The organism is Candidatus Francisella endociliophora (assembly GCF_000764555.1).
In the GTDB taxonomy this organism is placed as follows: Bacteria; Pseudomonadota; Gammaproteobacteria; order Francisellales; family Francisellaceae; genus Francisella; species Francisella endociliophora.
In genome coordinates this window covers 230,686-288,356 of the sequence record NZ_CP009574.1, presented here as the reverse complement: position 1 = coordinate 288,356, position 57,671 = coordinate 230,686, and the positions used below count along the sequence as shown (strand labels likewise).

The following is a 57,671-nucleotide window of genomic DNA, read 5'->3' as shown; positions in this document are numbered from 1 at the left end:
GGTTACCTATACTTTCAATAAAAAACGTTAAGTTTCTTAGACCTAATAAAATAGATTCTTTTATTATCATTATTTTATCTGTATTCTCAAGTGATCCATAATAGCTTTTTGCTATTTGGGTCAATATCTCAATTAGTTTGAAGGATAAATTTGTTTTCTCAAACATATCTAATTCATTCATACTTTTGCTATGGTCTTGAGACATTTTGATTTCATTGTTTATAATTTCTTCATCAATGTCATCATTTATAGAATTAATAGCATTTCTATACTCACTTGGTTTGTGATCTTCTAAAAGTTCCAATTTAACTTTTTTGATTGTATCAGAATAAATATTTTTAAGCTCTTCTTGATATAGGTTTGCTGGCCTATTTTCTTCAAATAATTTTTTTGCTTGACTTAATAGTTTATCTATTATACTTTCAGCTCTTGCCTTAGAATGATGGATAAAAAATAATATAATATTCCCATTATCAGAAATATGTATGTTATTTATCAATGAGTCTAATTGTTTTTTGACTTCGTCCTTTTTATTTTTTCTTTCTACATTATCAGCTAAGTATTTTGCAACATAAAAATTGTATATATATGTTTTACTGAAGCTATACTCTCCACAGTTTAATTTAATTATTTTTGAAAATAAAAGATTATTATATAACTTATCAAAACTTTCTTTATGATAATTTTTAGAATATTCAGTATGAAAATTTTCGATAGTTGTACTATCAAGAAATTTTTCTTTTTTAGAAAAGAAGAAGTAAGCTAAATGCGATAAATAAGTATTATAAAAGTCAAGTTCATTAGGTTTTATCTTATATGTATTGTTTAGTGATTGAATGATAAGATACTGGAAAAAGTCTGCATATGCACTGCTTCCAGCTATTGTATTTTGCTTTTGTTTGGTGTCAAGTCTAGATAACAGAGTAATAATATATAGTGGGTATGTAGGAATTGAGCTTATCTTAATACTAGTATTTAAAGAATTAATTATATAATCCTTCTTTTCAAAAAAATCATTATCTCCTATCGTTTCTTCTGCTCCAAAATTTATCCACTTACTAATAACCTTGTCTCTAAGAATATGTCCAAGCTGTTTAATTTTAAAAAAATGAAACATTTTAAGTGCTGATTTTATTTCTGGATCATTTAAAATTTCTAGCTCTTTAGACTCATTAGAAAAAATAATAATTTTTTCTAATTCATAACTTGATAAGGAATGTAAAAATTTTATTAAATATTCCTTTTTCTTTATAGAAATCTCGTCAAAATTATCTATTATTAAAATGTTAGTATTTAAAGTTTCAGATATAACTTTATCTTTACCATATTGCTCTTTAAAAGCTTTTTTAAAAAGGTTCTGATTGGAGGTTTTTTTATTGGTTGTGATTCTCTTAGCGTCTAAATATATAGTTGTTTTAGTATCAGATAACTTTTTCTGAAACATTCTTGCTAAGGATGTTTTACCTGATAGATCATCTCCAAAAATCATACAAAAATCATATTTTTTGATAAGATCAAATGAGTTGATTTTAGATTTTTTATCGTTCTCAATATACTGTAAGTCTGGATATATAAAGATATCTTTCAATGTTACTTCTTTATTATGGTGAATGATTAAGAAACCCGTATCATCTATGCTTTTTAAATATTCATCGCAGAGTGAATACGTTAAGAATTTATTATTTTTCTTAGAGTTTTGTTCAGTTTTAAATTTTGGCTCAACCTCTAAACTTTCAATTAGTTCGATTTGTTTTTTGAAATTGTATTTTAAATTTCCCCAATCTAGCTTAAAAAGCTTGTTTATGAGGGATCGATCATCAATAAAACTATTATCTTGAGCACTCAAAATTAATATGTCATAAATACTTCCACTTTCTTTAATTTCTACAACCCAAAAAAAACCATATTCAGTTATTAATAAAAAGTATGAATCAGAATCAAAAACATTATTATTTATTTTTTGCAATGGAATATAAGCACTAATTACCTTTAATTTAACAAGGTTTCTTATTAAATCATTAATATCATATATAATAATATTGTTATTTTTATTTTGGTTGAATTCTTCTCTAAGACCCTTAGCCTCTTTTCCTAATTCAGATGTTGAAATAAGCCACCCTTCTTTATATTCTTTATGAGATACTACTCCTTTAAGTTTCCATAATATGTCGCATTGAATTTTTTTACTTTCATCGTATGCTTTACATTCAACGTATATTTTTTTATTTATATCTGTATTATGGCTGCAATATAAATCAAGTTCAACACCAGTACTTCTGAGGTTTTCTATTACATTATAATCTTGTGCTTCTAGAACCTTTTTCATAAGTTGTTCTAGTAAGTTTCCCTTTTCAGTCTTAGTTGCATTTTGATTATTTATAATTTTTATTTTCATATTTTAATCTTTTATATGTTAGATTCTATGGTCAACCCGTAGAATGATTTTTTTATCCATCAACTTTGTATTGGTAGATTCTCCTCTTGAGAGGAGTACCTTGCTTTGCAAGGGGAGGTGTGGTCTTCTAAAGGCTTACTAGAAACATTGATTTTTACTATTTCAAACACACCCCGCGACAAATCGCACCCCTCTCAAGAGGGGAATTACATCCTACCAAAACCATCCCTTACTCTCTTGTTTAGGAGGCTCTGCTACCCAATCAAGTTTTAAGCTTTCATCACTAGGGTTATAGTTATAAACCATAATACCTCTATCATTTGCTCTACCTATTACTAATGTATGACTTTTTATAGAAGTATCAAAAACTGTGTTGTAACCATAGTTTACAGGGTATGGATCTGTATTATTTCTATAGTCACCTGTAACAAATTTAAGAGGGTCTTTGGTTAGTGGGGCATATTTATCTGAATAAAACATAGGTCTTTTATACTTACCTTTGCCGCTCCAGTCAAATTCACTAGGTGTATAGAAAAAAGCCCATAAATATGGTTGATTTTTACCTTTAAAAGTAGCGATTATTTTATCGTTATCAATAAATTTAAAATTCGCAAGGTCTCCCATGATATCAGATTGATTAGGATCTCCTTCCAAATAAGTTACATTAGGGATATGAGCGGTATAATATATTCCAGAATCATCGCTTTTTGATTTATTTTTTTGTAAATTATAAGCACCTCCAGTGCGACTATTATCTGCCGTGTATATATACTTCCCATCAGGCGAGATAGTATTCATGGTAGATCCATAGTTTCTACGTATTTTTATTGGCTCATATTTATCATCTTTAAATACTTTATCTAAATCAAATATTAAAAGATCTCCTAAATCAGTTGTGGCTATGACTTTATTATCATAAATCTTTGGTACAAATCTAGTACCCATAAATTTTTTATTATATGAGTAAATATCTTCAAGCTTACCATCAGCTACTTTAGCTATATTTATACCTAATTGAGTTACATAAACATATATATTCATATCTTTATTTAGAGCTTGAAAATATATATTTTGTTGATGTTCAAAGCCTTTAGGTTTAATTTGCGGTACCGCAAAGCTTTTAATAACTTTTTTAGTATCAGCATTTACTACATAAACTTTATTATTAATATCTTGATAAATAAAGTTATCTGTTCCATCAATAAAGTTAGGGCTAAAATGATTTACTTTCTCATTATTGACTTTAGATATATTTTTGTTGTTTAGGTTATATAAATAAACATTATCATCTCTATCATCAGCAACAGTATATTTCCCATCTGTAGATATAGAAACGCTTAGAGACGATATTGCAAAAGCAGATGACATAAAAGTTAAAGATGAAACGGTACAAATAATTTTTTTTAAATTCATAATCTTAACCTATTTTATAATTACCGAAGTATTTCAAGCTTCCTTCTCCACCACTTAGTAGATAGCCTTTATAAACATAGTCCATCATCTCTTTTGATGGTATTTTCATAGCGGAATGATCTACGCATATTAATGATCTCGCTGAGGATTGCTCAAAACTATCAAGCTTTAATAGTTGCGAGTAAGTGACTAAGTGTTTATCACCACTTTTGTCTTCATATAAACAAGGGTATTTATATTTAACTTTTTCATCTAATAGAGATGTTTCAACTGATTGGTCAGTCTGGAATACAGTCTTACCAATAAGAGCATTTAAAGTATCAGATTTTCTATCTACCCCATCATACCCCAACGCATCAGCAGGTTTAGCTTCTTTGGTAAGTAATACAGTTAGCATAGTAGTTGCCACTAGTTTTTTATGCTTATGTAGCTCATCAATCACAGTCTTATTACCAGCAAAGAAGCTCTTAATACTTGAAGATACTTCTTTAATAACAGGACCAGAAACAATACTACTAGCACTAAAGCCAACACCCAAACTATTCCAAAACGACTCAGTTAGCTCTTTTTGTGCATTTTCAAAGTCAAGTGTCACAGTATCAGCCACTGATTTTGTCAGATTACTACCAACATTATAGATACCGTTTACAGTCTCTAAAGTATTATCAAGAATATTCTTTGGCATATCTTTATAAGTATAGCCACCAGCAAAAGAGTAGACATAATCAATCAATCTTTCAAATACAGAATAAATAGGGTTACCTGTATTACTATCTTTCTCCATTGCTTCTATTAAGTTGTCTCTTTGCTTTTCCCAATCAGCAGATATATCATGCTCGCCATTAAAGTAGAACTTCTTACCTGCGTATTGCTCAGCCCATTGCTTATAGAAATCCTCAAAGCGCTTCTCAATATTTCCCTCTAAGAAATAGTTAAATGGATAAACAAATCTATTTGCTAATGAGTATATAGAATTAAGTACCTTATAATCTTGTCCCAGAGCATTATCAGCTAAGCTCTCTAGTGCATATACCATAGTACTTATAATACCAAATGTAGCTCCAGCACTCTTATCATTAGTCTTTAAGCTACTGATCTGACGTACGATATCACCACTATTACCCAAAGCTCGAATATCAGTACCTAACTTATCATTGATAGTACCAAGTATACCAACATACATACTGTTAATAACATACGGAGCTAATCTATTTGCAATATCTGCATTAGTTAGTTTAGAGATATCTTCATTCTTATCAAATAGATTCGGCACATACGGAACAGGACCGAGAATATTATCACAGTTACTATATGCTATTGTGAACTTCTCAGCTTTATCTTTAGCTGCTGCATAGTTGTAGCTGATATTGTAGTTTTGGTTATAGCTAACTAATTCAGCGTTTAGGCTATCTTTTCCATTTTTTTCTACATGTTTTATTTCAATGTATTTATTACCAAACTTCTGTACGCGTTTAGTATTACTATCATCATTATCAAAGCAGTTATTAGCAATAGCAGGTTCCCAACAAATAGCTCTATTGATAGGTTGTCCAACATTTTTTAAAGTATTCATAATTACAGCATTACCTAAAGAGTGCGCCATAATATTAACTTCGATACCTTCACCTTGAAGTTTATCTACTAGCTGAGCCAACTGCTCACCAGCAAATTCACTCATAGGCACAGCCGCAATATAATCAGCATCACTAGCAGGGTTACCTTGCCAAGCTACCTGAACAATACGGTTATATTTATTAAGATCTTTCTCATCCCAATCAGCAGCCTTGTTTAAACTAGCCTCCATAATTAGATTCCAGCCACTAGCTCCATCAGTAGGGTTTCTTTCTTCATTGTATTGAATACTATCTTCATCAGTAGGCAAGATACTAGCTTTTTGATCTTTCATTTTAAGGATCTTATCCTTGTACCAATATCTTGGATCATACCAATCATAGTCATGAATAACTTTATTTGAAGTGACATCATATTGACTATCAGCATACTCTAAAGCTTGAGGGTAACCAACAAAGCTACCTGCTTTATCTCCCTTTTGCTCAACAGGGACATTATAACCATGGATAAAGAAAGTCAGGTTAGGTTTAATATCAGTACCTGGCTCTTGTCTTTTAAGCAAGTTGTTTTGGCTTTTTGCAAGAGCGATAAGATAATTATCCCAAGTAAATTTATTCCAGCCATCATTTAAAGCAGTATAGAATATTTGTGGCTTAAATTCTTTAGGATCATCAAAGAAAGGAAGTAGAGCTTTGTATCTTTGAATCAGCTTAGAATATTCTTGCTGATAGCTTTGTATCTTTAATTTATCAACCTGTTTGATGTTATCTAATTCACCAGTATCTAGCTGGTCAAGAGTTTTACTACCTATAAAGCCTATATAATCAGCATCAGTTTTGAAGTTCTTTCTAACTAACCTTTGAATATGATGTTTATAATACGCAAAATAATAATCCTCTCTAAGATTAATCATCATCGGAGGTTCAAAGACATTGATAACTAAATGATTGATAGTAGTTTCAACAGTATTGATAGTTTCTTTGTTATCTTGCTTATCTTTGATCTTCTGCCAGTTTTCTGGTTTAAGTGATATTGTGTTTTGGTAGTGTTTGAAGTCATCTACAACATCTTCAACTTTTTCACCATTTAAGCCAACAATCAAACTTTGGAATTTGTTATTTGAAATATTTAAAGTATTTAACTCTAGACAAATAGCTTCAATCTCTACATCCTTTGGTAGCTTCATCTCGAAGTATTTATCATCACGCTTAAACTCCGCAGGGATATACTTACCTTCATCACTACCTTTCTCAAAGTACTTAGCATCTTTGATATAGTCTATTTCTAACAAGTCAGTTAAAGCAGAATCTTCTTTAACATATTTAACAATCTTAGCTTTATCATTAAGGATTTTGTCATCTTCGTTATCAACTTTTTCATCTGTACAGTATTTATCAACTATATAAATTCTAATAACTTCATTAGATTCCTCATCCTCATCAACATTACCATCACCATTGACTATATTATACATCCCATGTGACATAATCTGCTCAGCATCAAAGATAGATTTTTGCGTTGTGATTTTGATACCATCAGGGATATTATTAACAAGCTTATTAGCTGTAATAACAATCTCACCACCAATTAAATTCATCTCTTGGGTGATATTTTGCTCTAGCTCAATTTCTTCAAAGTTTACATCACCATCTACATTAATGTTTTTCTGCGTGTGGTGTAGGGTGTTTGTAGTCTCATTAGATGTTAGCTTTATCTCTTTAGCTTGAGATTCTTGGGTTATTTCTCCCTCAACAGAAATATCTTTAGTAACTTCATTGTACTCAAGTTTATGTTCATCATCAGTACTATAATCATGATCTGTATTTAGATAGATATCTTGAGTAATCTTGTTAGTATAATCATAGATAAGGTTAGTAGCAGTAGCATCAGTAGCTATTTTATTATTAACTTGAGTAGTCAGACTACTACTATCAGCAACTACTTGCTTATGATATTCATCAGCATTTATACCCTCTAACCAATGATAAGGATAATCATCAGAATTTAACCTTTGAGTAACTAATGAATATACAGGTGAGATACTTTGATACTTGGCATCGACATTGTTTCTATTACCAAAGACAGTAGCTTTGTAGTTAGGGTGTAGCTCATAGAAGTTACCTTCAGACTGTAGCGACATACCAGGTTTTTTACCTTTATGGATATCACGATAACTTTCATCACCTAAGCGTAATGCAGCAGATCTATTGCTACCACGATACTTTTGCGATTCTAATACAACAGAGCTAGTAGATTTAGGATTAGCGATATTATGCTTAAATGCTCCAGCATGGATAAAGTTAAGCGAGTTATGTTTATTATCAGCTAATCTATAATCTTGTTCATAACCTTTTCTGTTATGTGCTGGTCTAGTTTCGGTATTACGTGTACCTAGTATAGTTGGGTCTTGTAGCTCCATAACTAGAGTAGGGGAGTTTTGTACTAATGGGAAGCTATGCTTTTGATCTGGAGTATGGACAAAGTGCAGTTTAGCAACATCATTGATAACTTCATCTTCATCAATCTGTTTGTAATACTCTGGGATAGACAGTTGGTATTTACCATTATCATTTAAAGTTGTAGCATCTTCGCTATCATCAGAATATCCTTTGACAGCAAAACCCTCTTTGACAAACTTAGATTGCTTATATTGATCTAGTACATTATTAGCTAAGTTTTGGACATCATCAGCCACAGCAATAGCCGAGTACTGACAAGTAGCAAGCTTGTTAAAACCCTCACTATCAGTTGTAATACTTACGCTAGATTCAACGATATACCAACCTTTAGTATCAATAGGTAGTTTTTTACTATCAACATGAATCTTATCACCAACAGTTAGGATTCCAGCACCATCTAGAGCAAGGATATTTTTATAAGTTTCAAAATGATTAAAAAGACTTTGAGCATAAAACTTAGTTAGATCAGAAGTGGTACCAATAAAGGGCGATTGAATCAAACCATTTTTAGCTGGGACTAATTGTTTATAGCCACCATCACCTTGATATCTATTAAAGCCTAGTGCTAGTACATTGTGATTATCATCAGCGACAATGTTTTCAGTTATATATGCTACAGGCTTAGTTTCGATAGTAGCTCTTTGTTTATCAAGGACATCTACATTGATTACATCTTTATCACCGAATGTATTACAGAATTTAAGCTTGTTGTCATCTCTTAGATCTCTATAGAAGACGATACCATATTGATTACATAGGCTAATGATCTTATCAAGAGTAGAATTGCCATGCTGTAAGATATTATCAAGAACAACACCATTATCACTTTGAAAGTCTGCAGTTATATCATGGTCTTTAAGGACTTTCTCTAAGACATCATTGATATTACCATCAGGGTATTTAAGTAGAGATTTATCATCAGCTAAGAAGCTTTCTTGGCTAGCAAAAGTAATATAAGTAGGGTTAGTAGCATTTACAGAAGTATTAGGGCTAACTCGAACAGCTGTAACAATAGCTGTAAAAGAGATATCCTCAAGCTTAAACTCCAGCTCATCGCCAGCACTGGCTTGACCATCTATATAAGCACTACCAGAAATGCCCTTATCCAAAGCCTGTGAAAATTTGATATCAAACAGGCGGATTGTTTGTTCATTTATTAAAAAATTCAGCATAATATAAAAACTGTAACCAAAAAAATTAGTTCATTAGTTTAAATTTATACCTGAAGAGAACATTATTCAAATATTTTCTTTGATTAATGCTATTTAATTAAGAATTTTTGGGTTTGCTTCTTCTAAAATTTATATTTTTACTTATAAATATCTATACAAAATAAGATGATTTTAGGTAAAACTATTAGATATAAGTCTTATATTTAAGACTTAAAAAAAGATATTAAAAATCAAATTAGATAGATTTGATATTAGCAGCAGCTAGCTTGCCTCTGTTTTCTTCAGTTTCAAAAGTTACTTTCTCGCCTTCACGTAGAGTGCTTAGACCAGAGTTTTCTACTGCACTGATGTGAACAAAAACATCTTTGCCGCCATCTTGTGGTTCTATAAATCCAAATCCTTTAGTCGTATTAAAAAATTTAACTGTACCTTGTTTCATTGTTGTATTTCCTTTTAGGTTGTTATTTTACAAAACTGAAGTTATGCACTAAACATAGATTTGAAGCTATTAATAGCTCCTACATCTCGTTGCCTCGTTCTTCAACACAACTCATATCACTCAAAATATGCTTAGTGCATAACTTCAGTTATAAGTTAAATCACATTGGTCTTAGTTCAAACTTAACGATTTACTTATAGAGAATAGAATATTGGAAATAAACTTCTGATATATTTAGTCGTGTAGTAATCAAATAAAGTTACAATATAAATAACTGTTGGTAATACTATAGTAATAATGTCTTATTTGAAAGCTTTTTAATGAAAGTTAGGTATTTTTGTTAAATCGAAGTCTTTTTCATACTTATCGATATTTTTTATATATAAGCATAAGTCTTGGAAATCTAAACAGCTCTCTAACATTGATGAGCTCTTATCATAAGTATGGTCGTTATCCATCAGATGGTTAATGAGGCTAATAAACTGCTCCATAATTTCTGTATTTAATATACTCATCTCTGCTGCTTGAGCTATGCTTATTTTTTTTGATTTCTTAATCTTTTTGACTAAAGTCTCTATGTCAGAAAAAATAATTTCTAACATTTTATTATTTTCAAACTCAATATACTTGGTTTTGGGATTAACCATTTTGATAACTATTCAAACTAACTAAAAGATCATTATACTCCTAAATAAGATTATATTCTTAGTTATATGTTTTTAATCTTTAGTTTTTTTTTAAAGAATGTAATATCTTTAATGATTAGTTTGTATTACTATTAGTTGGGTATAAATAAAATAAAGCCTCTAAATCTTCTTTTAGACACTTCATTTCTTATTTTGCTAATAATTTTTAACCTTAAAAGTGCTTAATTGCCCTTAAAATTCTAAAATTAAGAGAGGATATAAATATGCCAAGAATAGTCGTTGACCCTAGAAAACCTTTTGATATTAGTCTAAGAAATTTCAAAAGAGCTTGTGAAAAAGCTGGTATTAAACAAGAGCTTAGAGATAGAAAGACTTTTGTAAAGCCAACAGAGAAAAGAAAACTTGCTAAAAGAGCAGCTGTTAAAAGAGCTAAGCAAGCTGCTAGAAGAGCGTATTCTTACTAGTAAATTATCTGTGCTTTTCTTCGAATAACTATTGATTTTAAAAGAGATAGAACTATAATATCAATCTACATACTCGCATAGCTCAGTTGGTTAGAGTACTACCTTGACATGGTAGGGGTCACTGGTTCGAATCCAGTTGCGAGTACCACTTTTGTTTCCGTGTGTTTTTTTATCATAACTTTTGTACAGTTTTCTTTGAAAAGTGTTTTGTGTGTATAGTGTTATCATTTATCATAGAAAGTATCTAAAACAATAAATGAAAGGGTAATTATGAATCTCGCAAAAGCAAAAAAAATAATTAGTACGGGTTATTGGAGTGATTTTTATATTTATCCTATCGCAGTCTTAGTTTTTCTAGTTTATGGTCTTTATGCTATAAACTTTAAAATAGGTCTAGCTTTTATATTATTTATAATAGGACTTGTTCTTGGTTCATTTTTAGAATACTTTATTCATAGGGTAATTTTTCATCATTGCCCAGGTTTTAAGACTCTACATCAGCTTCATCATGACAGACCTATTGATCTAATTGGTAGCCCAACTTATGTATCAATACCTGTTTATGTGACTACTGTTTTCATACCATTAGTTTTAATGTCAAATATTGCTTATGCAAGTATAATTTTTAGCGCCTTTTTATTGGACTTACTTTTTTATTTTATAATTCATCACACTACACATCATGTTAGATCTAAGAAAGGATCAATATTACATTGGTATAAGAAATATCATGCTGTACATCATACAAATCCAGATGTTAATTTTTCTGTAGCATTTCCTATTTGGGATATAGTCTTTCGCACTAGACAAAGAAATTAAGATCTTCAATACGGATTGTTATTTATCATAATTAATATATCATTTAACTCATATTCTATAATTTAGATTTTTCTATGCAAAATTTTACATTTTTCGCCAGTTGTGCCAAAGGTATTGAACTATTATTAAAAGATGAACTTGGAAGACTTGGTGTTGAAGCTCAAGAAAAGCTTGCAGGAGTCGAGTTCGAGGGAACACTAGAACAGGCTTATAAAGTCTGTATTTACTCCCATCTAGCTAGCCAAGTTATGCTAAAAATTGCAACTGAAAAAGTAACAGATCAACAAAGTCTATATGATGCTATATTTGCGATAGACTGGCAAAGCTATTTTAATGTTGATAAATCTTTTAAGATTATAATTTCTGGTAAGCATTATGATTTTAACAATACTATGTTTGTCTCTCAAAAAACAAAAGATGCTATTGTAGATCAGTTTCGTAGAGAAACAAATGAGCGTCCAAATATTGATACTGAAAATCCAGATAATATTATCAAGCTACATTTGCATAAGCAGTTTGTAAATGTATTTTTATGTTTAAATATTGATAGTTTACATAAGCGTAGTTATAGACAGTTTCAAGGTCAAGCTCCATTAAAAGAATCATTAGCATCAGCGATTCTTTTAAAAGCAGGGTGGTTGGATGAGTTACAAAAAGAGCAGCCAATACTTATAGATCCTATGTGTGGTTCTGGAACTATTCTTATCGAAGCTGCGATTATGGCAAAAAATATTGCTCCAGTATTACTTAACAAGGACTTCAAAATATTTGCCTCAAAGTTTCATAATGAAGAATTATGGGAAAACTTATTAGCAGAAGCTAAACAAGCGCAAAAATCCACAAATGCCATTATTCAAGGATATGATATTGATAATAATGTCCTAGATAAAGCTGAGAAAAATATCTATCAAGCAGATGTTGATGATGTTGTAAATATTAAGCGTCGTGATATTCGAGATCTTGAAAATGAATTTGATAGTGAAGGTTTGATTGTTACAAACCCTCCGTATGGTGAGAGATTATATGGTGATCAACTTGATGAGCTTTTAGATATTTTTAATGGCTTCGGTGATAGATTATCGCAAGATTTTTATGGCTGGAAAGTTGCAATCCTTACAAGTTTTTCTGAATCTATCAAAGAAATGCAACTTCGCACAACAAAACGTAACAAGTTCTATAATGGTGCGATTGAGACTATTCTCTATCAGTTTGATATAAATGAGCATGCTAAATTTAAGCATGAGAGTCAGCTTGAGAAAAATATTCGTATAGCTGAAGCATGTGCACAAAAATCTGATGAGCATATAGATTTTGGTAATAAGTTACAAAAAAATCTAAAGAATCTTAAGCCATGGCTTAAGCAAGCTGGTGTAGAGTGTTATAGACTATATGATGCAGATATTCCAACTTTTGCAGTAGCTGTAGATATGTATGGTGAGCATGTGTTTTTACAGGAGTATCGCGCAGATGCAACTATAGATCAAAATATTGCTAAGCAAAGATTTTATCAAGCGATCTATCAGATACATAGAACTCTAGGTGTAAAGTATGAAAATATTCATACACGAGTTCGCCAAAGACAAAAAGGTAAAGACCAGTACCAAAAAGAAAATGATAAAAATAATTTTCATGTTATTAGTGAATTTGATGCTAAGTTTTATGTAAATTTTGATGATTATTTAGATACTGGTATTTTCTTAGATCATCGTAAGATTAGACAACTTGTAGCAAAAGCTTCTAAAAATAAAACTCTTCTTAATCTATTTGGCTATACATGTACAGCTAGTGTTCATGCGGCTTTAAAAGGTGCTAAAACCACAAGTGTTGATATGTCTAACACATATCTTGAATGGGGGAAGAATAATTTTGAGTTGAATGGTTTAGATCCTAAAAAACATGAGTTTATCCAAGCTGACTGTATTGGTTGGTTAAAATCTAATACTCAAAAATTTGATGTGGTATTTTTAGATCCGCCAACGTTCTCAAATTCAAAACGTATGGATGATATTTTGGATGTTCAAAGAGATCATGAGCTACTTATAAACTTAGCAATGGATTCTCTAAAAAAAGATGGCGTGTTATATTTTTCAAATAACTATCGTCGTTTCAAAATGTCAGAAGATATAATTAGCAAATTCAACTGTGAAAATGTTGATAAGAAATGTTTATCTCGAGATTTTCTATCTAACAAAAATATTCATAATTGTTGGGAAATTAAATATAAGTAATATCAGTTTGTAAATTGCATTTCTACTATAAGGGTAATTTGGACTATTTAATACTTAGATAAGCCTTATTAGATGTGATAAAATCTATCCAATAATTATAAAATTGATAAATTATTAATGAGCCGATTTCAACAAAACTTAATGTATGCGGTTATTTTACTAATAGTTTTTGGTCTAAGTGTGTACTTTTTCACATTTAAAAAAGACTATGAAACTAAAGGCGTGTTTTTGCCTAAATATAGTGCTGAATTGCCAGCTGTAGATCCTAGCAAAGTTAGAGTTTTTAACTTACAGTATCAAAGTGATACAAAGGGTAATATTGGTCAAGTCAGAACATCTACCCATGTTGCTGAAGAAAAAGATTTTCAAAAGTTATGTGATAGAAACTTACAAGAAGCTGTTAAACTAGCTGCAGAACATGGGGCTCATGAGATCAAATATGTTTGTCTTTATCCAGAAGGTCAGATTAATGAGTTAAGCAGTGTTCAGTTAAGGGCGTATGCTTTTAGGGACTAATAAATGACTAGAACATTTCAAAATATATTATATATATTTGTGATAGTAATTACTTTTGCTGCTTGCCAGAAAGCTTTTAGTGCTGATAAAAATATAGAACCAAAAGGTATGTTTTTACCAAGTGAAAATTTTAAAGAAACAAGCTCTATATCTAAAGATGAAGTTCGTTTAGATAAGTTAGAGCAGGGTGATAATATAAGTAATAACCTAGGTAAAATCAGTGTCATTGGACATCAAACAGCTGATAAAACACAAAGTCAGCTATGTAAAGATAATTTAAAAGTTGCAACAGAAATTGCTGCTCAAAATGGTATATCTAAACTAAAATATAAATGTATGCCTTTAGAGCATAATAATGTTGGCTTAAGTTCATTCGCATTTAGAGATGAGTAATAAATGAAAAAAATAAATATAGTGTTTGCTGGAACTCCTGATATTTCAGCACAAGTTCTAAAAGATTTATATAAGTCTGGGCATAATATCCAAGCTGTACTGACTCAACCTGACAGAGCAAAAGGGCGCGGTAAAAAAGTTCAATTTTCACCTGTAAAAGAAGTTGCTCTAGAAAATAATACTCCTATTTATCAGCCACTATCTTTTAAGAAAAATCCGGAAGTGCTTGAGCAAATAAAAGAGTTAAATCCTGATGTGGTTGTGGTTATTGCTTATGGAATTATCGTGCCACAAGCTTTTCTAGATATCCCAAAATATGGTTGTTTGAATATTCATGTATCACTATTGCCAAAATGGCGTGGTGCTGCTCCTATTCAAAGAGCTATAGAAGCAGGAGATTCAACGACAGGTATTTGTATTATGCAAATGGATGCTGGGCTTGATACTGGTGATATCTTAAATACTTTAGAAGTTGATATTCAAAGTACAGATACATCACAAACACTTCATGATAAGTTTGCGAAATTATCAATTAGGCCTCTACTAGAAGTGCTTAATAATATTGAAACAATACAGGCAAAGCCTCAACAGGGTGAGCCAACTTATGCTCATAAAATCACTAAACAAGAAGGTCTTATTGATTTTAACAAAACTGCTTGGGAAATTAGTTGCCATATCAGAGCATTTACTCCATGGCCATCTGCATTTTTTGTTTTAGATGGACAGACAGTTAAAGTTGGAGAGTTTGAAATACTTGACCAAACTAGTGAAAAAGAAGCTGGAACTGTAGTTGCTATATCTAAAGATGGTTTTGATGTAGCTAGTAGTGATAAAGTTTTTAGGTTTAAACAATTACAGTTTCCAAACAAAAAAATGCTGAATTTAGCAGATATTCTCAATGGTAGAGATTTAAATGAATATATTGGATATAAAATAGGATAACAAATGAAAGTAGGATTTATAGTAGATAATTTAAACTCATTTAATATCTCGAAAGATAGTACCTTTATGATGCTTCAAGCCGCTCAAGATAAAGGCTGGGAGATTTATACTTTTTATCTAAATGATTTATCAATAATAAATGGTAAACCTCAAGGTGATGCCTTGAAAATTAAGATTCATAAAGATAAGCAGACATGGTATGAGATTTTGTCACAGCACCATAATTTATCATTGTTTGATTTAGATTGTATCTTTATGCGTAAGGATCCGCCATTTGACATGGAATTTATTTACGTAACTTACATGCTTGATTTAGCAAAAAAAAATAATGTTTTGATTGTTAATAATCCGCAAGCACTTAGAGATTTTAATGAAAAGGTTGCTATATCGTATTATCCAAAGTTTGCACCAAATACACTAATTACCAGAAGTCATAAAAAGATAAATGAGTTCTACGCTAAATATAAAGATATAATTGTTAAGCCACTTGATGGTATGGGTGGCAGTTCAATTTTTAGAATCAAAGATGGTGATAAGAATAAAAATGTCATTTTAGAAACTTTAACTCATCATGAATCTAAATATATTATGGTGCAAGATTATCAAGAGGCTATCAAAGATGGAGATAAAAGAATACTTATAGTCAATGGAGAACCTATAAAATATCTTTTAGCAAGAGTTCCTAGTGATAGCGATAATCGCGGCAATTTAGCAGCAGGTGCTACTGCAGAAGTTAGAGAGCTACAAGATAGTGATTATAAAATAGCTAAAAAAGTAGCAAAAAAACTAAAAAAACAAGGAGTAATGTTTGCAGGTATTGATGTGATTGGTGATAAGCTAACAGAGGTCAATATCACTAGTCCTACATGTATCCAAGAGATTTATAAGGCTACAAAAATTAACGCTGCTAGTCTTTTAATGCAAGCAGTAGAACAAAAAATAAATAAAATGAGACAGGAACAGCAAAATGGAGAAATCTAACTCTCAAAGCTTATTTCAAGAAGCACAACAGTATATCCCAGGTGGTGTAAACTCACCAGTTAGAGCATTTAGAAGTGTAGGGCAAGAGTTCCCAAGATTTATAAAATCAGCAAGCGGGGCATATCTATATGATGTAGATTGGAATAAATATATCGATTATATAGGCTCATGGGGACCAATGATTTTAGGTCATGGTGATGAAGATGTTATGGAAGCTATCAAGTGTCAATTAGATAATGGTCTAAGTTACGGAGCTCCTTGTAAACAAGAGATTGAACTGGCAAAGAAAATAACAGAATTAATGCCAAATATTGAGCAGGTAAGATTTGTCAACTCAGGTACAGAGGCTACTATGAGTGCTATTAGACTTGCTAGAGCTTATACAGGTAAAAACAAAATTATCAAATTTGAAGGGTGTTATCATGGTCATGCTGATGAGTTTCTAGTTGCTGCAGGCTCTGGAGCTTTATCTTTGGGTCAACCAAACTCGCCAGGTGTACCTGAAGATGTTGTCAAAGATACTTTAGTCGCTAGTTTCAATGATATTGATTCAATAAGAGCTCTTTTTGAAAAGTATAAAGATGAGATAGCGTGTATTATCGTTGAGCCAATAGCTGGTAATATGAATATGATATTTCCACAAGGTGACTTCTTAGCTAAGCTTAGAGAAGTTTGTGATGATAACCAAAGTTTACTTATCTTTGATGAGGTTATGACAGGCTTTAGAGTAGCTCTTGGCGGAGCTCAAAGTGTCTATGATATTAAGCCAGATCTTACAACCTTAGGTAAAGTTATCGGTGGTGGTATGCCAGTAGGGGCTTTTGGTGGTCGTAAAGAAATTATGCAAAAAGTATCTCCAGCAGGTCCAGTTTATCAAGCGGGTACTCTTTCTGGTAATCCTATAGCAATGGCAGCAGGTATTAGAACACTTGAAAAAGTTTCAGAAGCTGATTTCTTCGAAAGGTTGGAATTAAAAACTAAGAAGTTAGTTAATGGACTGAATGAGGCTGCAAAAGAGACTGAGTTTAGTTTTCATGCGAAATACTTAGGTGGAATGTTTGGTTTATTTTTCTGTAATGAAAAAGTTGCTATAAATACTTTTGCAGATCTTGGTAAGACAAATTTAAAGGTGTTTAATGCATTTTTTGCATTTATGCTTGAAAATGGAGTGTATTTAGCACCATCTGCATATGAAGCAGGATTTATCTCAATCGCTCATAGTGATGAAGATATTGAAAAAACTATAAGACTAGCTAAAGAATTTTTTCAAGAAAGTATTTAATTTATAATATATAGGATTACTTATGAATAGAAAGATATCTATAATTTTTATTATAGGTGTGGTATTACTGTATTTATGTTTTTTAGGTGCGGCACCACTATTTGATAGAGATGAAGGATATTACATCTCAGTTGCTATAAATATGCTCGATAAACACAGTCTCTTTATACCTTATTACAATAATAGCATTTGGCTTGAGAAGCCTGTTTTATTATATTGGATGATGCAGGCGACAACAGCTATTTTGGGAGAGTCTGTTTTTGCCTTTAGGCTTCCAATAGCTTGCTGTGGTATTTTAATGATAACTTCGATGTATTTTTTATTAAATACTATTTTAAAAGATAGAAAAAATTCTTTTATTATAACTGCAACAGCTGCTTTTATGCCACTATTTGTTTATATATCTCGGTCTGCAATGATAGATACCCCATTGACATTTTTTATTGCTTTGAGTTTATTATTCTTTTTTATAGCTACAGAAAAAGATAAGTTAAATGATCGGAAATGGTATTATTTTTCATGGCTATTTTTAGGATTAAGCTTCTTTGCAAAAGGTCCAGTTGGTCCAGCAATTGTATTACCATCAATGTTTGTTTATTTAATACTTCAGAGAGATTTTTGGCGTGTTTTTAAAAGAGCAAATATTCCTGTTGGTGTGATAATTTTTTGCTTAACTAATTTTTGGTATTTTGTTGCATTTTGGAAATTAGGAGATGTATTCTGGAATAAATTCTTTGTTGAACAAGTATTTGATCGAGGTGCAACAAGCTTAGTTGGTTGGACGGCTATTTTTACACATTTCAGTGCTTTTTACATAATTGTTATATTACTTACTACAGTTCCTTTTGTTGGAGCAATTGTTGCTGGTTTCCTGTTATCATTTAAAGGAGGATTTAAGCCTAGAGAGCAAATGTTTGATAAGTTAGCTATATTTGCTTCAATATTTACAATTATAACTTTATTTGTTTTTAGTTTTTCAGCAACGAAACTGCCTCACTATGTTTTACCTGTATATCCTTTTCTAGCTATATTAGTCGGTTATTTTTGGTCGAATGTTAAAAGCTCTTTAAATGTTCCATATAAAAAAACCTTTTGGACTTTATTTTCTGCACCGGTATTATTATTAAGTATTGCAGGTGTACTTGTTCCTATCCTTAGCTATGTATTATGGGGAAGTATAGAGGGGATTCTAAGCAAGGGTACACATGCGAATGAATATACTCTTCCAAATACCTTGCCAATAAGTTCTATAGTAATATTTAGTTTAGCTATAATAGGTATAGTAACTTTAATAGCATTTATTAGAGCGTATAAGAAAAAAGCTGTAGATAAGATGATTACTATTAGTATTATTAGTGGTTTTTGTTATAGTTTTGCATTTGCAGTTATTTTTATTGTGATTAATTCATGGTTACAAAATCCAGCTTTAGAAATGGCAAAAGAGTTAAGAGTAAATATAAATAATAATTCAAAAGTCGTAGAAGTAGGTATAGCAAAACCTTCACTATATTATTATATAGGGATAGACTATATGGAGCCAGATTCAGAGGTAATTGATCGTAAGAAATCTATAAAGGGTCTGCTGTATCTATCAGCAGAAAATATATCAAATAATAAACAACCACTTTATATTTTAACACGCAATGGCGATGCTATTAAATATGATCACAAGAATCTCTTTGTAATTAAAAAATATCCTCCATATTTAATTATAGGTAATAAGGTAGCTAAAGAAACTTGGCAATAAAACCAAAACTTCTATTTTTTAGCTTATCTAAAAATATTTTCTATAGCCGCTTGGACATTAACCTTTAAAGAAGTCTTTGTATAATTAGTCTGATCCATAGACGTAGCACCATAAATACAAATATAGTTTTCTATACTATCGATATAATCTATATCATAAGGAGTTAGAGCAGCTATATTTATAGTCTGTTTTGGTTTGATAGATGTAAGATAGCTATATCTATCACTATGCTCTTTTAAGCTAGCTGATATTAATATGATTAAGCTAGCATTTTCAATGTCATTTTCTAGATTATTATCATTAATATTTTTGGTTGTTATTTTGATATCTAAATCTAATTGAGAGATGATTTTCTGCAATTTTACATAAAAGTCATTAAGTCTTTCATTATCAGAATCTATAATCAATATGCTGTCTGATTCTTTTAATCGGAAAGGTATAATGCCACTATTTTTTATAATGGTAGTACTTTGCTTAGCGATTTCTAAAGCTATTTTTTGATGTTCTAGAGAATTAACAGTTTTATTAGCTATTTTAATTTGTTCTTCTATCGTGGTTGTAAACAGTAAGCTTTTATCTAAGTTATGCTCTTTTTTGAAAGTTGAAACCTTATCATAAGCATTGTCAATGATTTGAGCAAAAGTTTGGTTACTTATATATTCTTTTTCTAGTTCTACAAATAATTCTTCAAGTTTATAAATATCGTTTTCTGACCAAACTCTAACTGGCATAAGTACTACATCAATTCCAGCTAATATCGCTAGCTTAGTTGCCTCAAGACTACCTAAATGTGTAGCAATAGCCTTCATATCCATAGCATCTGATACAACTAAGCCTTTAAAACCTAGTTTTTCTTTTAAGAATTTAGTGATTATCTTGTGAGATAGAGTTGCTGGAATACCAATTTCTTCACCAGTTGATATGGATTTATAAGTTGAACTATCCAAAGCAGGCATACTAATGTGAGCAGACATAACCATACTATATTCATTAGCTAATTCTTTAAAAGGTAATAATTCAACTTTCTCTAATTCATTTAAGCTTTTATCAATATCAACACTTCCCAAATGACTATCTGTGGCTGTATCACCGTGTCCTGGAAAATGCTTAACACAATCTATAGTTTTTGAATCTTTTAAACCTTTAATAGCATTTTTAGCATATTCAATTACTGTGTTAGGATTATCAGAATATGAGCGCACCCCAATAATAGGATTATTCTTATTTGAGTTAACATCTATGACAGGAGCAAAGTTCGTATTAATTCCTAGAGAAAATAACTCATCACCAATAACTTTTGACATTCTATAAGCATTCGTAGGGTTATCAGTAGCAGCTAATGCCATATTGCCACAACCGCTAGTACCTTGTTTAACCCTATTAACTCGACCACCTTCTTGGTCTATACCAAAAAATAGCGGGGTATTTATATTGGCTTGTAACTCTCTAAGTAGAAAGATCGTTTGCTCATTACTTTTAATATTTTCTTTAAAGAGAATAAAACCACCAAGATTATAATCTTTAAAAAGATTGTTGATAGTATCATTTGATTTAGTAAATGGTACTGACTTTTGATTTGAATCTTCACCCCAATAGCGAAAATCCATCATAATTAGTTGACCAAGTTTTTTTCTAATAGAAATAGACATTTAGAATAAAAGTGAATCTATATTAGGATTAATATAGCATAGATTGATGGAGTTTTTACATTCCCCAGCCGTGAGATACAAGAAGTTTTTGACCAGTTAAAGCATTTGTTTTAAATCCAGCTAAGAATATAGCAGTATCTGAAATATCTTGAACAGTTGTAAATTCACCATCAACCGTGCCACCAAGCATTACATTTTTAACAACTTCTTCTTCAGAAATACCTAGCTCTTTTGCTTGCTCTGGAATTTGTTTTTCAACTAATGGAGTTAGTACAAAACCTGGACCAATTAAGTTAGATGAAATGTTGTGTTCAGCACCTTCTTTAGCAAGAGCTCTTACAAAGCCAACTTGAGCGTGTTTTGCAGCAACATAAGCAGCTTTATTTTTAGAGGCAAGGACAGAGTGAACAGAACCTACAACTATAATTCTTCCTCCAGTTTTTAAATCTATCATATGTCTCATAGCAGCTTGAGTTACAAGAAGAGTACCTGTCATATGGATATCAAATAATTTTTTCCAAGCAGAAACTTTGAAATCAACTATTGATGAAATTATTTGAATCCCTGCATTATTGATAACTGTATCAATACGACCAAATTTCTCAACTGTTGCATCAACACCAGCGTTTACTTGATCTTCATTTGTTACATCCATTTGTACAGCTAGAGTTTCTACATTATGCTTATCTGCTAGCTCTTTAGCTACTTGTTGTGACTTTTCAAGATCTAAATCTGCAATTACAACTTTTGCACCTTGTTTAGCAAACTCATTTGCCATACCTAAACCAAGACCAGAGGCAGCACCTGTTATTAAAGTTACTTTATTTTTTACTGACATTTTTAAAGACTTCCTATAGGATAAATATTTCTGCTCTATATTATATATCAATACCAAACTCAATTAGATATTAAATTACATAATTTAAGGATAAATTGTTTGAATTAGAGATATAATACTTATCATAATTAGATTCAAAAAATTAATACGTGTTAAGATATATTTGTTTTAGAAAAAGCAGTGTGATTTTAGCTTTTTCAGCTATGTTAAGTATAGGGTTATTTACAGCTATACAAGTTGTGTTTGACCCACAAAATATTTATGGATTATTTGCAGCATTAGGCTGTTTTGTTGCAACTTTACATCAGGTTTCTATACGTGATCATACTCTTAAGTTTAAAATATATGCAGGGACTGCCTTTTCATCATTAATGAGCATAGCTATTGTTTTAGGCGGATACTATTCACATAACTTAATAGTTAGCTCATTAATACTTTTAATATTTTCATTTTTAGTAGGATATACAGCCAAATCTGATTTGGTTTTTGCTAATGGAATCTTATTTATTGCTGATATGTATGTTATTGGTACTGGCTTTAATTCTACTCTATCTATGTCTATTATAATTGGTAGTTTTGCATTTATTGGCGGGATAGCATTTCTCTTTGTATTAGTGTTTCTTATAAAGAAATTTGATACAGATAAGAATAAAAATAATATTCAAAAATCAATAAAAATTATACCTGATAAAGAATCAACGCTTTATGCAATAAGCTTATCACTAGGTTTAATAATTGGTAACTTTATTTCTATCTATTTTGATATAGAGATAGGCTATTGGATACCTATGACAGTATTGTTAATATTTAAACCTGATATTATTCGTTCATCAACAGCAATTAAACATAGACTTATAGGTACAGTTATTGGTTCAATATTTGCAATTCCTTTAGCTATATATGTGTTTAATCCATATATTATTTGGATTATTTTATTTATAACAACATTTCTTACTATTTGTTGTATTATCAAACATTATGGTAGCTATGTGTTTTTTCTGACAATATTTATTGCATTGTTATTAAAGCTTGCTCATATGTCTGGCTATGATATAAGTGTATCAAGGCTAGCTTATACTTTAATAGGTATAGTTATAGTAGCTACTGTTATAGTTGGATCTAGATATCTAGAAAGAAAAATATAAAAGAATTAGTTATATAGGTTCGTGTTATTTTAAATAATCAAAGACTACTTCGCCAAAGCCAAGAGTCACATCAGCAATAAAGTGAGAACCTTTAACTATTTCTTTAACTGGTAAATGATGAAGAGCAGCTTGTACATGATTAAACACTTGTAAATCAACAGGGCCAGTCCAAGCTCCTTTGACAGTCACATCTTTTACATGATATTTTACAAGCTCACAAATACTAACATCTTTACCATTTACATGAGGAATTGTTTTAAGTAAGTAGTTTGGAGTTTCTTCAAGAGCTTTTCTTACAGCTTCTTTATCTAGCTCTTCATACTTATAACCCATTGTTCCGTATGCAACATCAATACTATTGTATTTAACTGTACCTAGTAGAGTATCAGAATCTACAGTTAAAGTAGGGTGAGCATACTTTTTAGGGAATCCCCATATTTCACGACCAGCTGCAATTGATGGTAAATTATCTAAAAGCATAATATGTGAATAAAGACCTTTTTTACCATCAAGTTCAACTTCTATAAGTTGGCCCGCTTCATTAAAGCTACCAAAACCATTAGCATCATGCATTTTCATAAACTCAAATTTTACAAGACCTGTTGGTTTTAAAGGTTCTGGTACAAATTTCTTTAGAATTTCAATGTCTGCAATATAGTCAATTATAAAATATTCTCTATTAGTGAATTTATAAGCAATTCTATTTGCTGTTGGTGAACAAAGTGGCATTGAAAAAACATTTTTCTTTACATCTTCTATTTTCATTTTTTCTCCTATATATGATTACGAATATTATTATAAGTAAAAAAAATCCTTTAGTAACTATAAATAGTATTTATTTAAGTAAAAAATATTTCATATATAAATTGTCGATTTAGGTATGTATACTAACTTGGTATAGTCTGAAAAAAATTACATTATATGACTAAGAAAGTGATATCACTTATTAAGATATCTTATGGAAATATCCTTGAATGGTATGATTTTTCATTATATATTTACTTTGCTACATTTATATCTTTGAACTTTTTTCCATCAGAGAATCATCAATTATCATTATTATTAACATTTTCAGTATTTTTTATTGGAACATTTATTCGACCATTTGGTGCTTTAATCATGGGATATTTAGCAGATATATTTTCTTATGCTTATGTTGTAAATATGTGTACGATAGCAATGGGGATATCTACTATATTTATAGGCTTGATTCCAAGTTATTCTGATATTGGTATAGTAGCACCTATCTTATTAATTTTGTTTAGGATTATCCAAGGATTATCAGTAGGAGGGCAGTTCCCTACATTAATAACATTAGGTGTTAGTGATTCAAAGATGAAACCTGGGCTGTCAGTAGGGGTAATTTTTGCGATATCTTCAGCAGGATTTTTGTTGGCATCAATTGTTGGAGCAATTTCAGAGGTAATCTTTAAACATCATGATCAGCTTATTTGGAGAGTTCCGTTCATACTGAGTGGTTTACTCTTTGTTACTTATTTATATATCAATAGAAATGAGGAATATATACATCAACCACCGAAGCATAGAAATAATATTAAGCTTTTAACTGCATTAATTAGCCAATATCGACAGATAATAATTGTTTCATTAATTACGTGCATGTGTGCCTCGTTATATTACATGGTATTTACGTATTTAGTTAATTATCAAGTTGAGTATCAAAGAATCCCTGAGAATAGAGCTTTATTTTTAAATAGCATAATATTGTTTTTTGCATGTATATTTTATCCTTCATTTGGTTATATTGCAGATAAGTATGGTTATATGAAGGTTTTTTTATATAGCTTTAGTATTTTTGGTTATTTTGTTTTATCCATTGATAATGTTACTGGAGGCTAATGATTTAATTGTAAGTTTTTTAGCTATTTTCTGTTTTAGTATAATTATGGCAGCTATACAAGGGGCGGTATCTCCATTTTTTTCATTGGTTTTTGATCAAGAATGGCGAGCTACAGGATGCGCGATTAGCTATAGTATTGGTAATGGGATTAGTGGAGCAGCACCTTTGATAGCAAGTATATTTACTGCTAAATATGGCATTTCTGGATTAGCTATATATACATTAATACTAGTTTTTGCTGGTGTTTTAGGTGCTATTGGGATATATAGAACTATGGCTGCAAATAAGACTGTAAAATTATAAAACTATTTTATTTATTTTTAGTTTCGAAATATTCTTTATCAGCAATATATATCGTCTTCATGGCTCTTGCATAAATAATATCTGAATCAATATTAGTATATTCAACAGCTAGCTCAATAGTAGTTCTATTTTTTGTTTTAATCTTTTCTTTGATATCATATATTTGATCGTGAGTAAGTAAAAATCTAGCATATACATTATTATAAATAGGTCTTAAATATTCAATTTTAGCAGCTAAATCCCAAACAACATACTTTTCACCTAATATATAAATAAATTGTAAAGGATAAATAGGATCTAAAGATGAGTAGATAGCACCACCAAAACCAGATTTATGATAGTTCATAGTGTTTTCATTAAGATTAAACCTTGTATGAACTTCTAGTAGATCATCTGAGACAAATACTATTTCACCACCAGTTGCAACAAATGCAGGTAGTTCATTAAATCTCTTAATAATTTGTTCAGACTTTATTCCTGGCTTTTTATCTGTCTTAAAAACTGGTTTCATAGGATATTGATATTTATTAGTTAATTTATCTTATCTTTCATTAATGAATTTTATAGCTTTATCTAGAGCAGTTTTAGCATTTTGTAGAGGACTCATTCCAATTAACCCCATAAATCCATGATACATTTCATCATCATAATGTGTTTCTACAAACACTCCTTGATCTTTAAGTTTTTTCTCATAAGCATATATTCCATCAATCAAAATATCATGAGTTGCTGCAATTATAAGCGTATCGGGCTGTTGAGTATTTTCATAAAATAAAGGAGATATTCGAGGCTTTTTTAGATTCTCATGATTAGACATGATTTCATCACCAAGATATCCATCAAGAAACATATTACACCATTCTTTAGTAAGGTGATACTTATACTCATCAAACTTTTTATTACTTGCATAATTAGTATATTTATCTACTGAAGGGTAGACTAATATCTGTGCCTTTGGCATATTTTTTTGTCTTTCATGACAGATAATAGTTACAAGATTGCCTCCAGCGCTATCACCCATTACAAAAATATTGTCTGGAGAAATATTATATTGTTTTGCATTATTATATAACCAATCATAAGCAAATAAAGCATGATTAACAGCTGCTGGAAACCTATGCTCAGGTGCTAACCCATACTCTAGTGAAAAAATATTTATATTTCCTTGATCGCATAGATATCTACACACATGATCATATGTGTTTATTGAACTTAAACACCAACCGCCACCATGAATAAATAGAACTGATTTGTCAGTAGCTGCATTTTTAGGTTGATAATGTCTAAGTATAGTGTCATTTTCTAGTTTGATATCATTTTCGTTGATATCTGGTTTAGGAATTCTATTTATTTGTTCTACAGATAGTTTTCCAAAAATTTCTCTCTGTTCTCTAAGATCAAGTTTCTTTATTCTTCTAATTTCTGGTGTATCAAGCATTGCTTCTAAACTAGGATGGTATGGCATTTTGCTTCCTTATTAAATTTTATGTACACGAATTATTTCAATATCTCTTTTGATTAGTTTTTCAGAAAGGTTTTTTGTGGCTAAATCTCGTTGTGCAATATTTGCATTTTTCTCTAAACCTAACACAGAGATTTTACGAGAATGACCAACAAGAGTCTTTAAGGAAAGTCTTTCTTTTAGTTTCTCAATATTCGCTAACAAATGTATAGCTGTATCTTTTTGTTTACTAAAACCAAATCCAACATCAAAATAAATATCTGATTGCTTAATACCTTCTGTTAGCATAATAGCTTTTTTGGAGTCAATATAATCACAAACCTCATCTATAGCATTATTTTTTTCTAAATATTCACTTCTAGATTCTATGCCTAGATTATGAGTTATTACATATTTCTTATTATATTTTGCAATTAATTTAGCTTTTTGTTGAATGTCATTACATTCAACATCATTTATCATCCAAATAATATCATTATACTTGTCCAGTACTTTTTGCATAACCTCAAGTTTGCGAGTGTCGATACTTATTAATGGTTTATATTTTAAGCTTGGTAGTTGGCTTTTTAGGTACTCTAGAAAACTATCTAATCTAATAAATTCTTCATCTACAGATATCGATGTAGCGTCAGGTTTAGTTGACTCTGCTCCAATATCTATAATTTCTGCGCCAGACTCTATAAGCTCAAAGAGATTAGATTTTCTTGTAGTATCATCAAAATGACCATCTGAAAAAGACTGATCTGATAAATTTACAATACCCATACGCATAGTACTTGATAATGTTTGCTTAAGCTTATGTATTCCTCCAAGCTCCTTCAACCTAGTATGTAAATCAATATCTGCATGTTTAGGATGATGCCAGCTTCTATCAAGCTCAAGTAATGGAGCTAAAGCAAAACTTCTATGTACAAGTTCTTTATGTGGGATAGTTAATAATTCAGAATCTAAAATATAATCTTCTGCAGCTAATATATCTAAATCAATAACTCTAGGCGACCAAATAGGAGCATCTAAATCTCTACCAATATTTTTTTCAATATCTTTTAAAATTTTCAAAAGTTCTTCTGGGTCTAGTGGTGAATTGATTTTTACAGCTGAATTTATAAAGTTAATATCCCAATCCTCAGGAGAATCTTCTTTGAGTATAGCTTTGCTACTGTAAAGGCTAGCTTTCTTTAAAACTTTGATATCAGGATTATTATCTAGAGCATTTATTGCTAGATGGATATTCTCAAGTACAAAGCCTATATTTGCTCCAATTCCAATAATATATTGCATACTAACTCCTAATAATAAAAGAGGCTGACTCTATTTGTGAAACAGGAGGGGACTTGATAAGTTTCAGATATTTAACTTTTACATCTTGGTGAGTATCTTGTATAAATAGAAAAATTTGCTTAGCTAAGTACTCTATAAGGTTACAACTAATATCATCACAGAATTTTTGGATATTATTTCTCAAAGTATAGTAACAAATTGTTTCTTCAAGATTATCTGTATCACTTGCGGAATAGTCTTGGTTAAATTCTAATTCAAGATCAATTTTAACCATTTGTTTTTGAGTTCTTTCTTCTTCTGAGCAACCCAAGCTTACATATATTTCAAGAGATTTTAAAAATAAAGATTGTTGCATACGCAATGATTTTTAGAAGTTTTATATTTTGTATAAATATAACATATATGCTTAGGCTTTTTGTGGTTTTATATAGAAACTTAAGAGATTTGCGATAAGTAATAGAAGTAAAAATAGCCCATAAGCTATTTTATAGCTAGTAAAGGTAGAAAAATCATAAAAAACCAATGTTTCTTGAATATGGGCAGCTAAAGGGTTAATAATGCTATTTAGAATATATTCAACAAGAAATAGTACTGACAAAATACTAACAAGATAAGTTTGGTTACGTTTATTTGCAGTATCAAATGCAATACCTGTAAAACCAAAGCCAAAACCAAAAAATATAGCTGCTGTTGTTAATATATAAATATTTGTAATATTAGTATAAAAAATAGTAACTAATGAAATTGTCGCCAATGTTGAGAATAGGAATATATGTTTTCTTCGCAGTAACTGAGTAGCAATTATTACTCCAACTAAAATTGATGCAATACCTGATGATAATGATGCGATACTATTACCTATTAAGCCTGCTTGTTCAGTATTTGGTAGTTTAGTGTTAAGCAATATAGTATTGCCCCAATAACCTATAGTGTTAAAAAATACACAAGTAAAAAAGCTAGTATAAATTATTGTAAAAACTATTTGTCTATCAGTAAATATACTTTTTACCCCCTTAAAGTAATCACTAAAAGACTTAATGTTACCAGTTTTAGGAATGCTACCATATTTAAATCTGCTAACTGAATAAACTAACAAAATTAGGAATATTATAATGGCAAGAGTTAATACTATATAACTATAGCTATATCTTTGGACAGCATAGTTTAAAGGAGCTCCTGACATAGATACTGCAAAAGAACCAAAAAAGTAAATGAAACCAGTAGCAACAGCAAACAGTCTTTTGCTAAGAATGATACTTGTAAGCCGATATGCACTCATCATTGCAAAAGCTGTACCTATACCAATTATAAAGCGAGAAGATAATAAAGTAGTGGAATTTACTGGAAATGCAAATAATACAGTGCCAACAAAAACTATTCCCATAGCAAACATTACAGGTATATCGATACCATATCTATCTACAAGCATTCCTACAGGGATTTTCATTATTAGCATAGCCATACTGTACATAGAAATAGCCCAAGCAATATCTACTCCAGAAAAACCATATTCTGATTTTAAAGGAATAGAAAAGGCAGATAATGAAGTATTTATCATTCGAGTATACATATAGAATGCTACTGTGCTTATCCATATAAAAATTAAAAAAATTTTTTTTTGCATATTTTTGGTCTCTTAATATTAAAAAGGTACTGGATATTTTCTTCTGACTTTTTCAATATCAGCTAAGACTTCATCAGATAATTCAAGGTTTATAGCATCTATATTTGTTTTTAGTTGTTTTATGCTTGTAGCACCAATAATACTAGAGCTCATATAAGGTTTCCTAATAGTAAATGCTAATGCCATTTGACAAATATCTAGGTTATGTTTTTGAGCTATTCTTAGATATTCAAGCGTGACTTCATCTTTAACGGCAAGTCTATATGCAAGCATATCTTTTAAATTTTGATTAGATAAAAACTTATTTGACATTCGAGATTCAATAGGACGTTGGTTTTTTATATACTTTCCTGAGATTACTCCCATATTCAATGGAGACCAAGCAAGGTATGAAATATCCTCAAGAGCACATGTTTCCATAATATCTGTTTCGTCTCGACGACGGTGTAAATTGTATTCGTTTTGAAGACTTTGAATACGAGGTAGATTATATTTTTCAGCAATAGTTATAAATTGGTTGACTCCCCAAACAGAATCATTTGAAAGACCTATATATTTGATTTTTCCAGCTTTTACTAGTTCATCACAAGTCTGTAATGTTTCAAAAATATTTTCAATAATTTGAGATTTAGACTCACTTGTTGCTGGTTTAAAATTCCACCAGAGATTAAAATGGTAATGAGGCCTATTTGTTGGCCAATGAAATTGATACAAATCTATATAATCAGTTTTTAAACGCTTGAGGCTACCATCTACAGCTTCTAAGATATTTTCTCTACTTATAATAGGTTTATTTCTTATATATCCAACAGGAGAACATTTTGAAGCTAATATTATGCTATCTCTTTTTTTTGACTGCTGAAACCAATTGCCAATTATCTCTTCAGTCTTACCATAAGTCTCTGGAGTTCTAGGAAAAGCATACATTTCAGCAGTATCCCAAAAATTTACTCCTTGGGATAAAGCATACTCCATTTGTTCAAAACTTTCAGTCTGAGTATTCTGCTGACCCCAAGTCATAGTTCCAAGACAAATTCTACTAATGCTTAAATTTGTATTACCAAGTTTTGTATATTTCATAATTTATTATATTTAAAAAGGTACTGGATACTTTCTTCTGACTTTTTCAATATCAGCTAAAACTTCATCAGATAACTTAAGATTTATAGCATCTATATTTGTTTTTAGCTGATCCATAGTTGTAGCTCCAATAATACTACAGCTCATATATGGTTTTCTAATTGTGAATGCTATAGCCATTTGACAAATATCTAGGTTATGTTTCTTTGCTACTTCAATATATTCTGTAACAGCATTATCATTCGTTGCAAACCTAAAGCCATAGCGATCCTCTTGTCCATCCAAAATCTCAGGAGACATTCTAGTGCCAGCAGGACGAGCTCCATTGCGATATTTACCAGTAATCACTCCCTGTTCAAGAGGTGACCATGCTAAATAAGATATATCTTCAAGAGCACATGTCTCCATCACATCAGTTTCATCTCTGCGTCTATTTAGATTATATTCATGTTGAATACTAGCTAAACGTGGTAGATTATATTTTTCTGACAGTTTTATAAACTGATTGATTCCCCATGCAGAATCATTTGAAAGACCAATATATTTAATTTTTCCAGCTTTTACTAATTCATCACAAGTTATAAGAGTCTCATAAATATTTTCTACTATTTGTTCTTTGTTATTGTGACCTACAGAAGGCTCAAAATCCCACCAGTTACCAAAATGGTAATGTGGTCTATTTGTTGGCCAATGAAATTGATACAAATCAATATAGTCTGTTTGCAAACGTTTTAGACTATTATTCACAGCATCTATTATAGTTGCTTTATTTGTTACTGGATTTTCTTCATTTCTAGCCCAAGGCATTGGAGAGAACTTCGTTGCTAAAATTACATCTTGGCGTTTTTTAGAAGCTTTGAACCAATTTCCAATTATTTCTTCTGTTTTGCCATAAGTTTTTGCAGTAGGGGGGATTGCATACATTTCAGCAGTATCCCAAAAGTTTACACCTTTAGAAAGTGCATAATTCATTTGCTCAAAACCTTCTGCTTGTGTATTTTGTCTACCCCAAGTCATAGTTCCAAGACATATCCTACTGATATCTATATTAGTTTTACCTAGTTTTGTATATTGCATGTGTTGAATTAATTTATGAGAATTTAATAGAGTATAGCAAAGAAAAGTATATGAATATAAGATTTAATCGGTTTGAGATTGAATATTTAAATATTCAGATTTTGTTTGATATGTTCTTTCACCATTTTTCATTAATGATAAGAAGTTTTGAACATCTGTATTATCAATAGCTTCAAGCATTGATGAATGAGCTTTCTCTAGAGAATTCCACTCTACAATATCTACCCAATGGTCTGGTTTATCTGTATTTTGGGTAAGCGTTCTCTTAATAAAACCATCATATTTTTTAAGATCATTGGTTACCTTATTAGATGCTTTCAATATATCTTTTGTGGCAACATTTTTCTTTGCTTTAAAAGATACTATTTCTAATATTGCCTTTTGGCTATTATTAGGCTCACTAGCTCCAGAAATATTCAATGATACTATTAGGACACTAATAGTAACGCAAAAAATAATACTAATCTTAATAAAGATATCCCTAAAAATCATAAATACATTTTAAATAAATTTAATAAACTTATTAATATTAATATAAAATTTATATATTGTCTAATGTTTTTTAGAGCTTTGTAAGCTTTTGTTTAACTTTTATGTACTTGATATTTTCTGGAAAAAACATCATATTTCTATTAAGACATTTAAAATGTTAGATCTTACACCAATGTTTTTTTATTAAAAATATATTTATTAAAGCGGTAAAATATTTTCTATTGTGATCAGAGATAGAAATTTAGTAAGTTTCTTCTATTCTTTATATAGATTATTTTAATGTAAAAATTGTATTGTTTGAAATAAAAAGCTACTAGTATAAATTATATTTTGTAGTTGAAAGAGTTATACTAATGAGAGTAATTTGTTTAATAAATGAAAAGGTAAATTTGTATGCAAAATTTTGAATATTATAATCCTGTCAAAATCTTCTTTGGTAAAGGTGAAATAGTTAAGTTATCAGAAGCTATCTCAAAAGATGATAAAGTTTTGATGATATATGGTGGTGGAAGTATCAAAAAAAATGGTGTTTATCAACAAGTTAAAGATGCTTTAGCAAGCCATAATGTACATGAGTTTTCTGGAGTTGAGCCAAATCCTGAATATGAAACTTGTATGAAAGCTGTCAAATATATTAAAGAAAATGATGTCAATTTCATATTAGCAGTTGGTGGTGGTTCTGTAATAGATGCGACTAAATTTATAGCAGCAGCTTCTAAATTTGAGGGAGATACTTGGGATATATTAGCAAAGGGTGCTGAGGTTAAAGATGCTTTAGATTTTGGTACAGTATTAACAATTCCAGCAACAGGTTCTGAGATGAACTGTGGCTCTGTTATTTCCAGAAGAGAAATTGATAAAAAACTAGCCTTTATGAGTGAGAAAGTTTTTCCTAAATTTTCTGTTTTAGATCCAGAAGTTACATATACTCTTCCGGCTCGTCAGGTTGCTAATGGTGTAGTTGATGCTTTTGTTCATGTTATGGAGCAGTATTTAACATTTCCGCAAAATGCGCCTTTACAAGATAGGTTTGCAGAAGGTATTTTACAAACTCTTATGGAAGAGGGTGAAAAAGTTATAAATAATCCTAATGATTATGATGTAAGAGCAAATATCATGTGGTCAGCAACTATGGCGCTTAACTCGCTAATATCTCGTGGAGTTGCTATGGATTGGTCTACTCATATGATTGGACATGAATTGACAACTTTTTATGGTTTAGATCATGCTCAAACTTTAGCTATAGTTTTACCAAGTATTATGCAACATAAGAGAGATAAAAAGGGCGATAAGATTGCTCAATATGCAGAAAGAGTACTTGGTGTATCAAGCTCTCTAAGTAAAGATGAGAAGATTGATTTAGCTATTATAAAAACAGTAGAGTTTTTTGAAAAAGTAGGTAATCCAACGAAGCTAAGTTCTTATAAGTTTGGCTCTGAGCATTTTGATAAAGTTATAAATAGTTTAGAGACAAATGGTATGGTTGCTTTAGGTGAAAACCAGGATATTACTCTGCAAGATAGCAGACAAATACTAGAAATGAGTTTATAATTGAAATTGCACACTAAACATATTTTGAGTGATATGAGTTGTGTTGAAGATCGAGGCAACGAGATGTAGGAGCTACTAGTAGTTTCAAATCTTGTTAACGATGCTATTTGATGCAAATCATACCATCCAAAGGACAAAAAGCTAAAGTATCATCTGCCTGCGTTAGAACTTTATTACCATAGCTAGTGCTATGCTAATAAAAACCTGCCTTGCATATAATAACTTTGTCTTTTTGCTCAAATTTATGTTTAGTGCGTAACTTCAGTTATAAATAACTTCTTACTATTCCAAAATATTCATGAATAATTCTTTGAGTTATATAAAAGTTATAAGCATTTGGTAAAACTTTTATACCTGTTGTTAATTTTGATGATGCTAAACTAATTGTATTTATATCGAATTTGTCAAAGAATATCTTAGCTCTTCTATAGTGAATACCTCCTGTAACTAAGCAGTAAGTTCCGTTACTATTTTTTAGAAGCTCTTTTGTGAATTGAGCATTTTGATAAGTATTTTTTGATTTTGTTTCTAAGATTATATCTGTCTTTGGTACACCTAAGTTTTGAAGCTCTTTAGCATAAACTTCAGCTTCTGATATAGTTTCACCAGATGGAATACCTCCTGTTACTATAATTTTTTGAGGATGTCTATTATAAACTTCTACCGCTTTAACTATACGATCATAAGCCCCTAAACTAGGCTCCAACTCACCATAAGCATTATTTAACCCAGCACCTAATAATATAATTCCATTAGTATTTGCACATGCTTTAATATCTGAAACCTCAGATTTTAATGGTTTAGCTAAGAGGTTACCTAATATTCCACTACCAATAAGATAGTAAATAACAGTTAAACTTATTAAGAAATATCTCAGATATCCTTTTGATAAAAAACAGCCAATTATTAATGCTATAAAAAATAAGCATCCAATATCTAATAAATTACTCACTTTAAATCCATATTTATTTTGCAAAGAAACCCCCAATCATTTGGGTATATGTTTCACTATCTTTATTATTACAACCCCTAAATGATACACAAGTGTGTTTAGCCGTTATTTTTATAGAAACATCTGTTGTACCTAAAATAAACTTTAAACTCTCAAAAATTTGAGCAGTCATTCTTTCTTGTATCTGTGGTCTGCGTGAAAAAAAATCACAAATATCATTAATACGACTTAATCCAATAATATTGTTATTTTTAGGAATAAATGAAACTTCTGCAGTACCTTCAAATGGTACAAAATGATGCTCACAAATAGACATTATAGGTATATTTTTCTGAGTTAGAATTCCATCATATTTAAATTCATTCTCGTATAAAGCACATGCTGGAAAGTTATCGTAGTTAAGACCATTGAAAATCTCTTGTGAAAACATTCTAGCTACTCTAAATGGGGTCTTTTCAAATTCATGACTCTGTAGCCCTAAGGCATCTAGTATTTCACCATATGCTTTAGAGATTTTTTCTATTTTGACATCATTATCAAGATTAAATTCTCTTGGCTGTTCTAAGCCTAATTTTATAAGGTGATCTCTGACTTTTTTTCCTATTGTAGGACAGTTTGTATTTGACATATTAAGTTGCACTTTTGTGACATAACAAAATTATATTATTTAATAAACCATCTTTATAGGGTAAATATGACTTATTAGTGTTAATATAGCTGAGTCAAAAAACATAGGTAAAATAAATGAAATTCTCTGATTTAGGTTTAAATCCCTCAATATGTAGCGCATTAGATAAAAAAGGCTATACAAAACCAACTCCAATCCAAGCAAAAGCAATACCATTAGTCTTAAAAGGAAATGATGTAATGGCATCAGCTCAGACTGGTACAGGCAAAACGGCTGGTTTTACACTTCCAATTATCCAAAGGTTATTAGATCAGCCAAAAGCTCAGGCAAATAAAATTAAAGTGCTAGTTCTAACTCCAACAAGAGAGTTAGCTGCACAAATCCAAGATCAAGTTAGAATATATGGTGAAAATACACATATTCGTTCTACAGTTGTTTTTGGCGGGGTAAGTATAAATCCTCAAATGATGAAACTTCGTAAAGGCGTTGAGATACTAATTGCAACACCAGGTAGACTGCTTGATTTATATAGTCAAAATGCTATTAAATTTGATAGCTTAAACACTCTAGTTCTTGATGAAGCAGATAGAATGTTAGATATGGGTTTTATACATGATTTAAAAAGAATTCATAAACTATTACCTAAAAAAATCCAAACGCTAATGTTCTCAGCAACATTTTCACCGGAAATTAAAAATCTTGCTAATGAGTTTCTAAATAATCCTCAATCAGTATCAGCAAATGTTGTAAATACTACAGTTAAGAAAATTACTCAAAAGATTTACACACTTGATAAATCTACAAAAATCAATGCATTGATAGAATTGATTAAAACTCAAGATTTACATCAAGTATTGGTTTTCTCGCGTACAAAACACGGTGCTAATAAAATCTCTGAAAAGCTTAATAAAGCAGATATAACAAGTAGTGCAATTCATGGTAATAAGAGTCAAACTGCTCGTACAAAAGCATTAGCAGATTTTAAGGCAAAAGAGATAAATGTGTTAGTTGCTACTGATATTGCAGCTCGTGGAATTGATATTGCTCAACTACCATGTGTAATAAATTTGGATTTACCAAATGTTGCAGAAGATTATGTTCATAGAATTGGCCGTACAGGTAGAGCAGGGCAAGATGGTTTGGCTATATCTCTAGTAAGTGCAGATGAAGTAGAATCATTATCAAATATTGAGCATCTGATAGGACATCTTTTACCTCGTGAAGAGCTAGAAGGTTTTGAATCTACTCATAATGTACCTATAACTAGTATGTCTCGTAAGACAAAAGTTAAAAAAATTGATGAAGTAAAAATAATTGCAGCTAAAAGAGCAAATAAAAATAATAGAAACAGCAATCAAAAAAAAGCTTCAAGTCATAACAAGGATTTTGCTAAGAAAATTAAACAAAAAATTCATCAGAATAAGAGTGTAAGAAAGCCAAAAGTTTAAGAATTAAGATCTTCAGTATTTGGTAAAATACTTGCTTCTTCATGCATACCATGTAGCCCCTCTGCTGCAATATGGATACGAGTACTTTCTATAATAGAATTTAACCATCCACGAGCAGCCCACATTATTGCTGCAACAATAGTTACAAATATACCTATTGTTAAGAAAACATTTCCATAAACGGCAACACTTTCAACTTTAGTGAAAACAACTCCTTCTGCAGGAGCTGTTAATGCACCTACATAACCACCTATTGGTCCAGCAACCATTGTAGTAAGAGCCCACATCCCTAAAGCAAATCCACTCATTTTACGAGGAAAAAGTTCAGCAACCATTGATAAACCTAAAGCTGAGATAAGTAGTTCACCAGTAGATTGTAAGAAGTAAGTTAATACTAACCACCATCCTGATACAATGCCATCAGTTGCTGTAAATTGAGGAAGGTAAAGAACTAAGAAAGCCATAGCACAAAGAGTCATTCCAAAACAGAACTTTGTGACATGTGTTCCTGCAGATTTTCTATAGTAAATAGAAAGTAAAGGTGATACTACAAGGATAGCTAAAGGATTTAATACCTGCCATTGTTCACCTTGAAGTGTCATACCTAAGAAATGAGGGTTAACATTATTAACAGCGAAGAAGTTTAAGGAGGTTGGCATTTGCTGGTATAACACAAAAAATATAATTCCTTGAATAATAAGTATAAGAGCAACAATCATTCTTTTTCTTTCATGCTCTGGTTGCTTTATCATTTGTACGAAGAAATAAATTAAAGCAATTATTGCTATTACGATAACAACTGCAGTACATAAGTTAGTATTTTCAAGGATATTTGCAGAAATTGTTATAGCTATTAAAGATCCTATAATAACAATAATAGCCTTACTCCAAGAAAATTTTTGTAATCCTGCATCTGTTGAAACTTTTGCAATTTTTGGATAAAAAATTATATAGCTAATCAAGCCAAGTAACATTCCGATAGCAGAGCACAAAAATGCGTGAAGATATCCAAATTTAGCAGCAACAAATGGTGTAATAAGCATCGATACAAAGGAACCAATATTTATCGCCATATAGTACATTGTCATAGCACCATCTAAGGCAGGATCACCTTTTTCGAAAAGTTTAGATATAAGAGAGGTTGGATTTGGCTTAAATAATCCAAAACCGATAGCAACTCCAGCTAACGAATACATTACAATAGTTTTCTCAGTACTTCCTATCTGCTCAGCAATAACAGTAGCAAAGCTAAGTGACAAATATGATAAGAAGAGTATTCCAGCTCCTATAAATATAGTTCTTTTAGCACCTAAATAGCTATCCCCAATCCAACCACCAATTAAAGGACCACCATATAGTAAAGCTGAAAAAGAACCAAAGATAAGCATAGCGTCACCATCGCTAAACCCTAATTTTTTAGCAAAATATATTGCCAAAATGGCTTGTAGACCATAGTAACCAAATCTTTCCCATAGTTCTAATGTCCATAAAACCCAAAATGGCGCGACACTATTTTGACTTTTTGAATGATTAATATCATCAATTATCATAAAATTCTCCCAATTAATTTGAAAACATACCTTTGGACAAAGGTTTACAATTTATCATAAGAGATTTTGATCATGAAAACAATAAGAAAATTGTATAAGTTTGGTTATTTATTCTGTATATCTTTATTTTTTTTTAATTTTATCTAACAACTACAGCTGTTCCATAACAAAAAACTTCTGTACCACTAGTATTACCACCAAGGCTACTTGAATCATAACGAATAGCAATTATTGCATTAGCTCCAAGTTCTTTAGCTTGATTTATCATTTCTTGTTCGGCATGTAATCGAGCATCTTTACAGACATTTGTATAAGAAGTGTTTTTACCACCAATGATATTTTTCAAACCACCTAATATACCTTGAGTAATAGTTGGTGTACGCACAATTATTCCAGTAACTAGCCCTTTATGTTCAATGATTTCTCTTTTACCAAGAGTATCTGCTGTAGTTAGTATCATAAAATTCCTTACATAGTCACAAGCTCTTCTGAGCTAGTAGGATGGATAGCTATAGTATCATCAAAATCACGCTTAGTAGCACCCATATTGATAGCTACTGCAAATCCTTGAAGCATCTCATCAACATTTAGACCTATCATGTGACAACCTACAACTTTTTCATTTTCACCAGTTACAACTAATTTCATAACTGTAGGCATTCTGTGACCTGAGATAGCACAATATAGTGCTGTGAAACGAGACTTATAAACTTTGACATTATCATCACCATATTTTTCTCTTGCTTCTTTTTCTGATAAGCCAACTGTACCAATAGCAGGGTGAGAGAATATCACAGTAGGTATATACTTTAAATTCGCTTTTAAGTCATTTTCGCCATTAAAAAGTCTACGAGCAAGATATCTACCTGTCTTGATAGCTACAGGTGTAAGTTGAGGAACTCCAGAAGCATCTCCTAAAGAATATACTCCAGCAACATTTGTTTCACTAAAATCATTAGCTGGAATAACACCTTTATCAGTCATTTCTATATCAGTATTTTCTATACCTAAATTATGTGTATTTGGAGCACGCCCTGTTGCCCAGATTAGAGTATCAACATTTTCTAGAACTTTATCAGTATCTGTAGTGATTTTTAGGGTATTGCCAGTTTTTTCAACTTTTGTGATATTTGTATGGTTCATGATTTTTAGATCTGTCATTTCCATACATTCAACTAGAGCATCACTAATATCATTATCAAATTCCATTAGAGGTTTTTCTCTACGAACCATAACAGTTGTATCGGTGCCATGAGCATTTAGTACTCCAGCAATCTCAACACCAATGTAACCACCACCAACAATTACAGCTTTTTTAGGAGTTTCTTCTAGCTCAAAAAACTCATCAGATGTGATACCTAATTCAGAACCTTCAATATTTTTTAGTACAGTAGGGTAGGCGCCTGGTGATATAAAAATATGATCTGCTGTAAGCTCAGTTCCATCATCTAATATGATAGTTTTATTATTTTTAAACTTACCCCAATTATTAAAATGTGTGATATCCCATTTATCTAATAATTTGTCATAAAAACCATGAATGTTACCAATATATGTAGCTCTTTTTTCTTTCAGTTTTGCCCAGTTAAAACCTTTAAATTCAACATCAAAACCATAGCCAGCAACATCATGTTTTAACTGTTCTGCAATCATAGCACCATAAAACATAGCTTTTTTAGGTACACAACCTCTATTTACACAAGTACCACCTAGCTCACGCTTTTCGATGATTGCAACTTTTTTACCAAATTTAGCAGCCTGTACAGCAGATGCTATACCACCAGAACCACCACCTAAACTTATTACATCAAAGTGATTATTACTCATTTAATTTTCCTTAATATATTTTATTCATCTTCAAGAATTATTTTTCTATCATAAGCTTTTTGAAGAGGTCTATTGTTATCAAAATGCAAAATATCTTCAAATGTTTTAACCTCTTCTTTAGAGACATAAGCTTTTTGCTTTAATATAACCCATTTCACACCTTCCGTACAAGGGGGAGTTGTTAGAGATCCAGTGAATTCATAGAATGAATGATGTCCATTTGGAATTGGATTATCATCCTTATGAATTGTAAAATCAAACTTATTTGTAGAGCCAACTTTTTTTGGTATATGTTGCCATATCTCTTTTATAAATTGATTTCCTTTTTTATTGTATTCATAAAGCAACCCTAAAACAGCAATTTTGCCATCTTTTGAGATATTGACAAAATGAGCTTCAAAAGGAAACTCTTTTCCATCTAAATAATTTTCACTAGGAGTATGAAAATGCATTTGTTTTAGTTCATATTTTTGTTTACCTATATAGATATAACTACCTGGTTTAAACTGTATTTGAATTGTGTGACCATTATTCCAAATTTCATCTACATGTAAATGATAGTCAATTTTTATTTTGTCAGATTCTGTACCTTTGATAGTGTTTGTTGTAATAATATTTATAGGAGATTGTTTTTTACCGCTTAAGCATTCTTTATATTCAGAAGATAATTCTCCCCAATGTTCTGGACCATCAGAACCTAAGTAACCCCAATGAGCATGTTCTGTAGTATTACTATCTGAATAGCCAAAACTAAACATCCCAATAGAAGAGGCTATAATCATTCCTTTAAAAAGATTTTTGTAATTCATTTATACTCCAATTTAACTTATATGTTTTGCTATGTTTTTTTCTAAAATTTTTAATATATCTTCTACTTTATTATTAGATGATGTATCAACTCTAATAATGTTTTGATCCCATAATTGATAATCTCTATTAAGTACATCTTGCCAAGTAGGATATTTATTTGGATTAGTTTTGTATCTTGTTTCTATTCTATTTTTATGAGTTTGCTTATCACTACATATAACTTCAATATTTATAATTTTTGTAAAATTAACTTGTGATAGTTTATTCCATAATTCTCGAGACTCTATAACTGGGTTGCAACAATCTATAATTAGACTTTTGCCAAGCTTTAGACTCTCTTTTGCTTGGTAATATACTAACTCATAACCTTGTATAGTTAGTTCTTGTGGATATGCTTTTTTTAGATAATATTCAACTGTATCTATTCTATAGTAGACAGTATTGGGCATAACTTGCGCTAGTTGTTTAGCTAAAGTTGTTTTGCCTACTCCTGGTAGACCTGAAAATATATAAGTGTTTGGCATGACTTTAATTTTTAATATATCTACATTTTGGAAAACTACTACATCCTAAAAAAGTTTGTCCTTTTCGGTCACCTTTTTTAATAGTTCTTTCAATTAGTTCATTTGAGCATTTTGGACAGATATTCTCAGACGAGTATTTTTCTTTAAGGCTTTTAATATGTTTATAGTTGTTTTTTATTGAGCTTTTATGTTTTTGGCTTTTTAAGATATCTGCATATTCTTTTAGTACTTCACCACTAAAAGTATTTTCTTTTTGTGTTTTAAGTAAACCTCTTAATCTAAATATACTATAAACACCTTCAGGAATTTTTGTTTTAAAAGTAGATGCTCCTACAAAAACAACGATATTATGAATTTTAGATAAGTCATTTAGCTCAAGCATAGATTCAATAGTTTTAATATGTTTGTAGTTCTGGTGAAGTGGATTTTGAAATTTTGATTTATGTTTATATATTTGTTGTGTCCAAGTTTTACTTTTAACATCTCCAAATATCCAACCTTTCATATTTTTAGTTTCAATTACAAATATTCCAGAAGGTAACAATAAAACATGATCTACTTGAGTAGTATCTTTTTCAATGGGTAGCAGAAGGTTATTTAATAATATTCCATTTTTTTCTTTAACAATATTTTTTATTGACATTATTAGAATTTTTTCACCTATCCAACCTTTGAAAAAAGGTGTTTTCATAAAAAGAAAAACTAGAGCTATCGCCCATAAATACCAATATGCCAAAAATGCTGAGAGTATTGAAGAGATAATTACTGTTACATCCATACTTTAACCTTTGCTAAACCTCATAATCATAACTAATAGTTAACGGAGCATGATCTGAGAACCAATTTTCTTTGTAAACATAGTCAGACTCAGGTACAACTTTGTCTTTTAGTGCAGGCGTTGAAATATGGTAATCAATCCTCCAACCAACATTGTTAGCACGAGCTTGCCCACGATTTGACCACCACGTATATTGTAATGGTTCATGATTAATTACTCGGAAAGTATCAACCCAACCTAAATCATCAAAAATATGATCTAGCCAAGCTTGTTCTTCTGGTAATACTCCAGAAGTCTTGCCATAGTTTGATTTCCAATTTTTAATATCTATTTCTTTATGTACAATATTAAAGTCGCCACAAATTATAAAATCTCTACCAGATTTAACTTGTTCTTTAAGTATTTCTTTATACCTTTCAAGAAACTGCATTTTGTATTCTTGACGAACATCACCACTAGAGCCACTTGGTAGATATAAACTTGCAATACTAAAGTTTTCATAATCAAATTGGATATAGCGACCTTCATCATCCGCCCAGTCTAGCCCAAGCTCTTTGATAACTTTCAGAGGCTTTTTCTTAGCATAGATAGCAGTACCACTATAGCCTTTTTTAACAGCATCTTTGAAATCATAGTGATAACCTTCAGGAAAATACTGTTCATCTCCTTCAAGTTGATGAAATTGAGCTTTTGTTTCTTGGATACATAAGAAATCTATATTTTGAGATTCAAACCATTCCCAAAAACCTTTACGAGTAGCTGCACGGATACCATTAGCATTAAAACTTGTTACTTTTATCATTAGATACATTAAGTGTTAAAGATTATTAGAGTTATTCTAACATTTTAAGGTAGGGTGTGTAATAGGTATTGCTTATGGATGCTATAAGTGTTTTTGATAACCTAAGCGAAAGATATATTTTTCTTTTTAGATAAAATTCTTATATATATAGCAATTACTGTAAATATAATCGCTACTATAAAGCAAACAATAGAGAATTTTTCAAAGTAGTTAGTAAATACAATCAAACTATCTTTAGCTGATACACTTTCGCTTGGCATAGAAATATAACCCGCTATTTTACCAGCTAATGTTTGACCACAGCCTTGACATAAAAGCCATGCGCCCATACATAAGCCAATTTTTTCTCTTGGGAAATATTGTGCTGCTACAGCAAGTCCCATAGCAGATATAAATAATTCTGCTAAAGAAGCTAAGAAATAGTAAATAACTAACCATAAGCTAGTTATCTTGCTATCAGCTCCAGCAGTAGTAATACAAGCAAAATATAATATCAAAAATGCTATCGCACATAAAAATATAGAGGTAGCAAACTTATCAAAAGTATTGAAGTTATATTTTTTCTCATGAATATATAAATATAATTTGGCAAGTATAGGACTTAAAGTTAATATCCAAAAATAGCTTACAGATGTAAAAGATGCTGGTGAAATATCAAAGCCAAAAATGCTAAGGACCACGTTATTTTTAGCAAAAATAACAAGAGTTGAAAATGTTTGAGCATATATTATAAAGAAAAATATAGCTTGGACGAATAAGCAAACACCTGTTATAAGCTTTACTTTAGTAACATTGTCACTATAGCTAAAAGAAGATGAAAATAAATAAATTAATACCGAAGCTGTTATTGCAATTATTATATAAAAAGCAACCTCATTATAGTTTAATAGAATAAATGAGCATAATAATAATAAACATAAAATTAGAACTGAAAAAGCAATATTTCTGAGCTCTAATGGCTTACTACCAACTTCATTGTATAATGATTTATATAGGCCAAACTTCTTAAAAAAGCTTAATATAGCAAATAGCATTCCTATAGCGGCAACAATAAAAGCAATATGAAAGTTTGTATATTTCGCTATAAGAGGAGCTGCCACACCTGCAAAAAAAGCACCTATATTTATTGCCATATAGTACATGGAGAATGCTGCACTTGTTTGAGCGGCATCTTTATCATAGATCATACCAATTAATGATGAGGGAGCTGGTTTGAAAAGAGCATTACCAATCGCTATCATAGATAAGCTAAGCATCACAGCATGATAACTATAAGAAAGACCTAAACTAAAATAACCAAGAGTTAATACTATGGCTCCCGTAACCATTGCTCTTTTGATTCCAAGAAGCTTATCTGCGATTATTCCACCAACAACAGGTAACCCATAAGCTAATCCAGAAAATACACCAAATATCATATATGCGTCTTTTTCTGAGAAACTCATAGAAATTGTAAAAAGAACAAATAATGATGTGAAAGAGTAAAAAGCAAATCTTTCCCACATTTCTATTTGAAATAAATTAATAAATTGTTTTTTTTGGATATTTTCCAGTTCCATGTTTAGATTTAAGTGAAAATAAATGATATGTTATTTTGCTACTTTATATTAATAAAGTAAATTTTTTTCTCAAAATGTACTAAAATTAGTCTATTAATATTTTAGTGACAAAATAATGAACTATATTTCGAAAGAAAAAATCAAAGTAAGCCAATCATCAACAGGCGAAGATATTTGTGTTGAGAAAATTACTATCAAAGGTAGTGATAAAAATGCTCCTAGTGTATATATGCAAGCAAGTATGCACGCTTCTGAATTACAAGGTAATACTGTGATGGTGGAGCTTTTAGAGTATTTTAAAAAGTATCAACCCAAAGGTGATGTATATCTAATTCCTCAGTGTAACCCTATTGGTAAAGATGTATTTATTGGAGCAGGGCATCAAGGTCGTTTTGATTCTGCTACAGGTGATAATTTTAATCGGTACTATAATTATCCTAAAATTGATTATTCAGCATTTGTTAAAGAACATATTAAATCATCTAAGCAAGATTACAAAAAAGCATTTGAAGAGTTACTACAATCAGAAATCAAAAAAGAGCTTGCTAATGAGTGGGAGCTTTCAAGAGCTAAAAGATTGAATTTACTAATGCAACAAGAAGCTTTAAAAGCAGACTTTGTTTTAGATTTACATACAGATACAGATGCAGTTACTTATCTTTATACAGCAGAGTTTGCTAAAAAGTCAGCTGAAAAATTTGGCTATAAGCATACTTTGGTTATTGATAATGATAAAGCGGATGGCGCATTAGATGAAGCTATATTTTGTCCATGGTGGCATCTATCTCAAGAGTTTAAGAAGCAGGGTAGAAATGAATCTATTTTAAAAGAAGGCTATACATTAGAATTAGGCTCTGAAGAATATATAAACTTTGAAGATGCTAAAATGCAAAGCCAAGGTGTTTTAAACTATCTTAAGTCAAAAGATATTATTGATTCTCCTTTTGAGACAGACCTATTAAATACTGAAATAGTCCATAATGATATTACTAACTATAAACATATAAAAGCAGTTGAAGGTGGTTTATATGAGTGGTTTATCAAAGCAGGTGATAAATTTAAAGCTGGTGATGTAATAGGTCAATATATTCAAACCGCTACTATGACAAAGAAAGAACTAAAAATGCCTTATGGTGGAGTTGTAATTAGCATTCATAATACTGGAGCTGTCTGCCAAGGTAGCCAGCTTATTAACTTAGCTGTTCAGTAAAGGAAATTTTATGAAAAAGAATATTCTATTAATAAATGGTAAAAAAGAATTTGGTCATTCAAAAGGGGCACTAAATCAGTATCTAAGTGATTTATCAGAGAATCATCTGAAAAGCTTAGGTCACGAAGTAAAAGTAACCGCTATAGAGAATGGCTATAATATTGAAGAAGAAATACAGAAATGGCTTTGGGCTGATACTGTTATTCATCAGATGCCTGGTTGGTGGATGGGACCTCCTTGGATTGTAAAAAAATATCTTGATGAAGTTCTAACTATAGGTCATGGTAAGCTATATGCAAGTGATGGTAGATCTCGCCATGATGCTAATAAAAAATATGGTTCTGGAGGTTTGCTGCAAGGTAAAAATTATATGCTATCTTTAACGTGGAATGCACCAATGGAAGCTTTTATAGATAGAGAGCAATTTTTTGAAGGTGTTGGAGTAGATGGTGTATATTTGCATTTTCATAAGGCTCATCAGTTTTTAGGTATGTCTCCACTAAACACATTTATCTGTAATGATGTTATCAAAGATCCAAAAGTTGAAGAATATGCTATTAACTATAAAAAACACTTAAGTGAAGTTTTTGCGTAGTTTCGAACCTATCTTAATCTGAAAAAATATAATAAATCACTTAATATAAATGCGACTAAATATATTGTTTGTTAAAATATTTTCATTACCTATCTAATTTACTAACTTATAAATGATTAAAAAATACATAATTATAACTCTCTTAGTTTTTGTTTATTCAGCTTCTTTTGCCGAGATATATGAGTCAGATAATAATGGTGTGCCAACTTTTTCAAATGAAAAGATTAAAGGAGCAAAAAAGATGAATATAGAAAAGCCAGAAGTTATTAACTCATACCGAGAAATAACTGGTGATGCTGATAATAGTTATAAGCAAACTAATAATAAGGATAATAAACTCGTATGGAAAAACCATAATTCATCTGAGTATACAAAAAATAATTCAAATAGAGATTTAAAGAAATTGGAAGGATCTTTAGAGAGCGTAGCGGAAAATTATGTAAATAAACATAAATCTAGTATTTAAAATAGTGAGTCTTTAGGAAGCTATAGCAGAGAAAATTGAGACTCTTCTTTAACCTCTTTTTTTTCTTGAGAGTTGCGTCTAGCTTGGACAGCTTCTGCTAGCATCTCTAACATTTTTATAGTTTGATCAAAATCAACACATTTATCTGTAACACTTTGTCCATACTTTAACGGTTTAGAGTTGATGTCTTGATTACCTTCAACTAGGTTACTTTCAATCATTACACCAAAAATATCATCACCTATTTTAATTTGCTCACAGATATCTGCTAATACAGCTGTTTGCTTATTATGATCTTTTTGACTATTACCATGGCTACAGTCAATCATTACCTTTGTATCGATATCTGATTTTTTTAATTTAGCAACGCACTCATCAACATACTCTTTTGTAAAGTTTGGCCCAGTAGCACCACCTCGAAGAATTACATGACCATTCTTGTTGCCTTTTGTTTCAAAAATAGCAGTAGATCCTGATTTTGTTGTACTTAAAAAATGATGAGGGTATGTTGCTGATTTAATAGCATCTACAGCTACCTGAATATCACCATTAGTAGCATTTTTAAAACCAATAGAAGCAGATAATCCAGAAGCAAGTTCTCTATGCACTTGAGATTCTACAGTTCTCGCTCCAATAGCTCCCCAAGAGATAAGTTCAGCAAAATATTGTGGAGTGATTACATCTAAAAATTCTGTAGCACATGGCAGTCCCATGCTTGTAATATCTGAAAGTAGAGTACGAGCTAAACGTAGACCTTTGTTAATATTGAAAGAATCATCAAGATCAGGATCATTCACAAAACCTTTCCACCCAATAGTAGTACGAGGTTTTTCAAAATAAACTCTCATAACTATTATGATGTCTCTGTCAAATCTTTTTACTAATTCTTTTAATCTTGTAGCATACTCAATAGCAGCTTCTGGATCATGTATTGAACATGGACCAACAACAACGACCGCACGATCATCTTTACCATTAATAGCATTAGCTATTTCTTTACGTGATTGCTTGATTGTTTCATAAGAAGTTTTCAAAAGAGGTATTTCTTGAATTAGAACTTCAGCAGGAATCAAAACTTTTTCTTTTTTTATATTTATATTTGACACTTTATCGAAATTTTTATCACCTATCATTGAGTTGATATCCTTATTATTTCCTTTAATTATTTTTTACCAAAAAGTCCTGGCATATTTCCCATACCTTGCATTGCAGACATACGTTTCATCATGTTTGCCATACCGCCTTTTTTACCTACTACGCTTTTCATCATTTTTTTCATTTGAGTGTGTTGCTGAAGTAGTTTGTTTAGATCTTGAATAGTTGTTCCAGATCCTTTGATAATTCTTTGCTTTCTACTATGTTTGATAAGCTCTGGTTTTTTACGCTCTATAGGAGTCATAGAGTCAATCATAGCTTCAATTTTTTTAAACATTTCATCACCAACATTACCCGGCATGTTTGCAGGCATGTTAGGTAGCTTAGACATAATAGATCCAACACCACCCATTTTTTTCATTTGTTGGATTTGATTTTTGAAATCCTCTAAATCAAAGCTTTTACCACTTTTAAGCTTTTTAGTAAGTTTCTGTGCAGATTTTTTTTCTGTTTTTTGTTCGATATTCTCAATTAAACTAAGAACATCTCCCATTCCAAGAATCTTAGAAGCAACTCTATCTGGATGGAATGGCTCTAGTGCGTCAGTTTTTTCACCAACACCTAAGAATTTAATCGGTTTACCTGTGATTTCTCTAATTGATAGGGCAGCACCACCTCTAGCATCACCATCCGTCTTAGTTAAGATGACACCTGTTAGTTCTAGAGCATCATTAAATGCTTTAGCAGTTACGGCAGCATCTTGACCTGTCATACTATCAACGGTAAAGAATGTTTCTATCGGATTAGATATTTTATGGATTTGTTTAATTTCATCCATCATATCACTATCAATATGCAATCTACCTGCAGTATCTATAATAAGTACATCTGCAAGTTTTGTTTTTGCTGCTTTTATAGCTTCTGTAACAATATAATCAGGTTTCTGAGAGCCATCAGATTCAAAGAAGTCAACATTCAAACTATTTGCTAGAGTTCTTAGCTGATCAATAGCAGCAGGGCGATAGACATCGGCACTTACTACCATTACTTTTTTCTTATGTTGCTCTTTTAAATATTTTGCAAGCTTAGCTGTTGATGTTGTTTTACCAGCACCTTGTAAACCTGCCATCAAGATAACTGCCGGTGGCTGAGTTTTTAGGTTTATTGGAACTGCTTCTTCACCTAAAGCATTTTCTATTTCTTTTTTTACAAATGAAATAAATGTTTGATCAGGAGTTAAACTCTTTTTTACTTCTTCACCAATAGCTTTTTCTTTAATATTAGCTATAAATTTTTTAACTACAGGTAATGCAACATCAGCTTCTAAAAGAGATACTCTTATATCTCTTAGTGCTGACTGAATGTTTTCTTCAGTAAGAGAGGTTTGTCCTTGTATCTTCTTAAAAGATGATTGTAATTTATCTGATAAACTAGTAAACATATCTTTATAAGCTTTTAACTCTTAGGAGTATATTAAATAATAAGCAAAATATTAACATTTTTGAAAGCAATATACTATCTAGCTGATAATACTTATTGCTATTATTATAAATAAAGCTAAGCAAATAATAATATATGTATAGTTTTGTTCCTTTACAAAAAAGACTAATTCTAAGCAAATTCGTAATACTGGTGAGATTATAAGTAAAAGGAGTCCAGTATTCATAATTTCATTACTAATGCTATTGTTATATTCTAAAAAATGACATACACCACCAATGAGCATTGCAATAATAGCTATAAATAGATTTAGTCTTAAAACTTTATAAATAACATTCTCTTTCATATTATAGTAACCCTTTAAGTAACATTTGAAAGGCTCCAGCCATCACAACTATAAAAAATATTGCCCTAAGAACTTTTGTAGGTATGTAAGGCATAATTTTTGAACCAATAGTTGCTCCTAATAAGGTTCCAAGAGCTACAGGTACTGCTATAGTGCTATTTATATAACCAGCAAAATAGTATGCAGAGGTTGCAGCAAAGGCTGTGATACCCATAATAAAATTACTAGTTGAAGCGCTGACTCTAAATGGTATCTTCATGATTTTATCCATAGCAATAACTTTAAATATTCCCGCACCAATACCTAGTAAGCCACCAATAAATCCAGCTCCTCCCATGAAAATAAAACCTAAAATTGGATGAGAGACTTTATAATGTTGTAGTTTATTATTGACTAAAATACTATCATTAAGTTGAAGTTTTTCTGATATATGGGATGTGTTGTTTAAGCTGGATTCGCTTTTTGACGAATCTTTTCTTTTTATTATATTTAATAAAGCGACTATAACTAAAATTCCACCAAAAATTAGAAATAGGATTTTTGATTGTAGCATCAGAGCTACTTTTGCTCCAAAAATGGCTCCTATTGCTGTTGCTAAGGCAAGAAAAAGTCCAAGTTTTTCTTTTGTTAATCCATGAGATTTTAAAGAAACTAAAGAAGTAGCGGTTGATGTACATATAATAGCAATCATCGCAGCACCTAATATATAATGAAGAGGAATGTTTAATAATGTAGATAAAATAGGTGTGATAACTAAAGCACCTCCTAAACCAATAACAGCTCCAATACAGCCCCCTAGAACAGATACACTAAATATTATTAACTCAAAAAAAATATGGTTTTCCACGAATAATGATAAGTTTTTATACTTTATTACTTAAAATTATAACGTTTTAACAACTATTTTTTCAAAAGATTTGAGTTTTTGATTAAATACTTCTAAAATATAGGCTGTCTTATGTAATTATTCAAATTAACTAATAAATTGGAGAAGAGGCCAGTATGGCAAAAGAAGATTGTATAGAAATGGAAGGTGTTGTTTTAGAGGCGCTTCCAAACACAATGTTTAGAGTTGAGTTAGAAAATGGACATGTCGTTACTGCTCATATTTCAGGAAAAATGAGAAAAAATTATATTCGTATCTTAACGGGTGATAAGGTTGTAGTTGAGATTACTCCATATGATTTAACAAAAGGTCGTATTAAGTTCCGTAGCAAATAATTAGATAAATCTATATCTCTATTTAAAGAATTAAATTCTCTAGTACTAGTATCCCAGGAGTTAGAATCGTAAATATAAGTCCTACTGCTATTGCTAAAGGTACTATTTTTGTGCCGTAATTGTTCTTGATTACCGGTAGGCAGAAGTCCATGGCTGTATTTGCGGCATATCCAACTAGCTCTATAGATAAGTATCTTTTTAGTAAGGGAACTGTAGCAATAACAATTATTTCTCGTAGGAAATCAACCATAAAAGTTACCATTCCGTAATACTCGCCAATAAAACCTGTATTTAATACTACAGATAAAGAATACCAGCCAAATCCTGAGCAAATCATAATACTTTCTTTAAGTGGAATGTTTGTGATTAAGCTTATCAATATAGCAGAAGATATTGATGTTATAACTATAATTATAACTATAGTTATAGCAACTTTATTCTTAAATAGATCTTTTATAGGAATGTTTTCTAGACGTAGTAATATACCTATTATAAACATTAATCCAAACAGTAGAGCAAGTACTACATTATCGATAAAATGTGTCATATCAATGTTTATAATTTCACCTAGAATATAACCTATAATTAGGTATGTAAGGTATTTGCTTGCTTGTAAGACTAAAAGAAAAATATTCTGAGTTTGACTACTCGAACCAATTGAGACAAATTTAGATTTTAACTGACTTTTATAATAGCAATAAAGACAAACACCTAGAATATTTGCTATAAATAAAATACAAGAGTAAAGAAGGCTAGTGCTAATAACATCAAAAACTATCGTATTCGTATGTGTAAAAATACTAAAGTTATATCCTAATAAAAATATGATTAAAACAACTATTAGTTCTAGAGCTGTATTAATATATTTTATTGTTTGAGTACTTTTATTAAAGTTGAAAATATAGTATCCCATTAAAAGACATATAAAAAGAGCTATTGATTCGTACATTTTTAATATTAAAGAGTTTTTAGTTTAAATCTTCTATATATCATAAATATTATTACAGGAATAATTGATAATACAAAACAGATAGACAAAGTTTGTATAAACTCAAGAGGATTATCATATAAATTATCAGGAGGAACAAAACCTACAATTACGCAAATTACTGTACCTATTACACCTAATATACATGTAGATACCATACCAAACTTACCTCCAGGAATATGGAAATCTTCAGTGTTTTTAATAGCATCTTTGTTAGTGAGTTTAAGCTTAAGTGCCGCAAAAAACATCATTAAATACATCAAAGAATATATCTGTGTACTAAGAGCAGTAAGTAACCAATAATAAGCCTGAACAGAAGGAACCAGTTCTAAAAGTAAGCATATAATAGTCATAATTATAGCTTGTAGAATTAAAATACCACTAGGTACATCATGCTTATTTGTTTTGTCTAAAGCATCTGGAAGGAAATGGTCATCTGCAGCTTGTAATAAACCTCTAGCTGGAGATATCATCCAATTAATCATAGAACCTATTGAACCGACAACCACCATTAAACCAAGTAAATAGTAAAAAAATACAGGTATACCTAAATTATCTAGATATACTCTAAAAGTTTTAATCGTACCATGCACTACATCTATATCAGATTGAGGGAAGATTATTGCAACAGCTAAAGCGCCAAGAACCATTGTAAATATTATAAAAACAACAGAGATTAAAAGAGCTAGAGGAAATGTTTTTTTAGGATTTGTAACTTTTCTTATATGTACTGTTGCTAACTCAAGACCTAAGAATGAAGCAATAATTGCTGTTAAGCCCATCCATGATTCTGTTGACTCAAAGCTAGGTATTAGATTATGAGCTTGGAAATTAATATGAGTAAAACAGTTATGACAGCTTAACCATATTAGAGCAAATATAACCATTAATATCATAGGAATAACCATTCCTATAAAAGTACAAATACTTGCAAATATAGCGGATACTCTCAAACCTTTTAAATTTAGTATTGTTAGTGACCAAAAAACTATAGTTATAAATATAATTGTAAATTTAACATTTTGTGCAAAATCAGGGTTAAATAAGTAAGCTATAGTTCCTGCTAAAAATGTTAAGATGCTTGGGAACCATATAAGGGTATTAATCCACTGAAACCAGATTGCAAGCATTGCCACATTCGGACCAAAGGCTTTTTTTACCCAACCATACACTCCTTCTTCACCTTTTTTTGTATATGTTGCAGTCATTTCAGCTGAGACTAATGCTACAGGTGCTAAAAACAATACAACAGCAATAGCAAAAAAGAAAAATATATAAGTACCTGATGTAGCAGTAGAAGGGAGGTTACGTATGTTATCGATAGCCCCAGTCATCAGAAGTATTAGAAGGATTAAGCCAATTTTTTCTTTTCCAGAAGAGTTTGTCGTCATAACTTTATAAAATATAATTAAAATTTAAACACGTTAAAACATATAATACTTAACGGGTGCTGAATTAGCAATTATTTACGCTATGTATAAAGGCATAACTTGGAATAATTTTTCCAAGGTTTGTAGAGCTTTTTTATTTTCAACTTTAATTATCAATCTATTGCCATCTTCAATAGTTACATTGCTAGCAAAAAATAGTGGGATATTGTCATCACTTTTCATGATTGCAAGGATCTCTAATCCTTTAGGTAACTTAAGGCTTGAGATAGTTTTACCAATAACTGTTGACATATTTTCTTGGCCATGAACTTTTAATTCGACAAACATTTGCTCACTATCCTCAACCTCATACATTCTAACCATATCAACTTGAGTCAAAAATGCTTTAATAGTTGTATATGAAAAATTATGTGGAGAGATGGATATATCTATAAGTTTAAGGTCTCTAGTTATATCATAATATTCAGCACTATTAACCGTGGCTACTGTTTTTTTTGCTCCAAGTTTTTTGGCTAGTATGGATGACATAATATTTATCTCATCAGAGTTGGTTAATGCAAAAAACATATCTGCTTCATCAATACCTTCTGCTACGAGAAGGTTATTATTTACAGGGTTATAGTGAAGAATTGTTGATTTAGAAAGCTCATTTAATGCAAATTCACACTTTTTTGCACTAGGATCAATCATTTTTATGATATAACCTTTAGTTTCGAGGGATTTTGCTAGAGTAATACTTGCATGGTTAATACCCGCAATAAATATTTTTCTAATGTTTGTTTTCTTCGGTTGAAATATTGTTAATATTTGAGATGAGTAAGCTTTTTCTGAAAGATACATAACTCTATCACCAGGCTGAATTAAAGTTTCTATATCTTCTAGGTCAAGTTTTTCACTGCCTCTATGGGCAGATATTATATCTACTTTTATATCCTCTAAGCCTAAATAAATATCTTTGATTGCTAGGCCCACAAGAGGGGATTCTTCAGATACTTCTACACCAACGATCTGAACCTTTTTATCAAAAAAACTTGATATAAAATATGCTCCAGATAAAAATATTAGTTGCTCTAGTCTTTTTGTTGTTTCAAAGAAAGATTTTATTACTAAATCTATATTACTTAGAAGTTTTGGAAATCTATTATATTCCGTATCACGGATACGAGCGATTTTATAAGGAGTTTTATATAGCTTATAGGCCATATCACAGATAGCTATATTTATCGTATCATCAGATGTTACAGCTATAATCATATCTGTATCTTTAAAGTTTGCCTCCATCATAATGTTAGGCTTTGTGACATCTCCAATAATTGTTTGAACATCAAAAGCGGATGATATAAACCCAAGCCTCTCTTCATTTAGATCTATTACAGATACTTGGTGATCTAAACTTAATCTTTGAGTTAAATATACTCCTAATTGACCAGCACCTAAAATAGCTATTCTCATAATTAATTGATATAATAATTTGTATATTAATAGTATGTAAGTCTAGACATACTAATCTAAGGCAGTAAAATAATCAATTTTTTAATTTACTTTGAGCCTGTTAAATATTATTATATGTAACAAATGATACTAGATTAGTATAGATTGAAGGTAATTATGCTTAAAATAAGTAAGTTACTCGACTATGGTTTGTTAGTAGTCGTAACGATAGCGAAGAATAATTCTAACCCTCATAGTGCTGCTAAAGTTGCAGAAGCTACGGGGCTAAATATGCCAACTGTAAGAAAGTTACTTAATCAGCTATCCGTTGCTAATGTTGTAACTTCAAAGAGAGGTATTGATGGCGGCTATACATTAGTATGTGACCCTAAGGATATTACTGTATTAGATATTGTAAAAGCTGTTGAAAATGATGTAAATCTTACAGAATGTTGCGATCTTCAAAAAAAATGTAGTTTAGCAAACTGTACAGTTAGTAGCTATTGGAGAGTATTGAACAAACAGTTTTTGAATTTACTTTCAGATACTTCAATTTATGATATTGTCAACAACAGCGACAAGAGCTAAAAAATGAGTGAAAATTTAGATAAAATTATAGAGCAAGACTATGAACATGGTTTTGTTACACAAATAGAAGCCGAAACAATAGAGGCTGGATTAAACGAAGATGTAATTCGTTTGATATCAGCAAGAAAAAATGAGCCTGAGTTCTTATTGGAGTGGAGACTTAAAGCTTATCACAAATGGTTAGAGATGAAATCGCCAAGCTGGGCTGACTTAAATTATCCGCCGATTGATTTTAATGCTATAAGCTATTACTCTTCTCCTAAGTCAATGAAGGATCACCCAAAATCTCTTGATGAAGTAGATCCTGAGATTATTGAAACTTATAATAAGCTTGGTATTCCGCTACATGAGCAAGAAATGTTGGCAGGTGTTAAAAATATTGCGGTAGATGCAGTATTTGATTCAGTATCTGTTGTAACTACTTTTAAAGAAAAACTAGCAGAGGCTGGAGTAATATTTTGCCCAATCTCAGAAGCAGTTCAAAAATATCCTGATTTGGTTAAAAAATACTTAGGTTCAGTAGTTCCTCAAGGTGATAACTTTTTTGCAGCATTAAATTCAGCTGTATTTAGTGATGGCTCATTTGTATATATCCCAAAAGGTGTGACTTGCCCAATGGAGCTATCTACATACTTTAGAATAAATGCTATGAATACAGGGCAGTTTGAAAGAACTCTTATTGTCGCAGATGAGGGTAGTTATGTTAGTTACCTTGAAGGCTGTACTGCTCCTATGCGTGATGAGAATCAGCTTCATGCAGCAGTTGTAGAGTTGGTAGCTTTAGATGGGGCTGAAATCAAATATTCTACAGTACAGAACTGGTATCCTGGTGATAAAGAAGGTAAGGGTGGTATTTATAACTTTGTAACAAAAAGGGGTATGGCGCATAAAAACTCTAAGATCTCTTGGACACAGGTTGAAACAGGCTCAGCAATTACTTGGAAGTATCCTTCCGTAGTATTACGTGGTGATAACTCTATAGGTGAGTTTTATTCAGTTGCACTTACTCGTCATGCTCAACAAGCTGATACTGGTACGAAGATGATACATCTGGGAAAAAATACTAAAAGTACAATTATCTCTAAAGGCATCTCAGCAGGTAAAGCATCTCAAGCATATAGAGGCTTAGTTAGAATTTCTCCAAATGCTTCAAATGCTAGAAACTTTTCACAATGTGATTCATTATTAATTGGTCATAATTGTGGAGCTCATACATATCCGTATATTGAGAATAAGAGTAATTCATCTCAAGTGGAGCATGAAGCTACAACTTCAAAAATTTCTGATGATCAACTTTTCTATTGTAAACAAAGAGGTCTATCAGAAGAAGATGCTATTGCCATGATTGTAAATGGTTTTTGTAAAGAAGTATTTAAAAAACTTCCTCTTGAGTTTGCAGTTGAAGCTCAGAAACTTATGGAAGTTAGCTTAGAAGGCGCTGTTGGTTAAACTCTGAAATATATATTTTAAAAGGTTAAAAAATGTTATTAGAAATCAAAGATCTACATGTAAATGTTGGAGAACAAAAAAAACAAATTCTAAAAGGGCTAAACCTAACTATGAAGAAAGGTGAAGTTCATGCAATCATGGGCCCTAATGGTGCTGGTAAAAGTACGCTTAGTAATGTCTTAGCGGGTAAAGATGGTTATGAAATCACTCAAGGTTCTATTACATTTGATGGCAAAGATATAGATGATTTAAGTATTTCGGAAAGAGCTGCTGCTGGTATATTTTTAAGTTTACAATATCCAATTGAAATCCCTGGTGTTAGTAATGTTCAGTTTTTAAAAACTGCTGTAAATAGCATTAGAAAGCAAAAGGGTGAAGAAGAGATTAATGCAATTGATTTCATGAAAAAGCTTAAAGAAAATATGCAAATCTTAAAAATTGACCAAAAATATATGTCTCGTGGAGTTAATGAAGGTTTCTCAGGTGGTGAGAAAAAGCGTAATGAAATGCTTCAACTAATGATGTTAGAACCTAAATTAGCTATCTTAGATGAGACTGATTCTGGTTTGGATATTGATGCTCTTCAAGTTGTTTCAGAGGGTGCTAATAGAATGAGATCTGAAGAAAGAAGCTTCTTAGTTATTACACACTATCAAAGACTTTTAGATCATATTAAGCCTGACTTTGTACATGTTTTAGCAGATGGTCAAATTGTTAAAACTGGCGGTAAAGAGCTTGCTC

The 57,671-nt window shown here is 30.8% G+C and carries 54 protein-coding genes and 1 tRNA gene (2 of these 55 only partly in view); 22 read left to right on the top strand and 33 right to left on the bottom strand.

The window, feature by feature from the left end; all coding sequences use genetic code 11:
* The 5 genes from QI37_RS01390 to QI37_RS01370 all read right to left on the bottom strand — a co-directional run.
* Positions 1-2,395: the 5' portion of a restriction endonuclease gene (locus tag QI37_RS01390; RefSeq protein WP_040007871.1), read on the bottom strand. The gene continues 482 nt to the left of window position 1, outside the view; the window shows 2,395 of its 2,877 coding nt (coding positions 1-2,395); it begins with the start codon at positions 2,393-2,395; the stop codon falls past the left edge of the window.
* A 213-nt stretch (positions 2,396-2,608) separates the two neighbouring features.
* Entirely contained in the window at positions 2,609-3,808 is a 1,200-nt protein-coding gene (locus QI37_RS01385; RefSeq protein ID WP_040007868.1) for a hypothetical protein, read from the bottom strand.
* Positions 3,809-3,812: 4 nt separating this feature from the next.
* Entirely contained in the window at positions 3,813-9,011 is a 5,199-nt protein-coding gene (locus QI37_RS01380; RefSeq protein WP_040007865.1) for an alpha/beta hydrolase family protein, read from the bottom strand.
* A gap of 235 nt (positions 9,012-9,246) precedes the next feature.
* Positions 9,247-9,450: a cold-shock protein gene (locus tag QI37_RS01375; protein ID WP_040007862.1), complete on the bottom strand. Its 204-nt coding sequence runs from the start codon at positions 9,448-9,450 to the stop codon at positions 9,247-9,249.
* Positions 9,451-9,767: 317 nt separating this feature from the next.
* Positions 9,768-10,097, bottom strand: coding sequence for a hypothetical protein (locus QI37_RS01370; RefSeq protein ID WP_040007859.1), 330 nt, complete (start codon positions 10,095-10,097; stop codon positions 9,768-9,770).
* Between the two features lie 263 nt (positions 10,098-10,360).
* Here QI37_RS01370 and rpsU point away from each other — a divergent pair, with 263 nt between their 5' ends.
* The 10 genes from rpsU to QI37_RS01320 all read left to right on the top strand — a co-directional run bounded on the left by rpsU (position 10,361) and on the right by QI37_RS01320 (position 19,469).
* Positions 10,361-10,561: a 30S ribosomal protein S21 gene (gene rpsU / locus QI37_RS01365; protein ID WP_040007857.1), complete on the top strand. Its 201-nt coding sequence runs from the start codon at positions 10,361-10,363 to the stop codon at positions 10,559-10,561.
* 71 nt (positions 10,562-10,632) lie between these two features.
* A tRNA-Val gene (locus QI37_RS01360) sits at positions 10,633-10,709 on the top strand.
* 122 nt (positions 10,710-10,831) lie between these two features.
* A complete protein-coding gene (locus QI37_RS01355; RefSeq protein ID WP_040007854.1) occupies positions 10,832-11,380 on the top strand; it encodes a sterol desaturase family protein in 549 nt (182 codons plus the stop codon).
* A gap of 74 nt (positions 11,381-11,454) precedes the next feature.
* A complete protein-coding gene (gene rlmKL, locus QI37_RS01350) occupies positions 11,455-13,608 on the top strand; it encodes a bifunctional 23S rRNA (guanine(2069)-N(7))-methyltransferase RlmK/23S rRNA (guanine(2445)-N(2))-methyltransferase RlmL (RefSeq protein WP_040007851.1) in 2,154 nt (717 codons plus the stop codon).
* 117 nt (positions 13,609-13,725) lie between these two features.
* Positions 13,726-14,124, top strand: a complete 399-nt coding sequence (fvfA, locus tag QI37_RS01345) for a Francisella virulence factor A (protein WP_040007849.1) — start codon at positions 13,726-13,728, stop codon at positions 14,122-14,124.
* A 3-nt stretch (positions 14,125-14,127) separates the two neighbouring features.
* On the top strand, positions 14,128-14,517 hold the full coding sequence (gene fvfA / locus QI37_RS01340; protein ID WP_040007846.1) for a Francisella virulence factor A: 390 nt from the start codon (positions 14,128-14,130) through the stop codon (positions 14,515-14,517).
* A gap of 3 nt (positions 14,518-14,520) precedes the next feature.
* Positions 14,521-15,459, top strand: coding sequence for a methionyl-tRNA formyltransferase (gene fmt, locus QI37_RS01335; protein WP_040007843.1), 939 nt, complete (start codon positions 14,521-14,523; stop codon positions 15,457-15,459).
* Positions 15,460-15,462: 3 nt separating this feature from the next.
* Positions 15,463-16,440 carry a glutathione synthase gene (gene gshB / locus QI37_RS01330; protein WP_040007840.1) on the top strand — a complete coding sequence of 326 codons (978 nt, stop codon included), beginning with the start codon at positions 15,463-15,465 and terminating at the stop codon, positions 16,438-16,440.
* Complete coding sequence (hemL, locus tag QI37_RS01325; protein ID WP_040007837.1) at positions 16,427-17,722, top strand: glutamate-1-semialdehyde 2,1-aminomutase; 1,296 nt, start codon at positions 16,427-16,429, stop codon at positions 17,720-17,722. Before gshB ends, hemL begins: the two co-directional genes overlap by 14 nt.
* A 22-nt stretch (positions 17,723-17,744) precedes the next feature.
* Positions 17,745-19,469, top strand: a complete 1,725-nt coding sequence (locus QI37_RS01320) for an ArnT family glycosyltransferase (protein WP_040007835.1) — start codon at positions 17,745-17,747, stop codon at positions 19,467-19,469.
* A gap of 23 nt (positions 19,470-19,492) precedes the next feature.
* Here the strand turns inward: QI37_RS01320 and QI37_RS01315 are convergent, their stop codons facing one another.
* Together QI37_RS01315 and QI37_RS01310 are read right to left on the bottom strand one after the other, a co-directional pair.
* Positions 19,493-21,118: a glycoside hydrolase family 3 protein gene (locus QI37_RS01315; RefSeq protein WP_052399115.1), complete on the bottom strand. Its 1,626-nt coding sequence runs from the start codon at positions 21,116-21,118 to the stop codon at positions 19,493-19,495.
* Between the two features lie 55 nt (positions 21,119-21,173).
* Complete coding sequence (locus QI37_RS01310; protein ID WP_040007832.1) at positions 21,174-21,956, bottom strand: 3-hydroxybutyrate dehydrogenase; 783 nt, start codon at positions 21,954-21,956, stop codon at positions 21,174-21,176.
* Positions 21,957-22,138: 182 nt separating this feature from the next.
* On the opposite strand from QI37_RS01310, the gene QI37_RS01305 reads away from it, so the two are divergent.
* Positions 22,139-23,101 carry an FUSC family protein gene (locus tag QI37_RS01305; RefSeq protein WP_235261388.1) on the top strand — a complete coding sequence of 321 codons (963 nt, stop codon included), beginning with the start codon at positions 22,139-22,141 and terminating at the stop codon, positions 23,099-23,101.
* A gap of 24 nt (positions 23,102-23,125) precedes the next feature.
* On the opposite strand, the gene QI37_RS01300 is transcribed toward QI37_RS01305, so the two are convergent.
* Positions 23,126-23,866 (bottom strand): acetoacetate decarboxylase, encoded by a 741-nt coding sequence (locus tag QI37_RS01300; RefSeq protein WP_040007828.1) that lies wholly within the window; start codon positions 23,864-23,866, stop codon positions 23,126-23,128.
* Positions 23,867-24,022: 156 nt separating this feature from the next.
* On the opposite strand from QI37_RS01300, the gene QI37_RS09840 reads away from it, so the two are divergent.
* Together QI37_RS09840 and QI37_RS01290 are read left to right on the top strand one after the other, a co-directional pair.
* On the top strand, positions 24,023-24,961 hold the full coding sequence (locus QI37_RS09840) for an MFS transporter (protein WP_052399114.1): 939 nt from the start codon (positions 24,023-24,025) through the stop codon (positions 24,959-24,961).
* Positions 24,962-25,007: 46 nt separating this feature from the next.
* Entirely contained in the window at positions 25,008-25,265 is a 258-nt protein-coding gene (locus tag QI37_RS01290) for an MHS family MFS transporter (RefSeq protein ID WP_144242684.1), read from the top strand.
* Positions 25,266-25,272: 7 nt separating this feature from the next.
* Here the strand turns inward: QI37_RS01290 and QI37_RS01285 are convergent, their stop codons facing one another.
* The 8 genes from QI37_RS01285 to QI37_RS01250 all read right to left on the bottom strand — a co-directional run bounded on the left by QI37_RS01285 (position 25,273) and on the right by QI37_RS01250 (position 32,281).
* Positions 25,273-25,776 (bottom strand): PaaI family thioesterase, encoded by a 504-nt coding sequence (locus QI37_RS01285; protein ID WP_040007824.1) that lies wholly within the window; start codon positions 25,774-25,776, stop codon positions 25,273-25,275.
* Between the two features lie 30 nt (positions 25,777-25,806).
* Complete coding sequence (gene bioJ, locus QI37_RS01280; RefSeq protein ID WP_040007821.1) at positions 25,807-26,730, bottom strand: alpha/beta hydrolase; 924 nt, start codon at positions 26,728-26,730, stop codon at positions 25,807-25,809.
* Between the two features lie 12 nt (positions 26,731-26,742).
* Positions 26,743-28,008, bottom strand: a complete 1,266-nt coding sequence (gene folP, locus QI37_RS01275; RefSeq protein ID WP_040007820.1) for a dihydropteroate synthase — start codon at positions 28,006-28,008, stop codon at positions 26,743-26,745.
* A 1-nt stretch (position 28,009) separates the two neighbouring features.
* Positions 28,010-28,363 (bottom strand): dihydroneopterin aldolase, encoded by a 354-nt coding sequence (locus QI37_RS01270; RefSeq protein WP_040007818.1) that lies wholly within the window; start codon positions 28,361-28,363, stop codon positions 28,010-28,012.
* Positions 28,364-28,414: 51 nt separating this feature from the next.
* Complete coding sequence (locus tag QI37_RS01265) at positions 28,415-29,632, bottom strand: MFS transporter (protein WP_200883201.1); 1,218 nt, start codon at positions 29,630-29,632, stop codon at positions 28,415-28,417.
* A gap of 18 nt (positions 29,633-29,650) precedes the next feature.
* Complete coding sequence (locus QI37_RS01260; protein ID WP_040007816.1) at positions 29,651-30,712, bottom strand: aldo/keto reductase; 1,062 nt, start codon at positions 30,710-30,712, stop codon at positions 29,651-29,653.
* Positions 30,713-30,724: 12 nt separating this feature from the next.
* A complete protein-coding gene (locus QI37_RS01255; protein ID WP_040007814.1) occupies positions 30,725-31,789 on the bottom strand; it encodes an aldo/keto reductase in 1,065 nt (354 codons plus the stop codon).
* A 63-nt stretch (positions 31,790-31,852) separates the two neighbouring features.
* A complete protein-coding gene (locus QI37_RS01250) occupies positions 31,853-32,281 on the bottom strand; it encodes an antibiotic biosynthesis monooxygenase family protein (RefSeq protein ID WP_040007813.1) in 429 nt (142 codons plus the stop codon).
* 393 nt (positions 32,282-32,674) lie between these two features.
* On the opposite strand from QI37_RS01250, the gene QI37_RS01245 reads away from it, so the two are divergent.
* Positions 32,675-33,832 (top strand): iron-containing alcohol dehydrogenase, encoded by a 1,158-nt coding sequence (locus QI37_RS01245; RefSeq protein WP_040007812.1) that lies wholly within the window; start codon positions 32,675-32,677, stop codon positions 33,830-33,832.
* Positions 33,833-34,097: 265 nt separating this feature from the next.
* Here the strand turns inward: QI37_RS01245 and QI37_RS01240 are convergent, their stop codons facing one another.
* Both QI37_RS01240 and folE read right to left on the bottom strand, forming a co-directional pair.
* A complete protein-coding gene (locus tag QI37_RS01240; RefSeq protein ID WP_040010635.1) occupies positions 34,098-34,784 on the bottom strand; it encodes a YdcF family protein in 687 nt (228 codons plus the stop codon).
* A gap of 13 nt (positions 34,785-34,797) precedes the next feature.
* Positions 34,798-35,412 (bottom strand): GTP cyclohydrolase I FolE, encoded by a 615-nt coding sequence (gene folE, locus QI37_RS01235; protein WP_040007809.1) that lies wholly within the window; start codon positions 35,410-35,412, stop codon positions 34,798-34,800.
* Positions 35,413-35,528: 116 nt separating this feature from the next.
* Between folE and QI37_RS01230 the strand changes: the two genes are divergently transcribed.
* On the top strand, positions 35,529-36,860 hold the full coding sequence (locus QI37_RS01230) for a DEAD/DEAH box helicase (protein ID WP_040007806.1): 1,332 nt from the start codon (positions 35,529-35,531) through the stop codon (positions 36,858-36,860).
* On the opposite strand, the gene QI37_RS01225 is transcribed toward QI37_RS01230, so the two are convergent.
* From QI37_RS01225 to QI37_RS01190, 8 genes are all read right to left on the bottom strand, one after another.
* Positions 36,857-38,410, bottom strand: a complete 1,554-nt coding sequence (locus tag QI37_RS01225; RefSeq protein ID WP_040007803.1) for an oligopeptide:H+ symporter — start codon at positions 38,408-38,410, stop codon at positions 36,857-36,859. The two genes, QI37_RS01230 and QI37_RS01225, sit on opposite strands and share 4 nt — an antisense overlap.
* Positions 38,411-38,549: 139 nt before the next feature.
* Positions 38,550-38,870 (bottom strand): YbjQ family protein, encoded by a 321-nt coding sequence (locus QI37_RS01220; RefSeq protein ID WP_040007802.1) that lies wholly within the window; start codon positions 38,868-38,870, stop codon positions 38,550-38,552.
* A gap of 8 nt (positions 38,871-38,878) precedes the next feature.
* The gene (gene gorA / locus QI37_RS01215) at positions 38,879-40,237 is read right to left on the bottom strand and encodes a glutathione-disulfide reductase (protein WP_040007801.1); all 1,359 of its coding nucleotides are present in this window, start codon (positions 40,235-40,237) and stop codon (positions 38,879-38,881) included.
* 20 nt (positions 40,238-40,257) lie between these two features.
* Positions 40,258-41,046, bottom strand: a complete 789-nt coding sequence (locus tag QI37_RS01210; RefSeq protein WP_040007800.1) for a carbonic anhydrase — start codon at positions 41,044-41,046, stop codon at positions 40,258-40,260.
* 12 nt (positions 41,047-41,058) lie between these two features.
* Complete coding sequence (locus QI37_RS01205) at positions 41,059-41,571, bottom strand: P-loop nucleotide/nucleoside kinase family protein (RefSeq protein WP_040007798.1); 513 nt, start codon at positions 41,569-41,571, stop codon at positions 41,059-41,061.
* Between the two features lie 4 nt (positions 41,572-41,575).
* Positions 41,576-42,349 (bottom strand): NERD domain-containing protein, encoded by a 774-nt coding sequence (locus QI37_RS01200; RefSeq protein ID WP_040007797.1) that lies wholly within the window; start codon positions 42,347-42,349, stop codon positions 41,576-41,578.
* Positions 42,350-42,362: 13 nt separating this feature from the next.
* Positions 42,363-43,151 (bottom strand): exodeoxyribonuclease III, encoded by a 789-nt coding sequence (locus tag QI37_RS01195; RefSeq protein WP_040010634.1) that lies wholly within the window; start codon positions 43,149-43,151, stop codon positions 42,363-42,365.
* A 101-nt stretch (positions 43,152-43,252) separates the two neighbouring features.
* Positions 43,253-44,656, bottom strand: coding sequence for a peptide MFS transporter (locus QI37_RS01190; protein ID WP_158409059.1), 1,404 nt, complete (start codon positions 44,654-44,656; stop codon positions 43,253-43,255).
* 166 nt (positions 44,657-44,822) lie between these two features.
* Here QI37_RS01190 and QI37_RS01185 point away from each other — a divergent pair, with 166 nt between their 5' ends.
* From QI37_RS01185 to QI37_RS01175, 3 genes are all read left to right on the top strand, one after another.
* Positions 44,823-45,920: a M14 family zinc carboxypeptidase gene (locus QI37_RS01185; protein WP_040007794.1), complete on the top strand. Its 1,098-nt coding sequence runs from the start codon at positions 44,823-44,825 to the stop codon at positions 45,918-45,920.
* Positions 45,921-45,930: 10 nt separating this feature from the next.
* Positions 45,931-46,515, top strand: a complete 585-nt coding sequence (locus QI37_RS01180; protein WP_040007792.1) for an NAD(P)H-dependent oxidoreductase — start codon at positions 45,931-45,933, stop codon at positions 46,513-46,515.
* A gap of 112 nt (positions 46,516-46,627) precedes the next feature.
* Positions 46,628-46,981 (top strand): hypothetical protein, encoded by a 354-nt coding sequence (locus QI37_RS01175; protein ID WP_040007790.1) that lies wholly within the window; start codon positions 46,628-46,630, stop codon positions 46,979-46,981.
* Positions 46,982-47,001: 20 nt separating this feature from the next.
* Here QI37_RS01175 and QI37_RS01170 read toward each other — a convergent pair whose 3' ends face one another.
* The 4 genes from QI37_RS01170 to QI37_RS01155 form a co-directional block, all read right to left on the bottom strand.
* Entirely contained in the window at positions 47,002-48,114 is a 1,113-nt protein-coding gene (locus QI37_RS01170) for a 3-deoxy-7-phosphoheptulonate synthase (protein ID WP_040007787.1), read from the bottom strand.
* A 29-nt stretch (positions 48,115-48,143) separates the two neighbouring features.
* Positions 48,144-49,517, bottom strand: coding sequence for a signal recognition particle protein (gene ffh, locus QI37_RS01165; RefSeq protein ID WP_040007785.1), 1,374 nt, complete (start codon positions 49,515-49,517; stop codon positions 48,144-48,146).
* A gap of 78 nt (positions 49,518-49,595) precedes the next feature.
* On the bottom strand, positions 49,596-49,802 hold the full coding sequence (locus QI37_RS01160) for a DUF1634 domain-containing protein (RefSeq protein ID WP_434061681.1): 207 nt from the start codon (positions 49,800-49,802) through the stop codon (positions 49,596-49,598).
* 61 nt (positions 49,803-49,863) lie between these two features.
* On the bottom strand, positions 49,864-50,709 hold the full coding sequence (locus tag QI37_RS01155) for a sulfite exporter TauE/SafE family protein (RefSeq protein WP_040007782.1): 846 nt from the start codon (positions 50,707-50,709) through the stop codon (positions 49,864-49,866).
* Between the two features lie 155 nt (positions 50,710-50,864).
* Between QI37_RS01155 and infA the strand changes: the two genes are divergently transcribed.
* A complete protein-coding gene (infA, locus tag QI37_RS01150; RefSeq protein ID WP_004287780.1) occupies positions 50,865-51,083 on the top strand; it encodes a translation initiation factor IF-1 in 219 nt (72 codons plus the stop codon).
* Positions 51,084-51,105: 22 nt separating this feature from the next.
* Here infA and QI37_RS01145 read toward each other — a convergent pair whose 3' ends face one another.
* The 3 genes from QI37_RS01145 to trkA form a co-directional block, all read right to left on the bottom strand.
* Positions 51,106-52,032 carry a LysO family transporter gene (locus QI37_RS01145; protein WP_040007776.1) on the bottom strand — a complete coding sequence of 309 codons (927 nt, stop codon included), beginning with the start codon at positions 52,030-52,032 and terminating at the stop codon, positions 51,106-51,108.
* 8 nt (positions 52,033-52,040) lie between these two features.
* Positions 52,041-53,462, bottom strand: coding sequence for an APC family permease (locus QI37_RS01140; RefSeq protein WP_040007775.1), 1,422 nt, complete (start codon positions 53,460-53,462; stop codon positions 52,041-52,043).
* Positions 53,463-53,537: 75 nt separating this feature from the next.
* Positions 53,538-54,914 carry a Trk system potassium transporter TrkA gene (gene trkA / locus QI37_RS01135; RefSeq protein WP_040007774.1) on the bottom strand — a complete coding sequence of 459 codons (1,377 nt, stop codon included), beginning with the start codon at positions 54,912-54,914 and terminating at the stop codon, positions 53,538-53,540.
* 156 nt (positions 54,915-55,070) lie between these two features.
* On the opposite strand from trkA, the gene QI37_RS01130 reads away from it, so the two are divergent.
* The 3 genes in view from QI37_RS01130 to sufC are tightly spaced (at most 32 nt apart) and all read left to right on the top strand, a layout consistent with a single transcriptional unit that may run on beyond the window.
* A complete protein-coding gene (locus tag QI37_RS01130; RefSeq protein WP_040007773.1) occupies positions 55,071-55,481 on the top strand; it encodes an SUF system Fe-S cluster assembly regulator in 411 nt (136 codons plus the stop codon).
* Between the two features lie 3 nt (positions 55,482-55,484).
* The gene (gene sufB, locus QI37_RS01125) at positions 55,485-56,930 is read left to right on the top strand and encodes a Fe-S cluster assembly protein SufB (protein ID WP_040007772.1); all 1,446 of its coding nucleotides are present in this window, start codon (positions 55,485-55,487) and stop codon (positions 56,928-56,930) included.
* Positions 56,931-56,962: 32 nt separating this feature from the next.
* Positions 56,963-57,671: the 5' portion of a Fe-S cluster assembly ATPase SufC gene (sufC, locus tag QI37_RS01120; protein ID WP_040007771.1), read on the top strand. It continues 41 nt past the right edge of the window; 709 of the gene's 750 nt are visible here — the first part of the coding sequence; it begins with the start codon at positions 56,963-56,965; its stop codon lies off the right edge, out of view.

What these genes read in the sequence shown, in the direction of transcription:
- QI37_RS01385 (WP_040007868.1), bottom strand. Translation starts at nt 3,808, where the DNA reads ATGAATTTAAAAAAAATTATTTGTACCGTTTCATCTTTAACTTTTATG.
- QI37_RS01380 (WP_040007865.1), bottom strand. Translation starts at nt 9,011, where the DNA reads ATGCTGAATTTTTTAATAAATGAACAAACAATCCGCCTGTTTGATATC.
- QI37_RS01375 (WP_040007862.1), bottom strand. Translation starts at nt 9,450, where the DNA reads ATGAAACAAGGTACAGTTAAATTTTTTAATACGACTAAAGGATTTGGA.
- QI37_RS01370 (WP_040007859.1), bottom strand. Translation starts at nt 10,097, where the DNA reads ATGGTTAATCCCAAAACCAAGTATATTGAGTTTGAAAATAATAAAATG.
- rpsU (WP_040007857.1), top strand. Translation starts at nt 10,361, where the DNA reads ATGCCAAGAATAGTCGTTGACCCTAGAAAACCTTTTGATATTAGTCTA.
- QI37_RS01355 (WP_040007854.1), top strand. Translation starts at nt 10,832, where the DNA reads ATGAATCTCGCAAAAGCAAAAAAAATAATTAGTACGGGTTATTGGAGT.
- rlmKL (WP_040007851.1), top strand. Translation starts at nt 11,455, where the DNA reads ATGCAAAATTTTACATTTTTCGCCAGTTGTGCCAAAGGTATTGAACTA.
- fvfA (WP_040007849.1), top strand. Translation starts at nt 13,726, where the DNA reads ATGAGCCGATTTCAACAAAACTTAATGTATGCGGTTATTTTACTAATA.
- fvfA (WP_040007846.1), top strand. Translation starts at nt 14,128, where the DNA reads ATGACTAGAACATTTCAAAATATATTATATATATTTGTGATAGTAATT.
- fmt (WP_040007843.1), top strand. Translation starts at nt 14,521, where the DNA reads ATGAAAAAAATAAATATAGTGTTTGCTGGAACTCCTGATATTTCAGCA.
- gshB (WP_040007840.1), top strand. Translation starts at nt 15,463, where the DNA reads ATGAAAGTAGGATTTATAGTAGATAATTTAAACTCATTTAATATCTCG.
- hemL (WP_040007837.1), top strand. Translation starts at nt 16,427, where the DNA reads ATGGAGAAATCTAACTCTCAAAGCTTATTTCAAGAAGCACAACAGTAT.
- QI37_RS01320 (WP_040007835.1), top strand. Translation starts at nt 17,745, where the DNA reads ATGAATAGAAAGATATCTATAATTTTTATTATAGGTGTGGTATTACTG.
- QI37_RS01315 (WP_052399115.1), bottom strand. Translation starts at nt 21,118, where the DNA reads ATGTCTATTTCTATTAGAAAAAAACTTGGTCAACTAATTATGATGGAT.
- QI37_RS01310 (WP_040007832.1), bottom strand. Translation starts at nt 21,956, where the DNA reads ATGTCAGTAAAAAATAAAGTAACTTTAATAACAGGTGCTGCCTCTGGT.
- QI37_RS01300 (WP_040007828.1), bottom strand. Translation starts at nt 23,866, where the DNA reads ATGAAAATAGAAGATGTAAAGAAAAATGTTTTTTCAATGCCACTTTGT.
- QI37_RS09840 (WP_052399114.1), top strand. Translation starts at nt 24,023, where the DNA reads ATGACTAAGAAAGTGATATCACTTATTAAGATATCTTATGGAAATATC.
- QI37_RS01290 (WP_144242684.1), top strand. Translation starts at nt 25,008, where the DNA reads ATGGCAGCTATACAAGGGGCGGTATCTCCATTTTTTTCATTGGTTTTT.
- QI37_RS01285 (WP_040007824.1), bottom strand. Translation starts at nt 25,776, where the DNA reads ATGAAACCAGTTTTTAAGACAGATAAAAAGCCAGGAATAAAGTCTGAA.
- bioJ (WP_040007821.1), bottom strand. Translation starts at nt 26,730, where the DNA reads ATGCCATACCATCCTAGTTTAGAAGCAATGCTTGATACACCAGAAATT.
- folP (WP_040007820.1), bottom strand. Translation starts at nt 28,008, where the DNA reads ATGCAATATATTATTGGAATTGGAGCAAATATAGGCTTTGTACTTGAG.
- QI37_RS01270 (WP_040007818.1), bottom strand. Translation starts at nt 28,363, where the DNA reads ATGCAACAATCTTTATTTTTAAAATCTCTTGAAATATATGTAAGCTTG.
- QI37_RS01265 (WP_200883201.1), bottom strand. Translation starts at nt 29,632, where the DNA reads ATGCAAAAAAAAATTTTTTTAATTTTTATATGGATAAGCACAGTAGCA.
- QI37_RS01260 (WP_040007816.1), bottom strand. Translation starts at nt 30,712, where the DNA reads ATGAAATATACAAAACTTGGTAATACAAATTTAAGCATTAGTAGAATT.
- QI37_RS01255 (WP_040007814.1), bottom strand. Translation starts at nt 31,789, where the DNA reads ATGCAATATACAAAACTAGGTAAAACTAATATAGATATCAGTAGGATA.
- QI37_RS01250 (WP_040007813.1), bottom strand. Translation starts at nt 32,281, where the DNA reads ATGATTTTTAGGGATATCTTTATTAAGATTAGTATTATTTTTTGCGTT.
- QI37_RS01245 (WP_040007812.1), top strand. Translation starts at nt 32,675, where the DNA reads ATGCAAAATTTTGAATATTATAATCCTGTCAAAATCTTCTTTGGTAAA.
- folE (WP_040007809.1), bottom strand. Translation starts at nt 35,412, where the DNA reads ATGTCAAATACAAACTGTCCTACAATAGGAAAAAAAGTCAGAGATCAC.
- QI37_RS01230 (WP_040007806.1), top strand. Translation starts at nt 35,529, where the DNA reads ATGAAATTCTCTGATTTAGGTTTAAATCCCTCAATATGTAGCGCATTA.
- QI37_RS01225 (WP_040007803.1), bottom strand. Translation starts at nt 38,410, where the DNA reads ATGATAATTGATGATATTAATCATTCAAAAAGTCAAAATAGTGTCGCG.
- QI37_RS01220 (WP_040007802.1), bottom strand. Translation starts at nt 38,870, where the DNA reads ATGATACTAACTACAGCAGATACTCTTGGTAAAAGAGAAATCATTGAA.
- gorA (WP_040007801.1), bottom strand. Translation starts at nt 40,237, where the DNA reads ATGAGTAATAATCACTTTGATGTAATAAGTTTAGGTGGTGGTTCTGGT.
- QI37_RS01210 (WP_040007800.1), bottom strand. Translation starts at nt 41,046, where the DNA reads ATGAATTACAAAAATCTTTTTAAAGGAATGATTATAGCCTCTTCTATT.
- QI37_RS01205 (WP_040007798.1), bottom strand. Translation starts at nt 41,571, where the DNA reads ATGCCAAACACTTATATATTTTCAGGTCTACCAGGAGTAGGCAAAACA.
- QI37_RS01200 (WP_040007797.1), bottom strand. Translation starts at nt 42,349, where the DNA reads ATGGATGTAACAGTAATTATCTCTTCAATACTCTCAGCATTTTTGGCA.
- QI37_RS01195 (WP_040010634.1), bottom strand. Translation starts at nt 43,151, where the DNA reads ATGATAAAAGTAACAAGTTTTAATGCTAATGGTATCCGTGCAGCTACT.
- QI37_RS01190 (WP_158409059.1), bottom strand. Translation starts at nt 44,656, where the DNA reads ATGTGGGAAAGATTTGCTTTTTACTCTTTCACATCATTATTTGTTCTT.
- QI37_RS01180 (WP_040007792.1), top strand. Translation starts at nt 45,931, where the DNA reads ATGAAAAAGAATATTCTATTAATAAATGGTAAAAAAGAATTTGGTCAT.
- QI37_RS01175 (WP_040007790.1), top strand. Translation starts at nt 46,628, where the DNA reads ATGATTAAAAAATACATAATTATAACTCTCTTAGTTTTTGTTTATTCA.
- QI37_RS01170 (WP_040007787.1), bottom strand. Translation starts at nt 48,114, where the DNA reads ATGATAGGTGATAAAAATTTCGATAAAGTGTCAAATATAAATATAAAA.
- ffh (WP_040007785.1), bottom strand. Translation starts at nt 49,517, where the DNA reads ATGTTTACTAGTTTATCAGATAAATTACAATCATCTTTTAAGAAGATA.
- QI37_RS01160 (WP_434061681.1), bottom strand. Translation starts at nt 49,802, where the DNA reads ATGCTCATTGGTGGTGTATGTCATTTTTTAGAATATAACAATAGCATT.
- infA (WP_004287780.1), top strand. Translation starts at nt 50,865, where the DNA reads ATGGCAAAAGAAGATTGTATAGAAATGGAAGGTGTTGTTTTAGAGGCG.
- QI37_RS01145 (WP_040007776.1), bottom strand. Translation starts at nt 52,032, where the DNA reads ATGTACGAATCAATAGCTCTTTTTATATGTCTTTTAATGGGATACTAT.
- QI37_RS01140 (WP_040007775.1), bottom strand. Translation starts at nt 53,462, where the DNA reads ATGACGACAAACTCTTCTGGAAAAGAAAAAATTGGCTTAATCCTTCTA.
- trkA (WP_040007774.1), bottom strand. Translation starts at nt 54,914, where the DNA reads ATGAGAATAGCTATTTTAGGTGCTGGTCAATTAGGAGTATATTTAACT.
- QI37_RS01130 (WP_040007773.1), top strand. Translation starts at nt 55,071, where the DNA reads ATGCTTAAAATAAGTAAGTTACTCGACTATGGTTTGTTAGTAGTCGTA.
- sufB (WP_040007772.1), top strand. Translation starts at nt 55,485, where the DNA reads ATGAGTGAAAATTTAGATAAAATTATAGAGCAAGACTATGAACATGGT.